General features: G+C 58.6%; 41 protein-coding genes and 1 tRNA gene (2 of these 42 running past the window's edge). 27 read left to right on the top strand and 15 right to left on the bottom strand.

Features of this window, described 5'->3' with window-relative positions:
* Positions 1–2073 carry the 5' portion of a serine/threonine protein kinase gene (locus tag IPK32_25260; GenBank protein MBK8095189.1) on the bottom strand. The gene continues 2280 nt to the left of window position 1, outside the view, so only the first 2073 of its 4353 coding nucleotides appear in the window; the start codon lies at positions 2071–2073; its stop codon lies beyond the left edge, outside the window.
* Positions 2074–2097: 24 nt separating this feature from the next.
* Positions 2098–2421 (bottom strand): hypothetical protein, encoded by a 324-nt coding sequence (locus IPK32_25255; protein MBK8095188.1) that lies wholly within the window; start codon positions 2419–2421, stop codon positions 2098–2100.
* 168 nt (positions 2422–2589) lie between these two features.
* On the opposite strand from IPK32_25255, the gene IPK32_25250 reads away from it, so the two are divergent.
* The 4 genes from IPK32_25250 (at position 2590) to IPK32_25235 (ending at position 11031) form a co-directional block, all read left to right on the top strand.
* Complete coding sequence (locus IPK32_25250) at positions 2590–3318, top strand: hypothetical protein (GenBank protein ID MBK8095187.1); 729 nt, start codon at positions 2590–2592, stop codon at positions 3316–3318.
* 82 nt (positions 3319–3400) lie between these two features.
* A complete protein-coding gene (locus IPK32_25245) occupies positions 3401–6550 on the top strand; it encodes an HYR domain-containing protein (GenBank protein MBK8095186.1) in 3150 nt (1049 codons plus the stop codon).
* Positions 6551–6894: 344 nt separating this feature from the next.
* The gene (locus IPK32_25240; protein MBK8095185.1) at positions 6895–10395 is read left to right on the top strand and encodes a choice-of-anchor D domain-containing protein; all 3501 of its coding nucleotides are present in this window, start codon (positions 6895–6897) and stop codon (positions 10393–10395) included.
* A gap of 39 nt (positions 10396–10434) precedes the next feature.
* Positions 10435–11031 (top strand): PEP-CTERM sorting domain-containing protein, encoded by a 597-nt coding sequence (locus IPK32_25235; protein ID MBK8095184.1) that lies wholly within the window; start codon positions 10435–10437, stop codon positions 11029–11031.
* A gap of 103 nt (positions 11032–11134) precedes the next feature.
* Here IPK32_25235 and IPK32_25230 read toward each other — a convergent pair whose 3' ends face one another.
* Positions 11135–11332 carry a hypothetical protein gene (locus IPK32_25230; GenBank protein MBK8095183.1) on the bottom strand — a complete coding sequence of 66 codons (198 nt, stop codon included), beginning with the start codon at positions 11330–11332 and terminating at the stop codon, positions 11135–11137.
* 239 nt (positions 11333–11571) lie between these two features.
* Here IPK32_25230 and IPK32_25225 point away from each other — a divergent pair, with 239 nt between their 5' ends.
* From IPK32_25225 to IPK32_25190, 8 genes are all read left to right on the top strand, one after another.
* Entirely contained in the window at positions 11572–12312 is a 741-nt protein-coding gene (locus tag IPK32_25225; GenBank protein MBK8095182.1) for a hypothetical protein, read from the top strand.
* Positions 12313–12326: 14 nt separating this feature from the next.
* On the top strand, positions 12327–13466 hold the full coding sequence (locus tag IPK32_25220) for a hypothetical protein (protein MBK8095181.1): 1140 nt from the start codon (positions 12327–12329) through the stop codon (positions 13464–13466).
* Positions 13467–13484: 18 nt separating this feature from the next.
* Positions 13485–14723, top strand: coding sequence for a cyclic nucleotide-binding domain-containing protein (locus tag IPK32_25215; protein ID MBK8095180.1), 1239 nt, complete (start codon positions 13485–13487; stop codon positions 14721–14723).
* Positions 14724–15070: 347 nt separating this feature from the next.
* Positions 15071–16420, top strand: coding sequence for a Fic family protein (locus tag IPK32_25210; GenBank protein MBK8095179.1), 1350 nt, complete (start codon positions 15071–15073; stop codon positions 16418–16420).
* 89 nt (positions 16421–16509) lie between these two features.
* Positions 16510–17508: an AAA family ATPase gene (locus tag IPK32_25205; protein MBK8095178.1), complete on the top strand. Its 999-nt coding sequence runs from the start codon at positions 16510–16512 to the stop codon at positions 17506–17508.
* Positions 17505–17972, top strand: a complete 468-nt coding sequence (locus tag IPK32_25200) for a hypothetical protein (GenBank protein ID MBK8095177.1) — start codon at positions 17505–17507, stop codon at positions 17970–17972. The genes IPK32_25205 and IPK32_25200 overlap by 4 nt, the downstream gene beginning before the upstream one ends.
* Before the next feature lie 200 nt (positions 17973–18172).
* Complete coding sequence (locus IPK32_25195) at positions 18173–18793, top strand: hypothetical protein (protein MBK8095176.1); 621 nt, start codon at positions 18173–18175, stop codon at positions 18791–18793.
* 354 nt (positions 18794–19147) lie between these two features.
* Positions 19148–20758, top strand: coding sequence for a phosphoglycerate dehydrogenase (locus tag IPK32_25190; protein MBK8095175.1), 1611 nt, complete (start codon positions 19148–19150; stop codon positions 20756–20758).
* A 58-nt stretch (positions 20759–20816) separates the two neighbouring features.
* On the opposite strand, the gene serS is transcribed toward IPK32_25190, so the two are convergent.
* Positions 20817–22088 carry a serine--tRNA ligase gene (gene serS / locus IPK32_25185; GenBank protein ID MBK8095174.1) on the bottom strand — a complete coding sequence of 424 codons (1272 nt, stop codon included), beginning with the start codon at positions 22086–22088 and terminating at the stop codon, positions 20817–20819.
* Between the two features lie 69 nt (positions 22089–22157).
* On the opposite strand from serS, the gene IPK32_25180 reads away from it, so the two are divergent.
* Positions 22158–23297, top strand: a complete 1140-nt coding sequence (locus IPK32_25180) for a cysteine desulfurase (GenBank protein ID MBK8095173.1) — start codon at positions 22158–22160, stop codon at positions 23295–23297.
* Positions 23298–23310: 13 nt separating this feature from the next.
* Here IPK32_25180 and IPK32_25175 read toward each other — a convergent pair whose 3' ends face one another.
* The 6 genes from IPK32_25175 to IPK32_25150 form a co-directional block, all read right to left on the bottom strand.
* Positions 23311–23856 (bottom strand): polysaccharide biosynthesis/export family protein, encoded by a 546-nt coding sequence (locus tag IPK32_25175; GenBank protein MBK8095172.1) that lies wholly within the window; start codon positions 23854–23856, stop codon positions 23311–23313.
* Between the two features lie 20 nt (positions 23857–23876).
* A complete protein-coding gene (locus tag IPK32_25170; GenBank protein ID MBK8095171.1) occupies positions 23877–24434 on the bottom strand; it encodes a polysaccharide biosynthesis/export family protein in 558 nt (185 codons plus the stop codon).
* 45 nt (positions 24435–24479) lie between these two features.
* Positions 24480–26669, bottom strand: coding sequence for a polysaccharide biosynthesis tyrosine autokinase (locus IPK32_25165; GenBank protein ID MBK8095170.1), 2190 nt, complete (start codon positions 26667–26669; stop codon positions 24480–24482).
* Between the two features lie 130 nt (positions 26670–26799).
* Positions 26800–27996: an outer membrane beta-barrel protein gene (locus IPK32_25160; protein ID MBK8095169.1), complete on the bottom strand. Its 1197-nt coding sequence runs from the start codon at positions 27994–27996 to the stop codon at positions 26800–26802.
* Between the two features lie 74 nt (positions 27997–28070).
* The gene (locus IPK32_25155) at positions 28071–28703 is read right to left on the bottom strand and encodes a hypothetical protein (GenBank protein ID MBK8095168.1); all 633 of its coding nucleotides are present in this window, start codon (positions 28701–28703) and stop codon (positions 28071–28073) included.
* A gap of 40 nt (positions 28704–28743) precedes the next feature.
* Positions 28744–28817, bottom strand: a tRNA-Gly gene (locus IPK32_25150).
* 489 nt (positions 28818–29306) lie between these two features.
* Here IPK32_25150 and IPK32_25145 point away from each other — a divergent pair.
* Positions 29307–30542 (top strand): fused MFS/spermidine synthase, encoded by a 1236-nt coding sequence (locus tag IPK32_25145; GenBank protein MBK8095167.1) that lies wholly within the window; start codon positions 29307–29309, stop codon positions 30540–30542.
* Complete coding sequence (locus tag IPK32_25140) at positions 30431–30859, top strand: fused MFS/spermidine synthase (GenBank protein ID MBK8095166.1); 429 nt, start codon at positions 30431–30433, stop codon at positions 30857–30859. The genes IPK32_25145 and IPK32_25140 overlap by 112 nt, the downstream gene beginning before the upstream one ends.
* Here IPK32_25140 and IPK32_25135 read toward each other — a convergent pair.
* Positions 30816–34598, bottom strand: coding sequence for a translocation/assembly module TamB domain-containing protein (locus IPK32_25135; protein ID MBK8095165.1), 3783 nt, complete (start codon positions 34596–34598; stop codon positions 30816–30818). The genes IPK32_25140 and IPK32_25135 overlap by 44 nt on opposite strands.
* Before the next feature lie 369 nt (positions 34599–34967).
* Positions 34968–36398: a nucleoside recognition protein gene (locus IPK32_25130; protein ID MBK8095164.1), complete on the bottom strand. Its 1431-nt coding sequence runs from the start codon at positions 36396–36398 to the stop codon at positions 34968–34970.
* Positions 36399–36525: 127 nt separating this feature from the next.
* Between IPK32_25130 and IPK32_25125 the strand changes: the two genes are divergently transcribed.
* The 3 genes from IPK32_25125 (at position 36526) to IPK32_25115 (ending at position 40101) form a co-directional block, all read left to right on the top strand.
* Positions 36526–36786, top strand: coding sequence for a DNA-binding protein (locus IPK32_25125; protein ID MBK8095163.1), 261 nt, complete (start codon positions 36526–36528; stop codon positions 36784–36786).
* Between the two features lie 40 nt (positions 36787–36826).
* Positions 36827–37405: a methyltransferase domain-containing protein gene (locus tag IPK32_25120; protein ID MBK8095162.1), complete on the top strand. Its 579-nt coding sequence runs from the start codon at positions 36827–36829 to the stop codon at positions 37403–37405.
* Positions 37406–37548: 143 nt separating this feature from the next.
* The gene (locus IPK32_25115) at positions 37549–40101 is read left to right on the top strand and encodes an ATP-dependent Clp protease ATP-binding subunit (GenBank protein ID MBK8095161.1); all 2553 of its coding nucleotides are present in this window, start codon (positions 37549–37551) and stop codon (positions 40099–40101) included.
* A gap of 35 nt (positions 40102–40136) precedes the next feature.
* On the opposite strand, the gene IPK32_25110 is transcribed toward IPK32_25115, so the two are convergent.
* Entirely contained in the window at positions 40137–41735 is a 1599-nt protein-coding gene (locus IPK32_25110) for a sigma 54-interacting transcriptional regulator (protein MBK8095160.1), read from the bottom strand.
* A 197-nt stretch (positions 41736–41932) separates the two neighbouring features.
* On the opposite strand from IPK32_25110, the gene IPK32_25105 reads away from it, so the two are divergent.
* From IPK32_25105 to leuA, 7 genes are all read left to right on the top strand, one after another.
* Positions 41933–43501 carry a TROVE domain-containing protein gene (locus IPK32_25105; GenBank protein ID MBK8095159.1) on the top strand — a complete coding sequence of 523 codons (1569 nt, stop codon included), beginning with the start codon at positions 41933–41935 and terminating at the stop codon, positions 43499–43501.
* A gap of 562 nt (positions 43502–44063) precedes the next feature.
* On the top strand, positions 44064–45551 hold the full coding sequence (locus tag IPK32_25100) for an RtcB family protein (protein ID MBK8095158.1): 1488 nt from the start codon (positions 44064–44066) through the stop codon (positions 45549–45551).
* A gap of 52 nt (positions 45552–45603) precedes the next feature.
* Entirely contained in the window at positions 45604–45822 is a 219-nt protein-coding gene (locus IPK32_25095) for an addiction module protein (protein ID MBK8095157.1), read from the top strand.
* Complete coding sequence (locus IPK32_25090) at positions 45819–46118, top strand: type II toxin-antitoxin system RelE/ParE family toxin (GenBank protein ID MBK8095156.1); 300 nt, start codon at positions 45819–45821, stop codon at positions 46116–46118. The genes IPK32_25095 and IPK32_25090 overlap by 4 nt, the downstream gene beginning before the upstream one ends.
* 143 nt (positions 46119–46261) lie before the next feature.
* The gene (locus IPK32_25085; GenBank protein ID MBK8095155.1) at positions 46262–47275 is read left to right on the top strand and encodes an RNA 3'-terminal phosphate cyclase; all 1014 of its coding nucleotides are present in this window, start codon (positions 46262–46264) and stop codon (positions 47273–47275) included.
* Between the two features lie 115 nt (positions 47276–47390).
* Positions 47391–48722 carry a PQQ-dependent sugar dehydrogenase gene (locus IPK32_25080; protein MBK8095154.1) on the top strand — a complete coding sequence of 444 codons (1332 nt, stop codon included), beginning with the start codon at positions 47391–47393 and terminating at the stop codon, positions 48720–48722.
* A gap of 275 nt (positions 48723–48997) precedes the next feature.
* Entirely contained in the window at positions 48998–50662 is a 1665-nt protein-coding gene (gene leuA / locus IPK32_25075) for a 2-isopropylmalate synthase (GenBank protein ID MBK8095153.1), read from the top strand.
* Between the two features lie 35 nt (positions 50663–50697).
* Here the strand turns inward: leuA and IPK32_25070 are convergent, their stop codons facing one another.
* Complete coding sequence (locus tag IPK32_25070; GenBank protein MBK8095152.1) at positions 50698–51570, bottom strand: prephenate dehydrogenase/arogenate dehydrogenase family protein; 873 nt, start codon at positions 51568–51570, stop codon at positions 50698–50700.
* Positions 51571–51661: 91 nt separating this feature from the next.
* On the opposite strand from IPK32_25070, the gene IPK32_25065 reads away from it, so the two are divergent.
* On the top strand, positions 51662–53311 hold the full coding sequence (locus tag IPK32_25065) for an altronate dehydratase (protein MBK8095151.1): 1650 nt from the start codon (positions 51662–51664) through the stop codon (positions 53309–53311).
* A 252-nt stretch (positions 53312–53563) separates the two neighbouring features.
* Positions 53564–54535 carry a transposase gene (locus IPK32_25060; protein MBK8095150.1) on the top strand — a complete coding sequence of 324 codons (972 nt, stop codon included), beginning with the start codon at positions 53564–53566 and terminating at the stop codon, positions 54533–54535.
* A 51-nt stretch (positions 54536–54586) separates the two neighbouring features.
* On the opposite strand, the gene IPK32_25055 is transcribed toward IPK32_25060, so the two are convergent.
* Positions 54587–57671, bottom strand: partial view of a hypothetical protein gene (locus IPK32_25055; GenBank protein MBK8095149.1) — the 3' portion only. It continues 401 nt past the right edge of the window; the window shows 3085 of its 3486 coding nt (coding positions 402–3486); the start codon falls outside the window, past its right edge; the stop codon is at positions 54587–54589.

Genomic DNA, 57671 nt, shown 5'->3' with positions numbered 1-57671 from the left:
CTCCACCGCTTTGTCCACGGGCGGCTCGGACTGGCGCAGGAGCACTCCGACTAAGTCATCACGAGTCTTCGCTCGGTTTGAGAGGAGCAAAGGCCGCTGCGGGCTGCGAACAAGGGCCTCCTCACGGCAGCGCAGTTCCTCCAAGCGGCTCGCCAGCTCTGCCTCCAGGTTTTTGCGGTCGTAGTGCAGCGATGCCATGGAGGAATGACTGTTGGCGAGGTCACGCCACCACTCGCCGCGCCCAGGCTCCAGCTCCACCAGCTTCCTTCGGCCCTCCAAGGCCTGAAGCAGCAGGTCTTCCCCGCGTTTATCTTCTGCGGCGTTTTGAGTCTGTTTGCCTCGGCTTCGGAGACCGCTTCCTGCACGATAGACGGCACTCCAGCGTGCCTCCCGCAGCAGGGCGGAGTCCCCGCCCAGCTCCATGGCTTTGGTAAAGGAGGCGGCGGAGGCTTCGAACTCCTGGATGGACATGTCTTGCTGTTTTAACCTTTCCGCCACCTTGGCCTGACCTGCGTGCATGAGACCCTCTGCTTCGCACACTTGGCTTTTCTCACCATGCACAGCACGCATTCGCTTGGTGATTTCCACCGCCGCCATGAAGCGCATCTGCGCCTGTAGGGCTTCGCCTTTGTCCCGCACCAGAGAGAGAGCCACCATGTTCTGCGCCAGCACTTGGTAATACATGGCCCAGAGGGTGTCTGGGTGGGTCTTGAGCCATGTTTGGCAGCGATGAGTGAGCCGATCACTCATGGGCAGGAGGGCGTCGAAGTCACTGGCGTCCATGTGCAGGTACCAGAGGCTCAGCATGGCGAAGCTGGCCTCGTCCGCGAGGTCATCTCGCTCGGGATTCTTGGCCAGCAGACTATCCATGATATTCAGGCACTCTTCGGCGTGCTTCTTTTGCTCTTCGGACCTTCCAAGAGCTAGGGCGATGGTGGCGCGGTTCAAAGCGAGGGAGGCGAGATGTCGTTGGGACTTCTCCTGCCCCAGCAGCTCGGGTGGCAGGGCTTTAAAGTAGGACTCTGCGGCCTTCACCATATCCGACAACGCCTCCACCTTTCCCAGGGCCAGCAGCTTTCCCCTCATGCCGTGGATGCCTTCTGTCACCAGCGCCTCCGCCGAGTCGCGGGCTTTCTCCGCATCTCCCAGGCGAGATTCAGCGAGGTGCTCTGCTTTGGTGGCCCTCACGGCCTGCCAGACGGTGAAGCCGATGCCTGCAAGCATGCTCAGCATGACCAAGGCGGCAGCAGCCAGCGGCCCCTTGTGCTTGCGGGCCATTTTGCCCAGGCGATAGGCGGCACCGGGCGGACCGGCGCTCACAGGCTCGTCCCGCAAATGATGCTGGATGTCCTCCGCCAATGCACTGGCGCTGGCATAGCGGCGCTCGCGGTCTTTTTCCAGTGCCCTGAGGACGATCCACTGGATGTCCCCGCGCACCTGGGAGGCCAGCTTTCGCATTTCCGTCTGTCGCTGGGCCGCCACGGTCTGTGTCTGCTTGCCCAGAGTCATCAGGCAATGCTCCAGGCTCGGTGGGTCCTGCTCGCGGATCAGCCGCAGCACCTCGTCGATGGCGGCTTTGTGGAGCGTCTCTTTGGATAGGGGAGTGGTGCCGATGAGCAGCTCATAAAGCACCACGCCGAGTGAGTAAATGTCACTGCGGCTGTCCACATCCAGGCCCGAGAGTCCCGCCTGCTCAGGGCTCATGTAAAGGGGGGTGCCGATGAGGGAAAGGCCCTGAGTCTGGAGCAAGCTCAGCCCCTCAGCCGCCTCCGCTCCGGTCTGCAGAGCCTTGGCGATGCCGAAGTCGATCACCTTGGGCGAGGGTTTCCCATCCACCATGGTCACTAGGATGTTGGACGGCTTCAGATCCCGGTGCAGCACGCCTTTTTGATGCGCATGCTGTACGGCCTGACACACAGGGATGAAAAGCTCCAGCCGCTGCCTCAGCGTCAGTCGATGCGCATCACTGTGCTCCGTGAGCGGCATCCCACGGACCATCTCCATTGCAAAGTAAAGCCGACTTGAGTCCGTCTTCCCCGCATCCAGCACCGCCGCGATGTGGGGATGATCCATCAGCGCCAACGCCTGCCGCTCCGCCTAAAAGCGCGTGATGATCTCTCGGCTGTCCATGCCCGCCTTGATCACCTTCAGCGCCACCTCCCGCAGGATAGGCTCCCGCTGCTCCGCCCGCCAGACGATACCGAAGCCGCCCTCCCCCAGCACCTCGATAAGACGGTAGGGGCCGATCATATCCCCCGCCGCTTCACCCTCACCACGTTTCACGAAACTCGGCCTCGGGGCGCTGGTCATCACCGTGGCGTCATCATCCGCCATGGGTGCCGCTGTGCGGATCGTCTCGTCTTCCAGCCCCATACGCAGCAGCGGGGCGATGTCTTCTTCGGGAGGCTGGGGATCAGTCATGGGGATATAGGAAATGGGCTGGCTAGACATCCTCGGAGAACGGCAGGGGCCCTGATTCACGGCTAGGCGTATTCGTCACCCAGTAACAGGTACATTCATCTACCCCGCTCACAGAAAAGTATTTCAATCGTTGCGCATTCTCTGGGAACTTCATACACCTCTGTCTGCATGTCTCCCCCTGCCGCCCAGCGCACATTCCCCACCACGCAGTGGTCCCTGGTCATCCGACTCAAGAGTGCAGATGCCAAAGAAGTGCAGCAGGCCGTGCATGACATATTCACCGCCTATCGCTACCCGCTTTACGGCTACCTGCGCAGCAGCGGCCTGGGCCACGAGGATGCAGAGGACGTGCTCCAGGGCTTTTTCCAGAAGATGATGCGCACCCACTCCTTCGGGAAGGCCGACCCAGCACGCGGAAAACTGCGCACCTTTCTGCTCACGGCGCTCTCCCGCTTCAAAGTCAACTTTCAGCGCGGTGAGCAGCGCCGCCACCAGCGCGTCCGGGCCGAGGCCGATCTGTGGGATGCTGATGAGGCCCGCTGGCAGCGTGAGCAGCACGCCACGCAGGAGACACCGGAGCACGCCTATGACCGCCGCTGGGCTGTCGAACTCATCGAGCAGGTGCGTCACCGCCTGCGGCAGCATTTTGAGCAAGTCGGCAAAGGTGAGCTATACCTCGCCCTATCACCTCTACTCAGCAGCGAACAGCCTGAGACCGAAGCCTTTGCCCAAATCGCCGCACGGCTTTCCATGACTGAGAATGCCCTGCGCGTGGCCCTCAGCCGCCTACGCCGGGACTTTCGGGATGCCCTGCTCAAGGAGGTCAAACGCACGCTCGACGAGGGAGACGACGCCCGCGTCGAGATCCAGCACCTGTTGGAGCTGTTTCGCCGCTAATCCGGCACGATTTCTGGAAATGCCCCTAACCAGCCGGGGTAGAATACGGTAGCCCGCCCACCTCCGGATCCCACACGCGCCCATGAAATCATCTCCCTTGTTATTTCTTTATACGCCCTGCGCTTGGTTTCTGCTAACCGCTGCTCTCCAGGCTCGAATTCAGTTCAATTGGCACCGGGATGACAATGTTCCGCCGCTTTGGAATAATCTCTCGAACTGGTCGCCTGAGTGGGATCCCTCGATGCAGTACGGACAACCTTACCCATCCAACTACGAGGTGGACAATCTCTCGCAACATCTGTTTGATGTCTATCTGACCAATGATGTCAGTGGCGATGGAGTGATCATCCCTGCCAATGCGAGCATAGATGTGATGGGGCTGAACATGGACCCAACGGTGAACCTCGTGATACAGGGCTGGCTGACGGTACACGGAGGATATGCGGTGCCTAGAGCGGGTGGAAGCGCGTCTATCAACAGAGACTTGGTCATCTCGGGTGAGAACCCATCGATTTTCGCGCCGGGCTTGCTAGGCCTTGGCTCCGGGCCTAGCGGCTGGGGTATAGGCCTTGACTATTGGGGTGTCGAGGCACTCGAGATTGGAGAGGAGGGTGATCTCACTCTTGAGTTGCCTGGTAGCAAGATCATCAATTATGACAATCTCTTCAGTTTCATTACACCCGCTTATGCATTCACACTCACAGAGCGCATCGTGAGCAACCGGGGCGTTTTCGAGATACGGGACCGAGGCTGGCGACCAAAGGCCCCACCCCATATCATTGACACAGTACGTCTCATCAACCAGGGTGAATTGATCGTGAATGCGACAATACACAATGCCGCAGTCGGCGGTATCGCTGACCTCTTCAATGACACTGGGCTGATTGATCATGAAGAAGGTCTGGTGATTGTCTCCGCGCGGCCGGGCCTTAGCGCTTCCGTGTATCTTACTTCATTGGTGCATATTCAGGGTGATGAGGCTATTGAGCTGGATGGCGAAGGTGCCCTGGTATTCGGAGGTGAAGATGGCCTGGACAAATTGAGGTATCTGGGCGGTGTGCTGAGGTTGATCAATGGCGCATCGCTGGATGTTCTGAGGGATGGTTCGCCCGTGGAAGCGCCGATGGAAATCGAGCGTGACATGGGAGCCATGGGACTGGACGCAGAGCTAGCCTTGGAGGGAGATTCCAGTTACTTCCGTTCTGGTGATCTGCGAGTTATCGACGGAACCGTGATCATGGTGGGCGGCGTCTCAAATCTGCTTCACGGTGTCGATTCGCCGAGTTTGCCGATGAGTTTTGAAGATGGCCTTGGAGCCGAGATCCTAACGCTGCCAGCCTTTCCACCAGCGCATGGCCTGAAGTCGAGAAATCTGGCGGTCAGTGAGGCGACGGTCAGTGCTGGCACTCGGATGGGGCAGACCTATACGCTGAAATTCAAGGCCTCGGGCGGCCAGTTACCGAGAGGCGGGAAGGTCATCGTCTCAAGCCCGACTCTCCCCCTTCAGGCACCTTTGGAATTTCCGTTCGCCGCCCCTGGAAACGCCGCTTACATCGACGTGGAAGTGGAATTCGAAGCAACGAACACCACTACATACATCACCTTTACGGCGGATCCGGTAGAACCCGGCACTACGGTGGAAATCGGCCCCGTGATCGATGCCCTATGGGTGACCAAGTCTCAGTTTGCCCCCCTTTTGGATGTGGTGGGGGAGCTGTCCATCCACGCAGACGATGTGGCGGAGAAATGGGGAGAGGTGATGGTGGGCACCGGACATGTGAGGGCGGAAAGCATCGTCATGGATGGCAAAATGTCCCTGGAGGGGGGCATCATCAGCGGTTACACGACTGCGGATAGCCTGCTTCCCGTACCGATCACGGTGCTTCCCGGTGCTGTGAATTTTGACGGGGAGTTAGGTGGTTTCGGAGACATCTACTCCAACAATCTGTTCGTCGGTGGCGTGCTCAAGCCTGAGCACCTCATCGTTCACGGAAATGTGACCCTTCAGGCAGCGGGTGCGTTGCAAGTGGACATCACCGATGGCTCTGCACTGCAAGTCGTGCCCCTTGCAAGTGGAGGTGGAAATCTGGCTCTCAACGGTCGCCTAGCGGTCCGCTACACACTGAGTGCTCCGCCACTTCCTGCCGACCAGATCACCGTTGCAACCGCGAGCAGTATCTCCGGCACCTTTGGCAATCTGGTCAATGGCCGCGTGCGAGCCACCTCACAAGCTCTTGGCGGAGGCATTCAGCAATTTGTCACGGGCAGCTTCGCCGTGACGATTACCTCGACAGCCATCACCCTTTCTGGCTTTCAGGCGGGACCGAGCCTGGAGGTCCCCGCCGACATCACGGTGGAGGCCCTGTCTGCGGCTGGCTCGGCGGTGACTTTTGCGGTGACTGCTCAGAATGCCGGATGGCAGCCCCTGGTGCCAATAGTGTCACACTCCAGCGGCAGCGTCTTCCCCGTGGGTCCAACGACCGTCGAGGCGACCGCACAGGACGCCGTGGGACAAGCCGTGACAGGGAGATTTGTGGTCACCGTGAGGGATACCACGCCCCCAGTCGTGACGGCACCGGCGGATAGATCAGTGGCTGCGGCCAGTTCTGCTGGGGCTGTCGTCAACTATGATGAAGGAACTGCCGCAGACACGGTCGGAGTCACCGCCATCACTTACGATCCACCCAGCGGATCGCTTTTACCCGTGGGAGCCACGGTGGTGACTGTCACGGCCAGAGATGCCGCAGGCAACCAAGGCACATCCATCTTCACCGTCACGATCACGCCTCCAGCCACCAATCCCCTGCAACTAGCTGCGAATGTCATTGCAGCGGCAGGTCTCAACGGCCCAGCGGCAGCGCTGGATGCCACGCCTCACGACGATGGTGTGGCCAACCTCCTGAAATATGCCTTCAACATGAACCTCAGCGGCCCGGACTCCCGGACCATGGCTTCTGGAGGCAGCGGCGGCCTGCCGGGCATCACGACGCAGCCGAACGGCCCCAGCAGCATCTTCCGCTACGAGTTCCTGCGGCGGAGAAACAGCGGCCTGATCTACACCCCGCAGAAGAGCCCGGACATCACCCTCCCGAACTCCTGGGTGCCGTTGACGGACACCCCCACCATCATTCCCATCGACGACACCTGGGAGCGCGTGATCTACGAGGAACCCTACAACGCAGCCACCACCCCGAAGTGCTTTGGCCGCGTGCAGGTGACCCTGCCGCCGTGATCACAACGGCGCCCGATACAGCTCCACAAAGTCCTCCACGCTCGGCAGGCGCGGTTTGAACTGCGCAAATAGAAAAGAGTAGCCAGGCTCGCCGCCGAAGCCCCTTCACCGATCCCCCAAGTCCAGCCACTCAGACCCCCAGCCCCTAGCGAACACCACCATGTCATTCGAGCGCCACACCGCCCCGCTCGCCTACGGTGGCTTCACCATGGGCCCGCCACCCTGACTGGTCCGCTCAGCGCCCGCGTCACCGCCTTCGCAAGAAGGTGGTCAGAAAGTCCCCAGCCTTACGCTCTTGCGAGCACGGCTACGCAAAACTGCCCATCCCCTCCTCTCACACGCTCATGAAACCACACCTGCTCATTGGTCTCGCCGTCTCGCTGGTCGCGCTTTGCTCTTCTGTAAACGCCCAGCAGTATCAGTGGAGCACCTTCGCGGGTCTTGCGGGCAGCGAGGGCAGTGCCAATGGCACCGGCAGCGCTGCACGCTTCAGCAATTCAACCGGGACGGCGGTGGATGGTGACGGCAATGTCTATGTGGCAGACATCTCCAACCAGATCATCCGCAAGATCACTCCGGCGGGCGTGGTGACCACCCTCGCGGGCAGCCCAGGCAGCACGGGCAGCACCGACGGCACCGGCAGTGCTGCGCGGTTCTACAATCCATCCGGCGTGACGGCGGACAGCAGCGGCAACGTCTATGTGGCGGACTATTGGAACCACACCATCCGCAAGATCACTCCAGGGGGGACGGTGAGCACCCTCGCAGGCCTCGCCTTGACCCCTGGCACAGCCAACGGCACTGGCAGTACCGCGCGGTTCAGATACCCGCATGATGTGGCCGTGGACGGCAGCGGGAATGTCTATGTGGCGGACAATGAGAACCATACCATCCGCAAAGTGACCTCCGCCGGCGTGGTGACCACCCTGGCCGGGCTCGCTGGGACGGCTGGCAGCGCCGACGGCACTGGCAGTACCGCACGCTTCAGCAATCCGGCGGGTGTGGCAGTGGATAGCAGCGGCAATGTCTATGTGGGCGACCGCAGCAATCATACCATTCGTAAAGTCACCTCCGCAGGCGTGGTGACCACCCTGGCGGGCAGCGCCGGAGTTTTTGGCAGCACCAATGCCACTGGCAGCGCAGCGCGCTTTTACTACCCCGCCGGTGTGGCGGTGGATGCCGGCGGCAACGTGTATGTGGGCGACACCTACAACGATGCGATCCGCAAGATCACCCCAGGCGGCGTGGTCACCACCATCGGCGGCGTCTCCGGCAGCATCGGCAGCACGGATGGCCTGGGCACTGCCGCAAGGTTCAATGATCCCTTTGACGTCGCAGTCAGCACCGGTGGCCGCCTGTATGTGCCGGACCGGGGCAATGACACCATCCGCCGTGGCGTCCCTTACGCTCCTGAGATCACCGTCACCGGCAACGGCCAGAACATCACCGATGGCGACATGGCACCCTCCCTGACGGACCACACCGACTACGGCAGCACACCGCTGGGCACGCCGATCACGCGCAGCTTCACGGTGACGAACACCGGCGGGCTCGATCTCAATGTCACTGGCCTGACCCTACCGACTGGCTACGAGCATGTGGGCACCTTCGCGCCCTTCACCCTCGCTCCCGCCGCCGCCCAAGTGGTGCAGCTGCGCCTGCTGGCGAACACGGTGGGAGGGGCGTTCAGCGGTACCATGTCGATCCTCAGCGATGATGTGGATGAGGGGAGCTTTGATGTGGCGCTCACCGGCAGGGTCACCTTCGGCGTGGCTATCGATGAACAGTGGGTACAGCGCTACAACGGCCCGGCCAACGGCAATGACTACGCGATTGCCACGGTGGTGGACAGCGCAAGCAACGCGATCGTCACCGGCATGTCCATCGGCAGCGGCGGCAACGAAGACTGCTACACGGCGAAGTATGCCGCCGCGGACGGGGCGTTGCTGTGGGAAAAGCGCTACAACGGCCCAGCCAACAGCAATGATCGCGGCAACAGCGTAGCGGTGGACAGCGCGGACAATGTGATCATCATAGGCGAGTCCATCGGCAGTGGCACTGGCTACGACTCTTACACCGCCAAGTATGCCGCAGCGGACGGGGCGTTGCTGTGGGAGAAACGCTACAACGGCCCGGCCAACGGCTATGACATCGCCAACAGCGTGGCGGTGGACAACGCGGGCAATGTAATCATCACCGGCATGTCCATCGGCAGCGGCGGCAACGAAGACTGCTACACGGCGAAGTATGCCGCCACCGACGGGGCGCTGCTGTGGGAAAAGCGCTACAACGGCCCGGCCAACAGCGATGATCGGGGCACCAGAGTAGCGGTGGACAGCGCGGACAATGTGCTCATCACAGGCAAGTCCATCGGCAGTGGCACTGGCTACGACTCTTACACCGCCAAGTATGCCGCAGCGGACGGGGCGTTGCTGTGGGAGAAACGCTACAACGGCCCGGCCAACAGCGATGACGGGGCCTACAGCGTGGCGGTGGACAGCGCGGGCAACGTGGCCGTTACCGGCCATTCCTACATCGGCACCAGCCACGACTACTACACGGCGAAGTATGCCGCAGCGGACGGGGCGTTGCTGTGGGAGAAACGCTACAACGGCCCGGCCAACAGCGATGACGGGGCCTACAGCGTGGCGGTGGACAACGCGGGCAACGTGGCCGTCACCGGATTTTCCTTAGACTACAATTACGGCAACAACGACTACTACGACTACGACTGCTACACGGCGAAGTATGCCGCCGCCGACGGGGCGTTGCTGTGGGAGAAACGCTACAACGGCCCGGCCAACGGCCTGGCCAACGGCTTTGACTTGGCCAACAGCATGGCGGTGGATAACGCGGGCAATGTGATCATCACAGGCCAGTCCGACGGCAGTGGTACCGCCTCCGACTACTACACGGCGAAGTATGCCGCCGCCGACGGGGCGCTGCTCTGGGAACAGCGCTACAACGGCCCGGCCAATGACCAAGACGTGATGTGGCAAACCTTCCCCTACGCTGGAAAACTCGCCCTCACCCCCGATGGCGGTGCCGTGGTGACGGGAGCATCCTCTAACGGAGTCAACTACGACTATGCCACCGTATTCTACGGACCCGCAGCCTCCGCACCCACTGCCATCACCAGCGCAGCTACCACCATCACCAGCACCACCGCCACGCTGAACGGCACGGGGAACCCGAACGGCATCATCACCAGTGCATGGTTTGAGTGGGGCACCAGCACCGCCTACGGCCAGAGCACCACGTCCGAAGCAATCGGCTACGGCACCAGCGCTGTGCCTGTCTCCGCCAATCTCACCGGCCTCATCCCCGGCACGCTCTACCACTACCGTCTCGTCGCCCAAAACGGCGAGACCACCGCCTATGGTGCGGACCTGACCTTCACCACGCTCACGCCCTATCAGGTCTGGGCCGCAGCCAATGGCGTCACCGGCACGAACACCGGCCCCAATGATGACTTCGACAGCGATGGCATCATCAACCAGCTCGAATGGGCCTTTGGCATGGACCCCACAGTGAGCGGCACGGGCGTCATCATCGTGAGCGGCGCGGTGATCGTGCAGCGCGGCAGTCCGACGGTGAGCGTACAGAACATCCTCAACAGCGTGGACTACCGCGCACTCTTTGGCCGGCGGAAGGATTATCTGGCCGCCGGGCTGACCTACACGACACAGTTCAGCGCCGATCTCGGCACCTGGCAGAACAGCACCGCAACGCCCACCGTCATCGCCGACGATGGCGTGATCGAGGCCTGCACGGTGCCTTACCCGTTCTTCATCAATGGCAAGAAGGCCCGCTTCTTCCGGGTGAGCGTGAGCGTCACGCCGTGAGGGAGGAAATGAAGAAAAACCTCGAACCACTCACCACCCATGAAACGCCTCCTCACCTGGATTCTCCTAGCTGCATCCTGCATCCTTCCCGCGAAGGCGGCATTCATTTACAGCGGGCTGCAAAACATCGCCATCCCCACCAACTTTGACGGCGTGTATCTCAACATCGACAACGCGGCGACCAGCAGTTCTCTCATCACAGGGTGGGACGTGAACTTCTTCTTCGGCGGCTACGGCATCGCCAACAGCACCGACTTTCAACCAGGCCGCACGGGCACTGGAAATATGGACAGCATCATGGCGATGACTCTCTACGAAGAGGTGGGCGGGGCGACGCTCTTTTCAGTGGGTGAAGGCGGCTCCGACAGCCACATGGGCAGCAGTCCGGGTCAGTTTCAATCCGGGATCGAGCACTACCTTGGCTTCCGCTTCGTGAAGGATGGCGGTGGTCCCATGCTCTTTGGGGCGATGCGTGTGGTGCTCACTATCAATGAACCGGGCGGTGTGATCAAAGACTGGGCCTGGGAAGACAGTGGCAGCCCGTATGTGGCGCCTGAACCGGGGCGAGTGGTCCTGTTACTCACGGGTCTCTCAAGCCTAGCTCTGCGGCGGCGCAAGGCGAGGCAGAAACAGTAGCCAGGCTAAATGCTCAGCGCCGCCGGAGCCGAAGAAGAAGCCCTTTCACCGATCCCCCAAGTCCAGCCACTCAGACCCCCAGCCCCTAGCGAACACCACCATGTCATTCAAGTTCCACATCGCCCCGCTCGCCTCCGGCGGCTTCACCACCCGCTCCACCAGCGGCGACAGTCAGCCGCTGCCCCCGGACTTTCACTCCACCGAAGACATCAAGCAGGCCAACCTGATCAAAGCCTTGATCGTAGAGACCGTGCAGCGCTACCCGGAGGCTGAGCAGTCCATCAAAGACGGCATCGACCACTTCCTGGCCGTCTATCCACTCTGGTGCAGCAATACATCGTCGGCACCTTCGAGGAGAACATTGATGATGATGTCGTCACCGCCACATACTACCCCAACAACGGCTTGGACGGCAAAGTGTCCCGTGTTGAGGTCGATTGATCGCCAAACATCCGCTGGGAGCGCCCCAGACCAATCCGTTGTGATGGCCTCATCACACGAATCCGAGATTTCTCCTTACCGCCCAAACGCCCACCACACATGCCCATCACTTCCGAAAAACTCGCTTCTGTCCTCGCCGTAGTCGAGACGGCCAAAACAGTCTTCCGTAGCAAGCTCCAAAGTGTCTCCGCCAGCGGTGGCATGACACGGGAGATGTATTTGCGCTACCTCTCCTTCCAATACCATCTGACGAAAGGCGTGCAGCGCCATTTCCTGAAGGTGGCGGCGCATCCGCGGCTGGCGCGGAAGAACACGCTGAGAGAGTTCCTCTTCAAGTTCGGCCTGGAGGAGGAGGCGCACTACAAGGTGGCGGAGGTGGACCTCCAGCGCCTGGGAGAGAAGCCGCTGCCCTGCCCGGTGGATGTGAGCATGTGGTGGGCCTACTTCGACCAGATCGTGGAGCACCGACCCTTTGTGCGACTGGGGGCGACCTGTGTGCTGGAGAACCTGGGGGCTGGTGCGGGATCATTGGGCCACGACTTGCTGGATAATGCTCCCTTCCTCAACAAGTCGAACACGCGGTTCATCACGATCCATTTCCATGAACTGCTGCCGCACGGGGACCAGATCATCGCGGCACTTGACCGCGTGCCACTGGATGCACAAGACATCGCAGAGTTGGTGGAAGGAGCCAACGTAGGCTCCATCATCTACCTCCGACTGGCAACGTGGGCGCTGGGGCAGGATGAGCTGACGTGTCAGCAATTCAATCCCCACTCCACGATCGAGCGCTATGAGGACGGAGACTACGCTGATCTGGAGTCGCTGGTGAGCTACTGATCCACTGCTCACCGATGATCCGTATCGCCCTGCTGATGCTCTATGGCTCCCCGAGGCGCGCTTTGGCGATGATCTTTGGCATGAGCTTTGCCGCCTTTCTCATGGCCCAGCAGACGGCCATCTTCTGGGGAGTGATGACGTGGACCTATGCGCCGATGCGGGTGGTGCGGGCTGAGATTTGGGTGGCAGCACCGCATGTGGAGCAAATCAATGACTATGATCCACTGCGCCAGACCGATGTGCAGCGGGTGAATTCTGTGAAAGGCGTGGCCTGGGCCATGCCTGCCTACTCCAGCTACACCTATGCGCGTATGCCAGACGGCAGGCACCGACCTGTGCAACTGATGGGGGTGGATGCCGCGACGCTCGCGGGTGCTCCCTGGAAGGAGGTGGAGGGCGGCCCTGAGAGCCTGCGACTGCCAGATGCTGTGTGGATGGACGACTACGGGCTGGACTTTTTGAAGCCCAAAGGCGGCGCCCCGCTCCAGGTGGGGGATGTCTTCGAGATCAATGAGCGCAGAGCGGTCATCCGAGGTGTCTTCCCTGCACGCAGAGCTTTCAGCGGCGCACCTTTCATCGTCACCACCTTTGACCGGGCGGCGTCCTATTCATCGCCGCAGCGGAGGCTGGTGTCTTTCATCCTCGTGCAGGCAAGCGAGGGAGCTGATGCTGTGAAGGTGGCACAGCGGATCGAGCTAGAGACAGGGCTGCGTGCCTACACGGATGCCGCGCTGGTGGACTCGACCATCTCATGGTGGATGCTGAATACAGGTGTTCCAGGATCGTTCCTCACGACCGTGATCTTGAGTTTGATCTTCAGCCTCACGGTGAGTGCGCTGACTTTCTCGAACTTCGTGGCTCAGCAGCGCACTTACTTCGCCTCGATGCGTGCGATGGGTGCCTCCGCATGGCAGCTCGTGCGGATGTTGCTGGCTCAGTCCATCAGCATGTGTCTGCTGAGCTTCGGCGTGGGCACTGTCGGCGCGGTGTTGTTTGGCCTAGCTGTGAACTCGCGAGGTGTGCCGCCTTTTGTACTGACTTGGCAAGCTGTCGCCGGCGTGCTGGTGACCCAGATCGTGGTGGGCATCATCGGCCCCATCATGTCTGCGCGGGAGTTGCACCGCATCCAGCCATCCTCCGTGTTTCGCAGTTGAGTCCCTGATCTCGTCAATATGCAAATCCTTGTCGCCACCACTCCCGAAGAGAAAGAAGCCGTGTACCGCCTGCGCTACGAGTGCTATGTGGAGGAGCTCGGCTGGAAGTATGACAAGGCTGATCAGTCGGCAAAGACGCTGAGAGATGACATGGATGACAGCGCCGTCATCTACTATGCCGAAGACAAGGGCAAGGTCGTGGCCACCTACTGTGTGCATTTCGGTCAGGGACTGGTGATCCCTGACAAATGGCGGACGCACTATGACCTGGACCGGTTTGCCGAGTTCCCACAGGAGTGCCTCAGCTTCAGCTCGCGGCTCATCGTGACCGCTGAATACCGAAGCACCATGGTCGTGCCCAAGATGCTGGTTACTGCTTACATGGAGAGCTGGCGGAGAGGTACGCGCTTCAATTTCTGCTTCTGCCGCCCACGCCTGATCGACCTTTATGAACGGCTGGGTTTCATCCGCTACAAAGAGAACATCTTCGAGCCCACTCAAGGCTATATGAGCCCCATGGTGCTGATGAGTGAGGACGCAGATCACCTGTGGGCCGTGCGTTCTCCATTCCTGCGTGTCTGCAAGTCACATAGGCCTGACTCCAGAGCCGCGCGGTGGTTTGACCAGACCTTTCCTGAGGCACGGCATAGCACGGCGAAGCAGACAATGACGGCGGAGGAATTCCTGCAGCAGTGGGCGCAGGCGATGGATGCACGCACGGTGGCTCTGCTCAGTGGATTCTCCCCAGAGCAGATTCAGAAGCTATTCATGGCAGGCACCGTTCTGCAATGCAAAGCGGGAGATAAGCTGCTACGAGAAGGTGAGGCCGGGCATGAGATGTTCCTCATCATCCAGGGCTCTGTGCGTATCTATACCACCAAAGCGGATCATGCTGAATCACTGATCACCCTGATGAGCGCGGGGGAGACATTCGGTGAGCTGGCTCTCGTTTCACGAGCGAAACGCAATGCCACGGTGCAGGCAGCGACAGAGTTGCAAGTGCTGGTGATCTCCCAAGAATTCCTCCAGAGCGCCATGAGGTCCATGCCAGACATCGCCATCAAGCTGCTCTACAATCTTGCCTCTCTCGTGGGTGATAAATTAAGGGCGACCAGCGAGCGGCTGCTGGACATGATGCGGGAGAATGTGCTGCTAGCCACCCAGCTAGCGAGAGTAAGTGCCCCTGCGCCTCGTGAGGCACCCACGGAAGCCTCACGACCCGCCACCATCAGTCTGCTGAAGACAACGCCGTTGTGATGGCCTCACACGATTCAGTGCCATGCACAGGGCACAGGGTTTCAGGCTGAGGCGCAAGGTGATGTAGGGCGGATAAATAGTAGCCAGGCTAAAAGTTTCAGTGAAGCCACCCTCCGCGTCCACAAGTCCGACGGCAGCACCTTCGACATCCCGCTCGTCGTCCGCATCGACACCCCGGTCGAAATCGACTACTACCGCGTCGGCGGCATCCACCCCTACGTCCTCGCGCAGATTTTGCGGGCGAATGGGTAACGGGGTATCTTTTGAACAGCTATTAGGCCGCCTGAAAGGTTGCCAACCCTCTAAAATGTCTCTAATTAGACTCTAATTAGAGATATTTTAGGTTCATGCGAATCCCCGAAATTCCACCACCCTTTCACTACCTGCTCACCACGACCGTCGTTCCTGGCCGGTGGACGCAGTTGTTGGCGATGATTAATCCAGTGCGCCCACAGGAGGGCGAATACCTGCATTGGGACGATTTGCAGACTCGGAATCCTCCGGCGGGGCTCAGCAAAGAAGAATGGTGGTTGCTGATGAAGACCGGCAGGCAGTTCGCTCGCCAGGAACTCCCCTTGATCGACAAAAAAGGCCAGCCCTTCCGCTTCTCCATCGTTCCGGAGATGTTTGAGGCACTGCATCACATCGATCAGAGCTGCGCGGGAAACATCGCCATGCCGGATCATGTGTCCAAATTAGCCGAAAACTCAGCCACGCAAACCCGCTACAAGATCAACTCACTCATGGAGGAGGCTGTGACCTCCAGCCTGCTCGAAGGAGCGGCCGTGACACGAGAAAAAGCACGCGACCTGCTGCGCAGCGGACGCAAGCCACGGGACAAGGGGGAACGCATGATCGTGAACAATTTCATCACGATGCAGCACCTGCAGAAGATCAAGGACCGGCCGCTGACGCCCGATCTGGTGCTGGAAATCCACGCGATGATCTCCCGCGACGCACTGGATAAAACCGACGCCGCAGGCCGCCTGCGCCGCGCCGATGAACCTATCGAAGTCGCCGATGACGAGGACAACGTGCTGCATATTCCGCCAGCAGCAGCGCAATTGCCCGAACGTCTCGCCGCCATGTGTCAGTTCGCGAATGAACAACATCTTCGTGGTTATCTGCACCCCGTCATCCGGGCCATAGTCCTGCATTTCTGGCTGGCCTACGACCATCCTTTTGTCGATGGCAACGGACGCACCGCCCGTGCCTTGTTTTACTGGGCCATGGTGCACGGGGGCTTGTGGCTTTTTGAGTTCATCTCCATCTCGCAGGCATTGCTGCGGGCTCCGGCGTATTACTACAGGGCATTTCTGCTCGCAGAGTCTGACGACAACGACCTAAACTACTTCATCCTGCATCAAGTACGCTGCATTGAAGAGTCGATCCAGAATCTGCACGACTACCTGGCGCGAAAATCTGCGCAGCGCAAAACGCAGCAGGAAAGCCTGCGCCAAGCTGGCTGGGTCAATCCACGTCAGCGCGCGCTTCTGGAACATGCGCTCGAAAATACAGAAACCGGTCGCTACACCTTCGACAGCCACCAGCGCAGCCACGGCATTTCTTCCATGACTGCACGCTCAGACCTGCTGTCGCTGGAAGACAAAGGACTTCTGACATCTCGCATTGAGGGCAAACAGCGTGTTTTCCAGCCCGTACCCGACCTCGAGTCCGTTCTAAAGCAGCAAACCTAAATAGAGGTAGTAGCAAACCCCTTGTCGAACGCGCCCTTGGGGCGTTACTCTTTCCAGCACTGCCCTCCACCGCTTCACGCGGCTCCGCCATGATCCACAAGCTCTCCATCCGAAACTTCAAATCCATCCGCGAACTCGATCTCGACTGCCGCCGGGTGAACGTCTTCATCGGCGAGCCGAATGCGGGGAAGACGAATGTTTTGGAGGCACTGGGGCTTTGGTGCCCTGGGGTGCATGCTGAGCTTCGGAGAGTTTGCCGAGCGGAGTATGTTTCCGAGCTGTTTTTCGATCAAAACACAACTGAGCCAATTCAAATTGATGCAGACGAGTTTCTTGCGAAGATTGCCAAGAGCGAAGAAGGCGCGGACCTTCAGTTCAGGGGGACGTTCACATCGGGTGATCAGAAACGATCTTGGACAGCTCATGTCCCTCTCAAGGACAACCTAGATATTCCAGGGAAGCGGCCTCACTATCCGAATGCCATGGTGCCAATTAAATTCTTCGTTTACGATGCGGGCTTGTCGGTAGATGCGGTGGCAAACGGTGGGCTGGCACCTCCATTTGGCTCTAACCTCGCTTCACTTCTCGCCAATGACAAAACTGCCCGGCAGATCGCAGCCGACTACTTCTGCGACTCCCGCTATCGTTTGTCCGTCGATGTGGGCAAAAGACATCTTTCGATGTCCCGTCAGGAAGACTCCGCTGTGGTATCATTCCCTTACTCCGCCACGTCCGAGACTCTTCGGCGCATGATTTTCTACCGGCTGGCTTTGGAAACGAGCCGGAAGTGCATTCTGGCCTTCGATGAGCCCGAAGCGAACTCGTATCCTCCCTACACCAAGATTCTCGCCGAGAGCATCGCGAAGGACGAGCAGGAGAATCAGTTCTTCCTGACGACCCACAGTCCCTACATGCTCACCTCGATCATCGGCAAAACTCCAGCAAGCGAGCTGAACGTCTTTGTCTGTCGCCTGGAAGGATCCGAGACCAAGGTTTATCCGATGGATGAAGACCAGCGGATGGAACTCATGGAGATGGATATGAGCGCTTTCTTCAACCTCGATCGTTTTCTCCCCGAGCTGCCATGATCTTCCTCGAATGCTTCAACGATGAAGCCGTGGTCCGGGCACTTGGATTTTCCAAAAGCCAATGGCTCCATGAGCTTGCCAAATCCCGCGTGGCCCATGCGCTGGAAATAAGCCGGAAGGCCTCTGACATTGCTCTTGTCGATCAAGACCCAGGGCAGTCTTGCCCAAACTACTTGAGGGAGTTCAAAGCCGATGAATCCAGGCCGGACTTGGGTCTGAGCCTTTATCAGCACCCCCAAAGCGGCAAACGATTCATCGAGATCCAGCCCGATCTGGAACCTTGGCTTTATGCGCAAGCTCAAGCCATCGGTGTTTCACCTGTCACGCACCATTTGCCGAAAAGACACGAAGACCTTCACAAGAATCCCAAGAAGCATCGCAGCCACTTGGAGAGCTTCGTCAAAGCCTGCCTGGCCGCCAACAGCCCCCACCTCGCCAAGCTCGCCGAATGGCTGCGCCTCTAAAGCCTATCTAATTAGACTCTAACTAGATACATTTTAGACAGATGTATTCACGTCCCGCTGCCACCGGTTCATTTTTTGATGACCAGCACGGTTAGGCCGGAACTGGTGACCGGTTTTGCGACAAAAATACGGACGAGCTAGGTCATTGGCTCCAAAGACTGCCGCATGATGCATGCATGGAAGTGCGTTTGGAGTGGATCATGCATCGCTTTGCTGTCCTACTGTTGTTTCTGCTCGGGAATCTCCTCCATGCTGAGGAAACGGTCCAATCTGCCTTTCAGCGTGGGGTGGACATGTTTTTTGATGCAAAGCCCAAAGAGTCGGTGGCGGCATTTGATGCGCTTTTGAAGTTGGAGCCAAAGGCGAAGCCGGAGCTTTGGCAGCGCGGGCTCTCTCTCTACTATGTAGGTGATTTTAAAGGCGGACGTGAGCAGTTCGAGACGCATCAGACCTTCAATACGAATGACGTGGAAAATGCGGCTTGGCATTTCCTCTGTGTGGCGAAGGCGGAGAGCGTGGAGGCCGCTCGAAAGGCGCTCATTCCGATCGAAGGTGATGCCCGCATCCCGATGAAGCAGGTGCATGAGCTCTTCGCGGGCAAAGCAAAGCCGGAAGACGTCCTGAAAGCTGCCGAAAGCGGCGAGGGTGATGCATTGAGAAATCACCGCTGCTATGCGCATCTGTATCTGGGGCTCTACTTTGAGTCCATCGGTGATCCCGTGAAGGCGAAGGAGCACATGGTCAAAGCAGCCACGGATTTCAAAATGGATCACTACATGGGCAAGGTAGCCCAGGTGCATGTAAAGCTGCGTGGATGGTGAGAGTGCCCTAATTTTTGCAGAAATGAGCGCAGTGACACTGAGCGGCTATTCCGAGATGGAGCGGCCAGGGCAGGGGGGGGGCGTGGCGTGACTCCTAGATTGGAACTAGCCGCACTGACCGGGGTGACTACCCCAAAAAAAGCTCGCTGGGCTGCTCAATCCCCCCTTTCCCGAATCATTGGTGCGGAAAAGCATTTAACCAGACCCACGGAGACTGAAACCATGAACGTGACCAACGAGCACGCAAAGGGGAGCGTGCCCGGTCAGAGGGCTGGAGAATTGCCTAGCCGGTAATCGCTCCTTGAGCCGGGGGCAAAGGCAGCTAGTCTGACCGCCCCCCTTTCATTCAAAATCATGGCCAAGTTCAAAATCCTCATCGCCGGCAACAACGACCCCATTTCCAGCAAAGGCATCGACCTCCTCAAGGCCGAATCGTCGTTTGATGTCGTCGTCAATATGAACCTCAAAGAGGAGGCGGCCATGATCGAGGCCTCTCGTGATGTCCATGCGATTATTGTTCGGTCCGGGGCCAAAGTGACAGCTAAAGTCATCGACGCTGCTCCGAACCTCAAAGTCGTAGGACGTGCCGGTGTCGGCGTGGACAACATCGACGTGCCAGTCGCCTCGAAACGCGGCGTGGTGGTCATGAATACTCCAGGCGGAAACACCATCTCCACTGCGGAGCAGGCCTTCACGCTCATGATGGCACTGAGCCGCAAGACGCCCCAGGCGCATGCCACGATCGTCAGTGGCAAGTGGGACCGCAAAAGCTTCCAGGGCACGGAGGTCTATGGCAAAACGCTCGTGGTGCTCGGCATGGGCCGCATCGGCGCTGAGTTCGCCAAGCGGGCGAAGGCCTTCGGCATGCGGGTGGTCGCTTACGATCCCTATTTGAGCAAAAACCGCGCTGAGAGCCTCGGGGTCGAGCTTTGCGAGGATCTCGATGCTGCCATCATCCAGGCTGATTACATCACGATGCACATGCCGCTGACTCCTGAGACGAAGCACATGATCAATGCCAAGCGCCTCGCCACGCTGAAAAAGACCTGCCGTATCATCAACTGTGCCCGTGGCGGTCTCATTGACGACGCTGCGCTCGCTGAGGCGCTGAATAACGGAACCATCGCTGGAGCCGCGCTCGATGTCTTTGAGACTGAGCCACCTCCCGCCGATTATCCGTTGCTGAAGGCTGCCAATACCGTCTTCACCCCGCACCTCGGAGCCTCCACAGAGGAAGCTCAGGAAAACGTGGGCATCGAGATCGCAGAGGTCATCAAGGCACATCTGCTCCAAGGCACGGTGGTCAATGCCGTCAACATGCCGAATGTGGACCCCAAGGTGCTGGCTGAGATCGGCCCCTTCCTGAAATTCGGTGAGCTACTCGGTCGTGTGGTGTCTCAGTTCGCCCCTGCACGCAGCAATGTCGTTCGTATCAATTACAGCGGCAAAGTCGGTGGTGGTGACACCACGCTGATTTCCCGCGCAGTGCTCAAAGGCTTCTTAGAGCGTCCAGTCGGTGCCGAACAGGTGAACTACATCAATGCCAACGGCGTCGCAGAAAATCTGGGCATTCGTTTCACCGAAAGCCGCCTCGCTGAGCCCACGGAATTCACCGATCTCATCGAAGTCGTTGCCAAAAACGATGCTGGTGAAAGCGCTAGCATCGCGGGCACCTTCTTTGCCGGTTCGCCACGCATCGTGAAGGTGAACGGACGCCGCATCGAGGCGAATCCAGAGGGGACTCTGCTCATGATCGAGAACATCGATCGTCCTGGCATGATCGCCAGTTACAGCAGCATTCTGGGCAAAAATCAGGTCAATATCGCCGATATGAGCCTCAGCCGGGACAAAGAGAGCGGAAAAGCCCTCACGATCCTGACGCTCGATACCAGCCCTGGAGCCGAGGTGATCGCCGAGCTCGAAAAAATCAACGGCATCAGCAAAGTTCACTGCGTCGCGGTTTAACCTTCGCAGACTCGTCACGCGGGCCAAATCTGGCCCGCGTTTCGTTTTTATTGCGGTGTTAGGCGATCTTTTCTGAGCCGAAATGGCTGCGGAGGGCCTCTGGGATCAGGATGGAGCCGTCTGCCTGCTGATACGTCTCCACGAGGGCGACAAAGAGGCGGGCCAGAGCGGTGCCAGAGCCATTGAGGGTGTGGGGGACGCGATTTTTGCCGTTTTCGTCCTTGTAGCGCAGATTCATGCGGCGGGCTTGGTAGTCACCGAAGTTGGAGCAACTCGAGACCTCGAGGTAAGCACCTTGGCCAGGGGCCCAGACCTCGATGTCGTAGGTTTTCGCCGAGCCGAAGCCGATATCGCCCGTGCAGAGCTCGATGACGCGGTAATGGAGGCCTAGGAGCTGGAGCACTTTTTCAGCGTGGCCAGTGAGCGTTTCTAGCTCGGCCATACTGGAGTCTGGGGTGGTGATTTTGACCAGCTCGACTTTATCAAACTGGTGCATGCGGATGAGGCCACGCGTGCCGAGGCCTGCGCTGCCTGCCTCACGGCGGAAGCACGGAGTGTAGGCGGCGTAGTTGATGGGCAGCTTCTCTAAGGGGACGATTTCCTCGCGGTGGAGGTTCGTGACGGGCACCTCTGCGGTGGGGATGAGGTAGAGATCGTCCTCGGGGCTGTGATAGACTTGGTCGCCGAATTTCGGGAGCTGGCCGGTGCCGACGAGGCATTCTGGTTTCACGAGCAGGGGCGGGCTAATTTCCTGATAGCCGTGCTGGGTGGTGTGGAGATCGAGGAGAAAATTGATCAGTGCACGCTCAAGGCGGGCTCCAGCACCGCGATAGACGACGAAGGCGCTGCCGGTGATTTTGGCCCCAGCTTCGAAGTCGATCATGCCGAGAGCTCCCGCGACGAGGGTGTGGTCTTTCGGCTGAAAGCTGTACTCGGGCTTTGAGCCCCAAGTGCGCACTTCGGGGTTTTCCTCCGCGCTATGGCCGATGGGGCAAGCCTCGTGGGGCAGATTCGGCAGACCGAGGAGGAGCTCACGCTGGCGTGCATCGCCTGCATCGGCTTCTTGGCTGATTTGCTCGATGCGCTCGTTGATTTTGCGGACATCGGATTCGATGGCGCTGGTGTCTTGGCCGTTTTTCTTGGCGATGCCGATTTCTTTGCTGATGCGGTTGCGGTCGCCCTGGAGCTTCTGGCGCTCAGTTTCGGCGGTGCGGCGCTGGAGGTCGATTTCGAGCACTTGATCCACCTGGCCAGCATAGTCGCCGCCACGGTGGGAGAGGCGTTGTTTGATCAAATCGGGGTTTTCGCGCAGAAGACGTATGTCGAGCATAAGGAGGGCGATGCTAGGCGGTGTGAGCGTGGTTTGCAAATCCCGCTCTCTGGCCGATTCTGCACGATCATGATCTACCTCGACGCAAATGCCACGACGCCTATCGCTCCAGCGGTGCTGGAGGCGATGTTGCCGTTTTTGAGGGACCAGCATGCGAATCCCTCCGCTAGCTATGCGGCGGCACGGCAGGTGCGGCGTGCTGTGGACGTTGCGAGGGGGGCTGTGGCTGGCCTTTTGGCGGCAGAGCCTGGGGAGATCATCTTTACCAGCGGAGCGACGGAGTCGATGCACACGACGCACCACTCTGTGCGGGCGCTTTGGCCCGAAAAACGGCGGCTGATCACCACCGCCGTGGAGCATGCCGCCGGACTGGAGTGTGCGGCTCGCTGGAAAAAGAGCGGAGGGGAGGTGTGTCTCATCGGAGTCGATTCACAGGGGCGGGTGGATTTAGCGGCATTGGAAAGTGCTCTGCTGGATGAGGAAGTAGCGCTGGTTTCTGTTTTATGGGCCAACAATGAGACCGGTGTGATCCAACCGCTGCATGATGTGGTGGAGCTGGCGCATGCGCATGGTGCGCTGGTTCATGCGGATGCTGTCCAAATGCCAGGAAAGGCAAAAATCCATGTGCGTGAGGTGCCTGTGGATTTCCTGAGCCTGAGCGGGCACAAATTCCATGCCCCAAAGGGCGTGGGTATTTTGTATGTGAGCCAGCGTGTTCGATTTGAGCCGCTGCTGACTGGTGGAGGCCAAGAAGGAGGTCGGCGAAGTGGGACGGAGAATGTGGCAGGCATCGTGGCCCTGGGTAAGGCTGCCGAATTGGCCCAAAAGCCGATGGACGGCACTCTGAGGGATGCTTTTGAGCGGGATTTACGTGCGAGGTGGTCGGAGGCCGTGATCCACGGTCAAGGTGCCATGAGGCTGCCGAATACTTCGAGCGTGCATCTGCCTGGAGTCGATGCAGCAGGGATGCTCATCATGCTGGATCAGCGGGGACTAGCCTGTTCGGCTGGCTCTGCCTGCCATGCGGGCGCAGTGCATCCATCACATGTGCTAGAGGCGATGGGATTCGATGCCGAGCACGCGGCGGAGACGCTGCGCATCTCATTTAGCCGAATGAATTCGCCTGAGGAGGCAACAACAGGTGCCCAAATCGTGGTCGAGTGTGCCGAACGACTGCGATCTCTTCGTGGATCCGCCTGCGTGGTGTGAGGGCAACACGGGCTCAATCTGGCACGATGATCTGGTCGCCGGGTTCCAGTTTGACGTCCACTTCGGGGGTGTGCTTGGAGAGATCCAAGATTTTGGTGACTCCATTGCGGATGAGTTTGGTCTTGGAGGGGTTGGAAAATGGGTCAAATCCACCTCCGACGCTGATGGCCTGGAATATGGTGAGATTGTCTGTGAAATCGACCGCGCCATTGTTTTTGACTCCGCTTACCAGGAAGACCTGCCTTTTCGCCCCTTCCACATCACTGATCACCGTGATGGTGGGGTTGGTGAAGTATTCGGCCTGGATATAGGCCTTTTCGAGCTTCGTTTGTAACTCGGATGGCTTGAGGCCAACGGCTCGTTGTTCCTTGATGTAGGGCAGGTTGATGCTGCCTTTGTCGCTAATCGTGTAGATGCCGCTGATCTGGTTGGCGTCCTCCCCGATGCCCGAAATGGTGAGCTTGATCCGCTCGCCTGACTTCAAGGCTAGTTCCGCTGCCTGAAGGGCCTGAAAGCTACCCCAGAGGAGGATTAGGAATACTTTGAGCAGAAGTTTCATGGGGCAGAGAATTGTGCGCCTCAATCTGGCACGATGATCTGGTCTTCGGGCTCGAGTTTGATGTCCACTTCAGGAGTGTGCTTGGAAAGATCCAGCATGTAGGTGGTGCCATTGCGAATGAGCTTGGCTTTGCTGGTCTTAGCGAAATTATTGAATCCTCCTGCGGCACTAATGGCCTTAAATACAGTCATGCCAGCAGTGTAAGAGATATTGCCGTTATGGTTGCAGCCGCTGACAATATAGATCATGCGTGCAGTGGCGCTGTCACCTGAGTCGATGGAGACGGTGACGGTGGGATGGGTGAAAATCTCTTCGTTGACGAAAGTCTGGGCCAGCATGGTGCCGAGCTGCGAGGGCTTTTTGCCGGTGGCTCTGACGGGTGAGATGTGCGCAAGGCTGATGGTGCCGGAGTCGGTGACGGTGTACATGCCGCTGATTTGGGCAATGTCGCCATCGGGGACTCCTGCGATACGGATGGTGACACGATCACCCGCTTTGAGTGGCAATTCCGTGTTTTGAGCAAGGACGCTGTGCGTGGCGAAAAGCGCCAGCAGGAGGGTAAGGAGGCGGTTTTTCATGGGTAGGGGCAGTTTGGGATGAGTTTTGGGGCTAGTAGGAAAAAATCAGAATACATCGGCTTCGCTTTTGCTGGCTGGGGCCAAGGCTGGCGCTGGGGCATCGACATTGGTGGCCTGCTTGCGGCGTTTGCGGCGCTCGGCTTTGCCATCCGTGCCGGTATTGGTAGGGGAGTAGTAGGTGTAGTAGCTGGTGTAGTATTGGTATTGGGCGTCGCTGTTGAGATCGACGTTGTTGAGGACGACTCCGAGGACTTTCCCGCCGACGTTTTCTACGTTCTGCTTCACACGCATGAGCATGTGGCGTGGGAGTTTGCGATGCTGGACGACGATCATGGTCATGTCGGCCTCGTTCGCGAGCACGGAGGCATCGCTGACGCCGAGGATGGGCGGGGAGTCGATCAAGACGAGGTCGAAGCGGCTTTTCACATCGGTAATGAGATCGACCATGCGCTGGGAATTGAGAATGCCTGCGCTATCAGCCGGGAGGAGGCCGCTGGGGAGGAAATAGAGGTTTTCGACGGCGGTTTTAAGCACCACGTCTTCGAGTCGGATATTGGTGGTGAGATAGTTGGTGAGGCCGTGGGTATGGCTGACATCAAAGTTCCGGTGCATGCTGGGGCGTCGGAGGTCGGCGTCGATGAGGAGGACGTTGTACCCACCCTGAGCGCAGACGTAGGCCAGATTGCACATGGTCGTGGACTTGCCCTCGCCTGCGCCACCACTGACGACGGTGAGGCAGTTGGCATCGGCTTTTTTGCGATGGAATTCGATGTTTGTGCGCAGGATGCGGTAGGCCTCTGAATCAGGATTGAATCCGCTGCTGCGGTGCAGGATGCCGACGCCTTTTGGCACGACAGCGAGGACGGGCACACCGAGGAATTTTTCCACGTCATCGAGGTTTTTGACACTAGTGTCCATGTACTCGAGGAAGAAGGCCAAGCCGACGCCGAACATAAGCCCGAGCACCGCGCCTAGGGCGAGATTCAGCGGGACATTGGGCTTTGTCGGGCGAGATTCAGGCTCTGCAAAGGCGTAAACGGTAGCGGGGAATTTCACGCCATTGACGTCCTGCTGCTCCTCCAGGAAACGCGTGCGCATTTGGACGATGGTGGACTGGATATACTCGACCTCTTGCTTGGCCTTCTCGTACTCCATGATGTCGCTCATTTCGCTGTTTGCCTTATTCTCATCCCCTTTCGAGTCTGCACGCAGGGCTTCGAGAGCCTGTTTGGAGGCTGCTAGCTTACTTTGGAGGCCGAGAACGTGTTGTTTGGCTTCGTTGTTGATCTGGCTGCGTAGTGTTTCGATTTCGCTTTGAACCTTGCGGACCATCGGATGGCGGTTGCCTAGGCCGCTACTCTTCAATCCAGAGAGGGTGACAAGTGCTTGGTTGTGAAGAGCTACGCTGGCGTGGAAATTCGGGTTTTCTAACTTCAAAGCGGCGGCCTGGGAGATCAGATCATCCGTGGAAAGCTTCGAGATCGCGTCCAAGTCAGCCTCCATGGTGCGGACTTCGATTTCTGTTTGCAGAATCTGGTGCTTTCGCGACATGAAGATGCTGGAACCTTCTTTCTTTTCTGCCTTTGCCCCTCCAGGCGTGAGACTACTCCCAGAATCGAATTCGAAGGTGAGTCCCGCTTTTTTTCGAGCTTCCATCGCTCGTTCTTGGGCGCTGCGGCGGTCGGCTTCCAGATCGGCGATTTGCTGCTGGGTGGTCTCCAGAGATTTAGACTTCTGCTCCATCTCGACCTTTTTGTAGTGCTCCTGGTAACTATCTGCCACCGCATTGGCTACTTCTGCAGCAATATTGGGGTCTTGGTCGTAGAATTCGATGGTGACAAAGTCAGAGCGCATGCTGGCCTGAACATCCAGGTTCCCACGCAGGCGTCCCATGGCCATAGAGACCGTCTGGGTTTGCCATTTCTTTAATAGGTCGAGTTTTTCGATTACTGGTTTCAGCGTCTCTGGTTTGGAAATAGTTTCAATTTGAGTTTTGACGTACTCTGGCCAGTTGCCGCCCGAATTGCCGTTCCTCGAGAGAACCTCAATGGGGCTGGTATTGCGCTGAATGACCATTTCGACCCTACCGCGGTATTTACGCGGCATGACGTAGGTCAGCACGGCGGCAGCGGCAAAGACGAGGACGAAGCAGAGTGTAATCAGACCAAAGCGATTACGGATGACCTGCCAGGTATCCATGGCGTGGCGTTGAAGATCGGAGTTTTGATCGTTCATGGATTATAGGGGGACGAAATTACTTTGGGGGAGTTAGGTAATTGGTTGGTACATAGAACCAGCGGGCGCTCCGTGTGTCGAAAGCTGCCCGCCGGCGGATTGAGAGTGAGTGATAAGTGGAATCAGATCATCAGAAGGACGCGGTGGCACCCAGGGAGATACGATGGCGATCAAACTCGCGCAGAACGTCATTCGAATTGAGCGTGGAGTAGGAGTATTGAGCGTTGAGCATCAGGTTATCCAGCACCTGGTAGCCCAGGCCTGCATTGAGGAAGATGGAGTGCTCTCTGCCATCCACCCCACCTGGGTTATCAAACGTGGAGTAGCCGTAGCTGATGCCACCATTGACGCTGAGGCGCTTGTCGATTTGGTGATTGACCTGGAGCCCGGTATTGAGGCCGTAGCGACTCGCAAAGCCTCCAAGTTCAGCTGCGCCGTAACCAAGAGAGGCGAACCAGCGTGCATACGTCTGGCGATCGACGGTGTAGTTGAGAGCAGCTTCTGCATAGGGAGCCGTATTGCTGGTGCTGTCATTCTCATAGAACTCAGCACCGACGCGGACGGAGCCGGATGTGCGAGAGCTCCATGCATGGTCCACACCGACGAGTGCAAAATGGGAATGGTAGTCTTTCGTCGGAGCGCTATCAAAAATGGTCATGCGATAACGATATTCCGCTGTGAGGCTGGTCTGCTGGTTGATCGCATAGGCGAACTGCTGGGCAAAGAGGTGCGAGTAGCGGTTTTCTGCATTACCGATGACGTCATCATCATAAATGGTGCCGTCGATGGTGTAGCTCGTGGTGGTAGAGAAGCGTGGAGTCCAGGCGTAGCTGACATTGAAGTTGTTGTAGCCGTAGAAGTATTGGCCATTCCACAGCGTGGTGGAACCACCGAAGCCGAATGCATTATTGGGCTCCATGCCGTAGGTGAGGAGCATGTTGTTGCTGATGCGAAGGCGCTCTGAAAAGCGGTGCTCGAAGTTCAGAGCGGCACGGACATTGTAGAATGTGTCGTCAAAGCGTGGCATGCCGTCGATGTAGTTTACCACACTCGTATCGAGGGAGAAACTCAGTGGGGTAGTCTGATCTGGGCGGGTGTAAACTGCGCCGATACCCGCTTGGAGGAACCAAGACTCAAAGCTGCCGAGGGGATTCGCTTTGTAGTTCAGTGTGTCATAGCCACCCTGCGCAGTTACGTTGACCTGGAAAGGTATCTCGTTTTTGAAGTCCGCGCTGTAGTTTTGGACTGCCACGAGTCCCTGCGCACGCAATGCGACTGGAGAGATGGCGATAGCGGCCAGACAAAGAAGTGCATTGCGCGTACTCATAAGAGGGGAATTCAGAAGAAAAGACGGTGAGGAAAACGATTCGATCTAGGTAAGTCGGTAGTCAGAGCTAGGACTCAGGGAGCCACTGGCAGAGCGACAGCAGGGGATACGGGGACGGGGACGAAGGGACGGATCGGACCGGAGGAGGGCGGCATGATCAGGAACGGACCACGGATCGTCGATGGGATGTAGAAGTCAGGGGACTCGTCAGGAGCGGCATCCCTAATTTGCTGCTTTGGATTCTTGCTGGAATACACATTCACAGGGTTCTTCTCGCTGTACACATTGACCGGGTTCTTCCCGCTGTTGTAGGTAGGCTCGGAAGAAGGAATTTCCGCTACGGGTGCTGGGGCGGCGGTCATGGCAGCGACTCCAGGGGAGACAGAGGCTGCCGCTGCATTGATCGCGACGGTCATCTTTGGCGAGACGGTCGTAGCGGTCTGCACGATCTGACTGGCGAGAGTGTTGTCTGCTTTGGAGGCAATGATGGCTGCTTTCACGATTTCTCCTGCGCAAGCCTCGTTGATGACGAGAGCATCCTCGACGACCATGAGGACTTTTGCGGGGTCTTTTTCGACTGCGGTGCGGACGTCATTGGAGATTTCAGCACATGGATTACCGCTTTGTGCGATCACGGAGCCAGCAAGGGCTAGGATGAGGGCACATACCCGCAAAGAAGCTGTACGGCTAAAGGTTCCGATTTTCATAAGGCAGTTTAATTATGGATTTTTAAAGATGATCGCGTTCTGGAGCGGGTAGTGGGAATCGAACCCACATGGCCAGCGTGGAAGGCTGGAACTTTACCATTAAGCTATACCCGCGATTAAAGTTATAATAATACGCGATATCTTACTGCCGCAAGATATTTTTTAGAATTAAGAGCAAGGATTTGAAATTTTAGAAAACCTGATCGACAGGACTTTCAGACGTTTCGGCACTCTGATCTTTCTTCAGATACGAGGGAAATAGCATTATCCTCCTTCTAAGCAAGGAAGTATTCATGCGTTTGAGCGAAATTGGAGGTAAGGGGCGGATGAATCGCCACACCAAGTTTGTAAGGTATTTTTACTGTAATTTGCAGACATGAGTCGAGTGTTTACAAATTTCTTACTCACGCTGAGCCCTTAGCACATTCCTACATGGCCACCTGAGGGGCACTTTGACGCTTAGAATCAGCGGAAATGGCGTCAAAATCGGTCGAAAACACCGGCCGAGATCAAAGATATCCGGGCAAGAGGGATTCGAATAGGTCCATGTCGGGCATCGCTGGGGGTTGCAAGTGAGGGCTATCTGCTCATTCACTGAGAATCATGTCCCCGCCTGCTACTGCTCCTTCTACATCCTCTCCTTCCACACGCTCCACGAGGTTGTTCCTCGGTCTCGTGTGCTTTTTGGCGGGGGCGGCCATTATGATTGTGGAAATCAGTGCCTTCCGGCTACTGGCACCTTACTTTGGGAACACGGTCTATACCTCCACAGCACTGATTGGAGTCATATTAGTGGCCTTTAGTGCCGGGGGGTATCTTGGAGGGTGGTTATCGGATCGGAAGATGGCGCTGGATCTGATCGGTTGGTTGATGGCGGGTGCTGCGGTGCTGATTCTGTTTATTCCGGCTCTGCACACTGCTTTCAGTCTGCGCCTGAGCAGCGGAGGTGTCATTTCGGGGCCTGTGCTGATCTCGCTTTTGCTTTTTGCAGTGCCGGGGGTGCTACTAGGTGCCGTTTCGCCTGCGAGTGTGCGGTTTTACAGCCTGGCAGATAAAGACAGCCATGTAGGGGCCTCAGCGGGGACGATTAGCATGCTGGGATCATTGGGCAGCTTTGCAGGCACATTCCTCTCGGGATTCTATTTGCTGCCGAATTTTGGGGTGAAGAGCATCTTCATCACCACTGGCTTGCTGCTGCTGCTGCTCGCGGTGGCAGCGTTTGTGATGGCGCGGAATGCGCTGAAGCAGCAGGCACCGATCGTGCTTAGTGGCCTAGTAGCGGCGTTTTTCGGATGGAAGTCACAGCCAGCACCCATCGCTGGGACAGTCTATGAAAATGAATCGTTCTACCACCATATCCGAGTCATCGAGGAGGGGAAGAAGCCTTTCACCCGGCGCTTTTTGATGCTCGACTCGACGCAGGAAGGCGGGATGAATGTGGACACGGGTGAGTTGATCTTGCCCTACCAGGAATACTGGAAGTTGGCGCTGTTGCGTGAGTCGGAGAAGGTGGAGAGCGCACTTTTTATCGGAGCGGGTGCCTTCGGGATGCCAGAGAATGTGGCGCGGGATTTCCCGCAGGCGAAAGTGGATGTGGTCGAGATCGATCCGCAGGTGATCGAGGTGGGGAGGCGTTTTTTCCGGCTGGGTGAATATCCGCAGGTCACGGCCCATGCGGCGGATGCGCGGCGCTTTCTCCATGATGCGGGTGAAAAAAGTGGGACCTCATTTTTGGAGATGCCTACAATGGCCGCCACGCCATCCCTGCTCATTTGGCGACGCAAGAGTTCTTCCAGCAGGTGGCGGATCATATGCTGCCAGAGGGAGTTTTTATCATGAACATCATCGCCAGCGTGAATGGGCGGCAGTCCGAGCTCACTGCCGGCATGCTCAAGACACTCTCCGGCGTCTTCCCCAACGTACAAGTCTTCGGCGCTGGTTATAAGCCAGACGAGACGCAAAATGTGATCCTGCTGTGCTCCAAGCAGGATTTGCGCCCGAGGATCTCAGACCGGTATTTGGTACAAGGCTCTTGGCAGCAGCGACTCACCAGCCGCTGGGTGCCATCCGGCACACTGCCGCGTCCGGCACCAGTCGCCTTCACGGATGATCTCAATCCGGTGGACTCTGTGATCGCTCGGGGGCTGCTGGAGTGACCACTTGGGGTGGATTTTCTTCCTCCATGGCTCTCGCCGCTTTGCCAAAGCGCAGCACATAGCCCAGGAGGGCCTTCATCCGCCCACTCTGGGTGAAGCGGCCTGTGAAGCGCAGTTTCGGCGTCAGTTCATACATGGCCTGCATGCTGTCATTTGCGCGGTCTCCGCCGCTGGGATTCATGCTCAGGTGCAGCTTCGGAGGCTCATCGCTGACTTTCTTTTCTTTGTTGAAGAGCTTTCGATAGGTCTCTGAGATCACCAGGAAGGCAGCGCGTGCCATCGCCTCGCTCGCCATCTGTGCATTATCACCACCCAGAGTCATGCCGGTGCCGATCAGTGTGACGATATCTGCCTCACTCATCGGCGGTGTGCTGGTGAAGCGTGTTTTGGGATTTGTCGCATCGCCATAGACGAAGAGCGAGATGTCCGTGCTGCCTACGCGTGACTCACCGCGCACATCCAGCTTCGGAGCGAAGGGATTCTCTGGATTCATCGTGACCACGCCTTTGGTGATCTTCAGCAGACTGAAGGGCAGCTTCACCAGCAGGCGGTCCACATTCGCAAAACCTGTCAGGATTGGCTTGGCCCCCGTGCCACCGAGCTTCATATCGGCGGAGATGGCTCCATTCACCAAATTCCCAGCTAGCAGCACGGGGTCATGCGTTTTGATCTTCAGATCAAAAGTCCAGTCTTTGAGCAGCGGCGGGAGCTCCACCTTTTGCACGATCTTGGAGGTCGAGGGCGGTGGTGGAGGCAGGGGCTCACTTTGTTTCACCACGCTCATCACATTTGGCAGCAGATTCACCTCTTGGAAAATGCGTCCACGCACCGCTTCGACCAGGCCACTCACGCGGGCCGCCTTCAGCGAGCCCACACAGGCGATATCTGCATTCGCACGCAGGCTGGAGGTGGGATTGCGAAACACCAGGGCCTCCCGAGCCATCAATTTCAGGTCAAAACGCGGGTCATCCATCTTCGCGGCGTCCACTGTGCCGCCGAGCTTCACTCGGCCACCTGCCAGCAGTGCGGAGATGTCTTCCAGTGTCGCTTTGCGATCATGGGTGCGCACTCTCACCTTCACATCTCGCACGCTTGGCATGTCCGCACTCACAAAGCTGACTTCTGCCACATCGACATCGAGAGCTGAATCGATGAGCGGCGCTTTCACGGTGCCTCCCACCTTGGCATTGAGCCGCATTTTGGCCGGAATGGCCTTCAGCACCTCCGGGGCAAAATCCCTCAGAAAGCCCAGATCACTCTCCGCCATGTCCAAAGTGGCCTTGATGGGCAAATCAGCCGCCAGAGCCGGTTTTTTCATCAAATCGGCCACCACTACCGGAGATTCAGCTTTCAGCAAAAGCGGCTTTAGCGGCTTCTGATCCACCTGGGCATCCACCACGAGCTTGCCGCCCTTCAGCGTCGTCAAAACATCCACTTGAGTCGGAGCAAAGCTCTTTGGCATGCCGGGAGCTTTCACGTCCCGCACTTTAAGTTGCACCTTCGCGTCTTCGAGCCCGAGCACCGTGATCTCTGTGCTCAAAATGGCTGGCGGGATGTCCTTCACGCCAGCAGCGGCGGCGATCTCATGCACGGGTAGTTCTTTCGCACGCAGTAGCACATCCAGCGTGCGCAGATCGTGCGATGCCTTGGCGCGACCACTCAGGAGTTTCCGGTCTTTTTGCCAGAGGCTCAGTTCGCTCATATCTGCCTGTTGGTCGTTCACCACGCCTTTGGTCAGCAGCTTCCACGGCCCCAGCACGGCCTGCATCGACTCGATCGTCGCGGTCTTGCCCGCAAAGGTGGTCTTTAGATCCACATCCGCAGCCTCAGGCATGCTGGCGATTTTTACTTTAGTGGCATTCAGTGTCACCGCGCCTTCACCGCGCCAGGGGCTGGCATCACCATGCACATCGAGCCGGGCCATCACGCCGCCATTTTCCAGCGGAGGAGCCTGGAAGGCTGCGAGCAGCGTGTTTAGCGTCTTGAGCTCTGGCATCTCGATCACGCCATCCACCGCAAATGCCCACGGAGCCTTCAATGCAGCCTTGCCCTTCAAATCGACACGATTCCGCGCATCCACCGTCACGCGGCAGGACTCCAAAGTGGCCGCGCCTTGGGAAATGAGGGCTTTCACCTCGATGAGAGGCAGCGGTGCATCGCCATAGCGCCCGTCTTTCACGCTCAGCGTGAAGTCGGCATCTGCGTTCATCGGATCATTCACTTTGAGGGATGCCTTGCCGCTCGAAGTCAGCTTTGCTGTCACTGGCTGCGGCAGAGGTGGCAGGTTCACTGTCTTCATGAGCAATGCAGGATCATCGACTTGAATCTGCCAATCTGCTGTGACAGGCATGGCATCGTCCATTGTCATCGCAGCATTCAAGTCGATGCGATTGCCCTGGCCTAGCATCAATGCAGGCACGCTTATTTTTGCGGCTTTGCCATCCAGCGACACATCCACGGCCAGTTTTGGCAGTGTGTATTTTTCAAAGCTCAAATCACGGCCATCGACATGTGCTTGGGCCTTTGTCGGCGTGGTGCCGAGGCCTTCGGCAGTCGCGGTGAGCTCGATCAGGCCTTTCACTGGCGGTGGCTTCACCAGGAGCTGCGCTACATCGGCGAGCTTGGATTTTACCTGAGCCGTCCAGGGGGACTTCATCACCTCTGCGGCCAATCTGGACTCTGCCACCAGAGTCACCTCATTCGAGCCTCGGAGCATCTTGGCATCGCTGATCTTTGCGAGGCCGTCTTGGACGGTGAAGCTCGCGGTGACGCTGTCGAGCAGTGCCCCAGCTGCTTTCACATCAGCTACGGCTACGTTGCCTTGCACACGCATTGCCATCGGTTTCATCGGATCGCCTTCGGCATGCACCTCAGCATTCACAGGGCCGAAAGTGACGCCTGGCGGCATCTTCCAGTCATTGGAGGTGAAGTGAGTCACTTTCACATCTGCTTTCGTCTGCATAGTGTCGGCGAAGATGCCCTTCGCCAGCGCCTCCACGGCTACGGCGGCTTTTCCGAGTCCGGCGTCCAGTTTCACACTGGCGGCATCGTTCGCCCAGTCGCGTAGATCGAGCTTGAGGCCATTCAAGTTGGCTCCATACGGTAGATCGAGGCCTGAGATGGTCAGCTCACGGTCTCCCCACTGCACGGCGGCTTTGACATCCGCCACATGCAGATCACCCGGCTCTAACCTGAACTCCGCGCACTCAAACACGCCCGGCATGCCCTCGCCGACACGCAGCGTGAGGCCGCGTATAGTCAGCACCTTACCATTCGCGAGAGTGACGATGGCGCTGACGTTTTCGATGTCGATCACCTTCGGCCATACGAGAGGCGGCGGCTTGCCGGTGGAGGCCTTTTTGGGCTCTGTGGGTGTTTTGGCAGGTGGGAGCTTCCGCAGGTCGATTACGGCATCGACTTGCTTCAGCGTGATGCGCCGCAGGATGTCTGTCGTCTGCGCCTGCACGTCATACTCGGCGGAAAATTCGTCGATGGTCGCTTTTTCGATCATCAGGCCACTGGCGGTGATGTTTGTGAGCTTCACATCTCCGGTGACGGAGCCATCGACTTGCCATTTTAGCTTCACCCCTGCGAAATCGGCCCCTCTGGGCCCACCATGCTGCAAAATGGCCCGCAGCAGCGCTGCATGGAAGAGGCCCGCGAGCACTAAAAGTACGACTCCGGCGAAAAACAGGCGCAGGAGCCATTTTAGCCAACGGCGTTTGGGTTTAGCGGGCATTTCAGACACAAGTCTTCGATGCCGCATAAAACGCGGAATTCAATACATCCCCCACCAAAAGAGAAAGCGCCCAAGGCGGAGCTTGGACGCTTTCAAACCCACCTGTGCCGTCCGAGGTCAGCGGGCTCACGTATCCCATGAGGTCCAGGTGGGGGCCCGCAGGTCCGGTGCGCTGTCTTCCAGTGAAGGCATGACATGACACTCCGATTGCGTAGCTCCCGATGGTTTGAAACGGGCCGGGCCACAAAGTTCGATGACGAACACCGCAGGAATTGGTTCACGCGGGTGGAAGAGGATGGAAAAGAACAGGCGGCAGAGCCGCAGATGCCTTGTTCTACGCCTGGGAAGCCGATTCTACAAGGAACAAGCTCAAGCGAAGAGTAACCGCCCAAAGCCGATCGCGGCGACCATGCCGACGAAGTCAGCTGTGAGGCCCGCGAGTAAGGCATGGCGAAAACGGCGGATGCCGACACTGCCGAAGTACACGGTTAGCACATAGAAAGTCGTCTCTGTGGAGCCATAAAGGATAGCCGCCGTCAGCTTCACCGACTCGGACAGGTCTGCGCGGGTCAGGATCTCTGTCAGCAGGCCCTGAGCACCCGATCCACTGAGTGGTCGCATGAGCGCTAGAGAGAGCAGCTCCACCGGGAAACCCAGTAGCGTGAGTAGCGGCGCCAAAAGATGCTCCAGCAATAAAAAGGCACCACTCGCACGCAAAATGCCGAGCACCGAGAGCATGGCGACGAGGTAGGGCATGATGCGCACAGCGACCTGGAAGCCCTCTTTGGCTCCTTCGACGAATTCCTCATACACCGGCACTCCTCGTGCCCAGGCGAGGCCCACGGCCGCGAGTAGAATCGCGGGGATGGCGAGTCCAGAGGCACCATCCATCGTGCGGCGCCAGAGGGAGACCCCGCTTGGCACGCTGGCGCTGGTTTGTTGTGCCGTAGCAGCCGCAGCCTTTTTCTCGGCCATGATGCGTGCCGCTTCAGCTTGATGCTTTTCGGAGTTCTGGATCACGCTTTGCAGGCCTGTTTTCGCCAGGAAATCCGGCCGCCAGTGCCGTGGGCCTAGCTCCAACGCAGAGATGCCGATAAAGAGCACCGTGAGCAGGCCGAGCCATCCTTTGGCCCGCCGGGAGATGCCGCTGGCGCTGGCGGATGGCACTCCCACAGCATCTGGGGCCTCAGGTGCATCGGTCGTCTGCGCAAAGCGGGGCATGCGCTGGAAGAAGCGTGCGGCGATCACCGCGGTGGTGCTGGTGCATGCCGTCGCGAGGATTGTGGGGATGATGACGCGGTAGCTATTGCTGATACCAGCGGCATTGAGGAAATTCATCGCGGTGATCGGGATGAGCGTGAAGCCGGCAGTGTTCAGCGCGAGGAAGGTGACCATCGTGTTGCTGGGGCTCTGCTTTTGAACATTGAGCTCCTGGAGGTGCCCCATGGCTTTGAGGCCCATCGGCGTGGCGTTGTTGGAGAGTCCGAGCATGTTCGCAGAGAGATTCATCACCATCGCGCCCATCGCCGGATGCTCTGGCGGCACATCAGGAAAGAGCCTACGCAGCACCGGGCGGAAAGTGCGCACCACCGCACTCAGCACGCCGCCTTTCTCCATCAGGCGCAGCACACCGAGCCAAAACATCATCATGCCCGCCAGGGGCAGGGCGATGCCCATCACGGCCTTTTCAGCCGCCTTCGCCGCCTCATCGACCACGCTGCCTGTGCCAGAGATGTGCCCGGTGATACCCGCGACGATGATTCCGATGAAAAGGAGGACGGCCCAGATTTTATTCAGCATGACGGGCGGAGAATGCCTTGCGAGACAGGCATTGACAAGGAGAACGCAGGTTCCTACACTCAGGCTGACTTCCAGGAGATACCCAGCGGCGCGGTGCCGCAGCCTGGCAGGCTAAAACAACACTGGCATGAGGAACTTTGAATCAGATGAAGAACGGCGGCCGCATAATCCGCCGCTGCATTCGGAAAAAATCGTGACGGACAGGAAGATATTCTTCCTGGACCTCAAAGAGAACGACCGCGGTCGATTCATCAAAATCACCGAGGACGTGCGCGGACGACGCGACACGATCATCCTACCCATCGAGGCCGCACAGGAGTTCATGGACGCGATGATGCGTGCACTGGACGTGGCCAATGGCGGTGACGGCAGCGTGGACGAGGATTGATCCTCCGATTCCACCACCTCACACACCACCCTTCGCGAAGATGCAGATTACCAGTTGGGAGCAGGCCTACGTCGATGAATTCACTCCGTGGGACCGTGGAGAGCCCTCTCCGCCGCTGGCGGAATGGTTCACGCGCCATACGATCACCGGTCGCGTGCTCGTTCCAGGCTGCGGATTGGGGCATGATGTGGCGCATCTCGCCACACTGGGCCTGGATGCCGTAGGGCTAGACATCGCCCCCACGGCCATCAGCCGCGCTCGCCAGCTCTACCCCCAGCTCGCGGAGCGCTTCGTCTGCGAGGATCTTTTTCAGCACGAAGGTCACTATGACGCTGTCGTAGAGCATACCTGCCTCTGCGCTTTGACCCCAGATCTGCGTGTACAGTATCGTGATGCGATGGCGCGGCTACTACGCCCTGGTGGACTGCTCATTGGCATCTGGTTCATCAATCCAGAGCTCGATCCTGGCGAGACCGGGCCGCCCTTTGGCATCACGCCTGATGAACTGGCCGTGCTCTTTGCCCCCAGCTTTGAAATTATCGAAAATTATGTGCCCGAAACAGGCTACCCAAGCCGGCAGGGACGTGAGCTGCTGCGGGTGATGCAGCGGCGTGCGTGAGCGGCAGATTTTTATCATCTGCTAACTGTCAGCACAGCCCGGGAACGAAAATCCCCCGTGGAGAGGTTGCATTCCATTTCCCGACCACTTAACGTTTCGCCAGATACTCCTGGAAAACCAATCCGCCCCCTTTCCCATCTATGATGAATAACTTCACCCCCCGCGCACAGCAGGTGCTGGCGCTCGCTCGTAAAGAAGCTGACCGCTTCAACCACAATTACGTGGGCACGGAGCACCTGTTACTCGGCCTCATCAAGCTCGGTCAGGGTGTCGCGGTCAATGTCCTCACCAAACTGAAGCTCGATCTCGAAACCGTCCGCCTCCAGGTCGAGCAGCAGGTCGGCTCTGGCCCAGAGACAAAGATGGTCGGCAACATCCCCTACACCCCGCGTGTGAAAAAAGTGCTCGCTCTCGCCTCCAAGGAGGCAAAGGCACTCAATCACAGCTACGTCGGCACGGAGCACATCCTCCTCGGACTCCTGCGTGAGGGAGATGGCGTCGCCGCCCAGGTTTTGAAAAATCTCGAAGTGAATCTCGATAAAGCACGCAGCGAAATCCTCCGCGAGCTCGATCCCAACTTCACCAACACCAAGCAGGACGAGGACGATGAGGATGAAGGCAAACAAGCCGTCACCCCAGGTGGTGCCCCTACTGAAAAGAAAAGCAAAGGCGACAAAACACCCGCGCTGAAGGCCTTTGGCCGTGATCTGACCGAAATCGCCCAGAAAGGCGAAATGGACCCCGTCATCGGCCGCACGGAAGAAATCGCCCGCGTCATCCAGATCCTCTGCCGCAGGCAGAAAAACAATCCGGTGCTCATTGGTGAGGCCGGCGTCGGCAAAACCGCCATCGTCGAGGGTCTGGCTCAAGAAATCGCCAGCGGCGTCGTACCGGAAATCCTCCGTGACAAGCGTGTCATCACCCTCGACCTCGCACTCATGGTCGCAGGCACCAAATACCGTGGCCAGTTTGAAGAGCGCATCAAAGCCGTCATGGATGAGATTCGGAAGGCGAAAAACGTCATCCTCTTCATCGACGAAATGCACACCATGGTCGGCGCTGGCGGCGCAGAAGGTGCGCTCGATGTCTCCAACATCATCAAGCCCGCCCTCAGCCGTGGTGAGCTCCAGTGCATCGGTGCCACCACGCTCAATGAATTCCGCAAGCACATCGAAAAAGACAGCGCCCTGGAGCGCCGCTTCCAGCAGGTGAAAGTGGAAGAACCCACCGTCGAGGACGCCATCAAAATCCTCCTCGGCCTGCGCGGCAAATACGAGATCCATCACAAGGCCCGCTACTCCGATGATGCTATCAAAGCTGCGGTAAACCTCAGCAGCCGCTATCTCACCTCCCGCTTCCTTCCTGATAAAGCCATCGACATCATGGACGAAGCTGGTTCCAAGGCCCGCATCGCCGCCATGACTCGCCCCACCGAGCTCAAAGGCATCGAGGCTGAGATCGAAGACATCCGCGTCGGCAAAGAAGTCTCCATCAAAGAACAGGACTTCGAGCAAGCCGCCCGCCTGCGTGACCGCGAAAAGAACGCCAAAAAGCGCTTTGAAGAAGTCATGGACAACTGGCGTGTGAATAGCCAGGAGCGCATCGTCGATGTCAGCGAGGACGACATCATGTCCGTCGTCTCCAAATGGACCGGCGTGCCACTCCAGCGCATGGAAACCGCAGAGGCGCAGAAGCTCCTCAAAATGGAATCCGAGCTCAAAGGCAAGGTCATCGGCCAGGACGAAGCCGTCATCGCCATCTCCAAAGCCCTCCGCCGCTCCCGTGCCGATCTCAAAGACCCGCGTCGCCCTATCGGCAGCTTCCTCTTCCTCGGCCCTACCGGCGTGGGTAAGACCTTCCTCGCCAAAAACCTCGCGGAGTTCATGTTCGGCACCGCAGATGCCCTCATCCAGATCGACATGTCCGAGTACATGGAGAAGCACACCGCCAGCCGCTTGATTGGTGCGCCTCCAGGATACGTCGGCTATGAAGAAGGCGGTCAGCTCTCCGAAGCCGTGCGCCGGAAGCCCTACAGCGTCGTCTTGTTCGATGAAGTCGAAAAAGCCCATCCAGACGTCATGCACCTCCTCCTCCAGATTTTGGAAGAAGGCGTCGTCACAGACAATTTCGGCCGCAAAATCGACTTCCGTAACACCATCGTCATTTTGACCTCCAATGTCGGTGCCGAGCAGATCAAGCGCCAGACCAGCCTCGGCTTCATGGCCATGCAGCAGGACAGCGCCGACAACGAAGGCATCAAAGGCAAGATCCACGAGGCCGCGAAGAAGTTCTTCAAGCCCGAGTTCCTCAACCGTCTGGATGATCTCGTCGTCTTCCGCATGCTGGAAAAGGCAGAACTCAGCCAAATCGTCGATCTCGAAGTCAAAAAGGTCTTTGCCCGCCTCGCCAAGCGCCAGATCACCCTCCTGCTCGACGACAGTGCTCGCGAGTTCCTCATCAAAGAAGGCTACGATCCACAATACGGTGCTCGTCCGATGCGCCGGGCCGTGGAGAAGAACATCGAGGATCCACTCGCCGAACACATGCTGCGTGAGGACATCCGCGAAGGAGACACTGTCACCATCAGCCATGATGCCGAGCTCAAGCGCCTCAAATTCTCTGCCGCCGAGCGCACTCCAGATGCCGAAGAGGCAGAAATCGACGCGATGCTCGAAAAAGTCAGCTCCTCGACCTAGAGCCCTAATTTTCGTGCCATTCCTTGAAACTTGTCTCAAGGAATGGCCGAAACCTGCTCCCAAGTCAGCTTGAAGCGCTTCAGGTACTTCTTGAGCCTGTCCGCATCGTTCATCTTTGAGCGCTTCGTCCGCGATACCGCAAACAGCTTCCGCCCCGCATCCGACAGCGTCTTCGACTCGCGGCAGGTCTTGATCACAAATTCAAGCTGCACGCGGTCAAACGGATCCAGCTCATCGCTAAGCACTGAGAACTGAGAACAAAACACTTCTCGGCCCATCTCCCGCCACCCCTCCCGCAATCGCCCCACCTCCGCCTCCACGCACTCCACCGTGATGCGCCCCTTCGGAGCCAGCGTGGCCATCCGCGTCACCGCCGCGTTCAAATCGCGAAAATTCGCATTCCACTTCGCCTCCGGGCCTTTCGCGAATTTTAAAAATGCCTCCCGCGCTTCTTTGTTCATCCTCACCTGCCGCCGGTGCGCCTTCGCATATCGCTCCAGCTCGAAATCCAGATTCGCCGCGATGTCTTCCCGTCGCTCCGCGAGGCTCGGCAGCGTGAAGGTCCACAGGTTGATGCGAGCGAGCAAATCATCACGGAACTTGCCCGCAGCCACCTGCGCCCGCAGGTCGCGATTTGTGCCCGCGATGAGCTGAAAGTCGCTCTGCACGGCCTTGTCGCTGCCCAGCGGCAGAAAGGTTTTGTCTTCGAGCGCACGCAGCAGCATCGCCTGCTCGTCGAGCCCGAGTTCGCCGATCTCATCGAGGAAAATCAGCCCTTTGTCCGCCTCTTTGAGCAAACCCGGCCGGTCCGACTGCGCACCCGTGAACGAGCCGCGTTTGTGGCCAAACAGGGCCGACATCGCCTGATCGCCACGCAACGTGGCGCAGTTCACTTCGACGAATCGACCGCTCAAACCGGCCCGTGAGCGTCGCAGGTCGTAGATGCGGCCTGCGAGCATCGATTTGCCCGCGCCGGTCGGTCCCATGATGAGGATCGGCGCTTTGGAGTTCACGGCGACGAGTTCGATCTGCTCGATGAGCTTGTTGAAGCCCTTGCTCTTCGTGGCGATGCCGCTTTTCAGGAAATCCAGCGTTCGCTCCTGCTCCTGCGCGAAGCGGGTTGAGAGCCGGTCATACTTCGAGAGGTCGATGTCGATAATCTCGTAGCGCCCGCAGGCCTTCGCATCGCGTCCGCCCTCGCGTGACGGCGAGGTTTGCAGCAGCCGCGCCGGGATGAAATTCGCCTCATTGAGCAAGAACCAGCAAATCTGCGCCACATGCGTGCCCGTGGTCAGGTGGATGAGGTAGTCCTCCTTCTCCGGCTGGAAATCATAACCACGCACGAAGTCGTAGAGCCGCTCATACACCTCCTGAAAGTCCCACGGGTCCTTCAGCGCGAACTCATGCACCACCACCTCCGTCTCCGGCGAAACCTTCGCGATGTCCGCGACCACGCTTTTCGCCAGATCGGCAAACTTCGGCTCCACGAGCAACTCGAGCCGCGAAATGAGCAAATCCTCCTGCTGACACATCGCCACCGTCGGCCGCCATTTCGACCACCGCTCCGCGCCCTGAGCGCGGTCCAACGTGGAGCCGAGGAAGCCGAAAGTGATGATGGGTTTAGCTGAAGCCATAGTTTGGATAATTAGCTAGCTTATCAGATAAACAATCAGGATTTGTTTGGTGTCATGGCACGGCCAAGAAAACACCCGTAAAATTTTCTTCCCCTGTATTTACAAGGCTTCCAGCGTCATCCGACCCCTCCGTGCCAAGTTTTGGCACGGCACTAGCAATAGAGATTGGCACACGGGAACAACCACCCGAAACCAACATGGCAAACAAAACTCTCTTCCAAACCATCGCCGGAGCGCTCGCTCCGAAGGCTGACAGCTTCAATGAAGCCGGAGGCCGGGCCTACACCCTCGCGCCGCGTCAGGCTCTGGCGCAGTTTGCGGCCACGGGTTGCCTGAACCGCACCTACTACGCCACGGCGGAGGACCAGCTCCAGCAGGTGCTGAAGCTGTGTGAGAAGGTCCCGACCGATTTCATCGCCCGCACGGCGCTTCACTGCCGCCAAAAGGGCTTCATGAAGGATGTGCCAGCGCTGCTTTGCGCTGTGCTGGCCGCCCGGGATGCCGAGCGCCTGGAGCTGATCTTTGATCGAGTGATCGATGACGCCAAGATGCTGCGGAACTTCGTGCAGATCCTGCGCTCCGGCGTGACGGGTCGGAAGTCCCTCGGTTCGCTGCCAAAGCGCCTCGTGCGTCGTTGGTTCGAGACCCGCACGGACGAGGCCATCTTCCGCGCAGACGTGGGTCAGTCGCCATCGCTGGCGGACATCGTGAAAATGGTGCATCCGCGTCCAGCGACGAAGACCCGCGAGGCGCTCTACGGTTATCTCATCGGGCGAAAGCACGAGGCGTCGGCCCTGCCGCGTGTCGTGCGCGAGTTCGAGGACTGGAAGGCCGATCCGGCGGGAAATCCGCCTGAGGTGCCCTTCCAGATGCTCACCGCGCTGCCTTTGACGGCGGAGCAGTGGCAGGCCATCGCGCGTCGTGCCCCATGGCAGATGACGAGGATGAACCTGAACACCTTTGCCCGTCATGGCGTGTTCTCCGTGAAGGAGATCACCCGACTCATCGCCAGCCGTCTGCGCAGCGAGGAGCAGGTGCGTCGTGCCAAAGTGTTCCCGTATCAGCTCATGGCCGCTTATCACAACGTCGGCGCGGAAGTGCCGCACGAGGTGAAGGAGGCGCTGCAGGATGCGATGGAGATCGCCGTCTCCAATGTGCCTGTGGTGGTTGGTAAAGTGATCGTGGCTCCGGACGTGTCCGGCTCCATGCACTCACCTGTGACTGGTGTCCGCAAGGGTGCCACGAGCAAGGTGCGCTGCATCGATGTCGCCGCGCTCGTCGCCGCCGCCTTCCTGCGCCAGAACCGCGATGCCGACGTGCTGCCGTTTGAGACCAATGTCGTTCGTGTGAAGCTGAATCCGCGTGATTCCGTGATGACGAACGCGCAGAAGCTCGCGTCTCTGCCTTGCGGTGGGACGAACTGCAGCGCCGTGCTCATCGATCTGAATGCCCGCAAGGTGCAGGCCGATCTGGTGATCTACGTCTCCGATAACGAGTCGTGGATGGACACGCCTCAGCATGGCCGTTTCGGTGGCTCCGCCACGCGCACGATGAGCGAATGGATGAAGTTCAAGCAGCGGAATCCAAAAGCCCGTCTCGTATGCCTCGACATCCAGCCATACGCGACCACGCAGGCCAAAGAGCGCGAGGACATCCTCAACATCGGCGGTTTCTCCGACTCCGTGTTTCAGGTGATTGCCGCTTTCGCGAGCGGTGAACTCACCGGCGACCACTGGGTCGGCCAGATCGAGAAAATCCCACTTTAACACCCCCTTTGGAGCCTGGTGAATGCTGGAGCGGACTACATTCCAAACTGTCACGTCTCTCCAATCCTTGTCACCAGGCTCCATCTCTCACCCATTTCCTAAATGATGGCGAATGCCCTGAGGAACTACATGAACTCAACTGGTCGCAGGTTCGATCCCTGCCTGCTTCGGCAGTAGCTCAGTCGGTAGAGCAATTGAAACGTTTCTCGATCACCTTGTCGCCATCACCACTTTCAAATCATCACCCCAAATCCTGGCGAATGCCGGAGCGGACTACATCTGGTAACCAGCGAGTTCAAATCTCGCCCCGCAGCCATGCGGCGAAGTCTCTCCACCCTTGTCGCCACCTTCTTTTCAAAAACCAATCACCTCAAATGGTGACGAATGCCGATGGAACTACATGCTTACGGAGCCTCAGGTCGGGGGTTCGAATCCCTCCGGTCCCACCTTTTCCAATTTCTTCGGGACCGTAGCTCAGCGGTAGAGCGGAGTAACACGTTTCATCAATCCTTGTCGTCACCGCCTTTTCTCCAAATCATAAATCAAAAGTCATAAATCATAAATGAACTCCCCCTTCCACATCACCGGCGAAGCCGAAGCCATCCTCCCCGCCCGCAACAACGCGGGAAAGCCCATCACCGTCATCGGGACGGAGGCGATCCGCGCGGGCTTTGACCCGTCCTGCATCGAGCAGGCGCTGAACTCCCGCTCGGCTCCGGGCGTGACCGATCTCGTGCTCAATCCCGATGCGCACAGCGGTTACGGAGCGCCGGTGGGCTGCGTGATGGTCTCGCCGACGCACATTTATCCAGGACCCGTCGGCGTGGACATCAAGTGCTCCATGTCGCTGCTCCAGATGGACATCCCCGCCGATGAAATCATCGACAAAACCATTCGCCGTCGCCTCATCGACGCCATCATCGAGCGCACGCCGACCGGCGCGGGCCGTGGACAACGCGAAGCGAAAAAGTCCCGTCGCGTCTCCGCCGATCTCGGCGTGCAGGTTTGCACCGAAGGCGCGAGCCGCAGCGTGTGCGAAGCCCTCGGCATCCCGCCCGAGTGGGCGCAGCGTTGCGAAGACAGCGCCCACCTCGGCCACGATGGAAACGTCTCCACGCTGCACGAGCGCCTCGACAAAATGCGAGCCTTCAACGGCTTCCCTGGCTTTGAGAACAAAATGACCCAGCTCGGCTCCTACGGTGGTGGAAACCACTTCGGTGAGTGCGAGGTCGTGCAGCTAGCCGACGACGCCGAGATGCGCCGCACCGCCGAGGTCTTCGGCCTGCGGGACAATCACGTCGCCTTCCTCAGCCACTGCGGATCTCGCGGATTCGGGAACATCCTCGCGCAGCGCCAGTTCAAGGCTCTGGAAGGCTTCTTCCGCACCTGGGGCCTCGCATTCCCAGCCGAGGACAAACAGCTCGTCTATGCCCCGCTCGGAACGCCCGAAGCGGACGCCTATCTCGACGACATGGCGCTCGGGGCGAACTTCGCCACCGTGAACCACATGCTCATCAATGCGCTCGTGCTGGAAGCCTTCCAAGAAGTGCTTCCCGGCACGAAAGGGCAGCTCGTGTACTTCATCAGCCACAACATCGCGCGTCAGGAAGTCGTGAACGACCAGCTCGCCTGGGTCCACCGCAAAGGAGCCACCCGCGCCTTCCCCGGCGGCCACCACGCGCTCAAAGACACGCCTTTTGCCGCGACCGGTCACCCGATCCTCCTCCCCGGCAACCCACGCGATGGCTCCGTCGTCATGGTCGCGAAGCCCGATGCCGTGAAAAGCTGCTTCAGCGTCAACCACGGTGCCGGCCGCTGCATGGGCCGCAAAGCCGCCGCCCGCAATCTCAATCAAAACGAGGTCAACGCCGACTTCGAAACCCACGACATCCTCTACAACGCCCGCCAATACCCCATCGACGAAGCCCCCAACGCCTACAAAGACCTCAAAGAAGTCCTCCACAGCGTCGAGTCCGCCGGCCTCGCCCAGCAAGTCTGCAAACTGAAGGCCCGCTTCGTCATCAAAGACGCGGCGGAGGCGGATGATTGATGCTGAGTAGATTTGATTGGCAATCGAATCTCAAAACCTCTACCATAAATCCATGATCTCGCTCCAAGCCCTTCACCAAATGTCGCTTAAAGAGAAGCTCTTCGTCATGGAGACGCTCTGGGACGATATCGCGGCTTCAGAGGCCGAACTTGAAGTGCCTGCATGGCAGCAAAACTTGCTCGATGAACGCGAGTCCGCCATCGCCGCAGGCACCGTAAGATTCATCGACTGGGAGGACGCGAAACGGGAAATTCGAGAAGCTGTCCGATGAAAATTCAGATTCTCGATCTCGCCAAGGACGACCTCATCGCAGGCTTTCGTTTCTACGAGAAGCAGGAGCCTGGCCTCGGTGACTACTTTCTGCGTCAGCTCTATACCGATATTGACGGCCTCCATCTCACCGCAGGCATCCATCTCCGGCCCTACCGCCAATATCACCGAGCACTCTCCAAGCGATTTCCCTTCGCCATCTTCTACACCGTCGAAAACGAAGCCGTCATGATAAGAGCCATCGTGGACTGCCGCCGTCGCCCGTCTTGGATCCGGCGACATTTACGAGGTGCTTGATTTGTAGCGCCGCATTCAGCCAGATGAATGTCTGGCAGGCCCGTGATCGGAAGCTCAAAGGTGATCGCGCTCATAACGCCTGCATTCTAACCTCCTGCCCAAAAACCCGCAATGAATGAATCAACCATGAAAAACACACCTCCATCCTCTCTATCTCCGGCGAATCCGGCGGCGGGCAGTTGCTGCGGTCTTCGTTGTCGCTGGCGCTGGTCACGGGGCGGGCGTTTCGGATGACGAACATTCGCGGGAAGCGTCCGAAGCCAGGGCTGATGCGGCAGCATCTGACCTGCGTGAAAGCTGCGGCGGAAGTCTGCGGCGCGGAGGTCGAAGGGGCCGATCTCGGCTCCACGGAACTCTTTTTCCAGCCTGGGAAGGTCGCGGCGGGCGATTACTCGTTCGCCATCGGCTCCGGCGGCAGCACGACGCTTGTTTTGCAGACGCTTCTGCCCGCGCTGCTTCATGCCGAGGCCTCCAGCACGCTGCGCATCGAAGGCGGCACGCACAACCCGATGGCACCGCCGTTCGAGTTCATCGAGCAATGCTTCCTACCGGTGCTGTGGAGCATGGGCGTCGATGCTAAGGTCACACTGGAGCGCCCCGGCTTCATGCAGGCAGGCGGTGGCGTGCTCACGGCGGAAATCGGGCCGATCAAGAAGTGGAAGAAGCTCAAGCTCACCGAACGCGGTGAGCCGGTGGAGACTTTTGGCCGCGTGCTGCATGCGCATCTGCCCGGCGAGATCGCCAAACGCGAAATCGTGACCGCCTCCAAGATCCTCGAATGGCCCGAAAACCACATCGACCTCCGCTACGCGAACGACAGCCCAGGCCCCGGCAATGCCATCCTGCTCGGTGCCCGCTTTGCGAACGTGTGCGAGATCAGCACCGGCATCGCCCAGCTCGGCAAATCCGCCGAAGCCGTCGCCACCGGTGCGGCGAAGGGCCAGCGCAGCTATTTGGCCTCCCCAGCACCGGTGGGCGTCCATCTGGCGGATCAGCTCCTTCTGCCCATGGCCCTTTCAGGCGGTGGGGTGTTTCACACGCTCGCCATCACCGATCACACGCGGACGAACATGGCGCTCATCGAGCAGTTTTTGCCGGTGAAGTTCAGCGTGGAGGACGCTAGGGCAGGGGAGAAGGCTGTCCGAGTATCATCATGAGATGTCAGAGCGGCCAGAGGGTAGGCTGGTGGTCAGATGGAAGGTTTTTGTGATGCGTCATTTTAACTCTTGCCGCCGTATGAGTCATTTCATAGCCTCGCGGCTCCTTTTTCCCATGAAACCGACTCACACACTCCTGACCTCGATCACAGCGCTCGCGCTGCCCTTTGCCTCCATGGCACAGACCATCCAGCCCGGCGGCAAACTGCCTGGCAAAACTGAAATCGCCCTCGTTAAAGTCGCGGGCGACCTCGTCGATCCCGTCGCCGTCGCTGGTGCACCGGATGGCAGCGGCCGCCTGTTCGTCGCCGAGCGTCCTGGAGTCATCCAGATCGTCAAAGACGGCAAAGTGAACAGAAAGCCCTTCCTCGACATCAAGGACAAGACCATCAGCTCCTTCCTCGAACTCGGTCTTTTCAGCATCGCCTTCCATCCGAAGTTCAATGAGAACGGTCGTATCTTCTTCTGCTACTCCGACTTGTGGTTCAATGGAGCCAGCATGATCGCTGAGGTAAAGGCGAAGAAGGACAAGCCCGATCAGGCGGACATGGACAGCATCAAAGTGCTGATGCAGCTCGACTTCCCCTACTGCAATCACCACGGCGGCCAGATCGCCTTTGGGCCGGATGGCTACCTCTACATCGGCGTCGGCGACGGCGGCTGGGAGGGCGATGTCATCAGCGCCGGTCAGGACCTGCACACCCACATGGGCAAGATGCTCCGCATCGACGTGGATAACACCACACCCGATCGCAACTACAGCGTGCCGAAGGACAATCCCTTCATCACCCTGCCACAGCAGATGACCCTCTTTGGCGTCACCGAGTTGGCCTTCTCCAAGATCCATCCGAAAGCCAAACCCGAGATCTGGGCCTACGGCCTGCGCAATCCCTGGACCTTCAGCTTTGACGCGAAGACCGGCGACCTCTGGATCGCCGACATCGGTCAAAACCACTGGGAAGAGATCAATATGCAGCCTGCGGGCAGCAAAGGCGGCGAGAACTACGGCTGGAAATTCATGTGTGGCAGCCACACCTTCCCGCTAGAGACCGAGAAGGACAATCCACGCGTCGGCGTGCTCCCCGTGGCCGAATACAGCCACGTCGATCAAGGCATCTGCGTCATCAACATCGGTGTCAGCCGCAGCAAGGCCCATCCGAGCCTCGAAGGCACCTACTTCTGCGCCGACTGGGGCAGTGGCAAGGTCTGGGGCATCGCCAAAGAAGGCGACAAATACCAGATGCAGGAGTTCCTCGATCTCGACACCCCGCTGCGCCCCACTGGCAGCGGCTTTGACTCCGAGGGCAATCTCTACCTCACCCACGCCACGGCCAACTACGGCGGCCCCGTCGATCCCTACACCAGTGAGCGCGGAGCCCTGTGGAAGCTCGTCCCTGCGGACAAAGTCCCCGCTGGTGCCGAAACGGCTCCCCTTCAGAAGAAGTAAGCCTCCAGCACGCTACTTCCACCCACCCACCCACAAAGCCGGACCGCGAGGTCCGGCTTTGTTGTTTACCGCACCTTGACCTTCGGCCTGCCCCTGCTTTCATTCGCCATACCATGACCACGCCCGCCACGGCTCTGCTTCTCCTTACCCTGCGACTCACGCGAGGGTAGGCGGCCCGCGTTTCCTCGTCATACCCCCCTAGCCGTCATGTCACGGCTGCGTTCTCATTCTGGCACCGCCCAGCACCGTCAATCATCCTTTGCTCTGCACTTTTCATGTTAAAAAATCCGTCCGCCAAATACCAGCGTTTCGACCCCGTCTCGCTCCCAAACCGCCGCTGGCCCTCTCAAACCATCTCCAAAGCCCCTATCTGGTGCTCCGTCGATCTGCGTGATGGCAACCAAGCCCTCGCTGTGCCCATGAATGTGTCGCAGAAGCTCGATATGTTCGATGCACTGGTGAAATGCGGCTTCAAGGAGATCGAAGTCGGCTTTCCCTCTGCCTCGAACACCGAGTTCGCCTTCAACCGCCGCCTCATCGAGGAAAAGCGCATCCCAGACGATGTCACGATCCAGTGCCTGGTGCAGGCGCGGGAGGATTTGATTGAAAAAACCGTCGAAAGCCTCATCGGGGCCAAAAAGGTCGTCATTCACATGTACAACTCCACTTCGCCTGCGCAGCGGAAGTATGTCTTCGGGAAGTCGAAGGAGGAAATCATCACCGTGGCCATCAAAGGAGCGCAGATGATCAAAGACCGCCTGCACCGCCTCACCGCCGGTGGTACGCACGTCACGCTGCAATACTCGCCAGAGAGCTTCAGCGCCACCGAGGTCGAATTCGCCAAAGAAATCAGCGAGGCTGTCATGGATGTATGGCAGCCTACGCCGCAGCATAAAATGATCCTCAATCTGCCCGATACCGTGGAGGTCTGCATGCCGAATGTGTATGCCGACCAGATCGAGTGGATCTGCACAAACATCAAAAACCGTGACAGCCTCATCATCAGTCTGCACACGCATAATGACCGCGGCACCGGTACAGCCGCCACGGAGTTGGGCCTGCTCGCAGGAGCGGATCGCGTAGAGGGCACTTTGTTCGGCAATGGTGAGCGCACGGGGAATCTCGACATCGTGCAGGTCGCGATGAATCTCTACATGCACGGCATCGCTCCCCAGCTCGACTTTAGCGATATGAATGGCCTTATCGCCATGTATGAGCGCACCACCGGCATGACCGTGCCCCCACGCCAGCCCTATGCCGGTGAACTCGTCTTCACAGCCTTCAGCGGCAGCCATCAGGATGCGATTAAGAAGGGACTCAGCGGCTACAACGAGCACAAATCCATCTGGGATGTGCCCTACCTCACCATTGACCCGAACGACATCGGTCGCGAATACCACGAAGTCATCCGCGTGAACTCCCAGAGCGGAAAAGGCGGCGTCGCGTATCTTCTAGAGAGCGAATTCGGCATCGAGCTACCGAAGGACATGCAGCGTGAGTTCGGCCCCATCGCCAATGACATCGTCGATAAACTCGGTCGTGAGGTCAGCGGTGCCGAGTTGAAGCAGATGTTCTGGGACGAATACATCCTCCGTGAGACTCCCTACCAGCTCTACCACTTCCATGCCGATGGCGTGGACGGCGTCTTCACCTGTCGCAGTAGTCTTGTCGTTCATGGTAAAGAACGTGGCATTACCGGCACCGGAAATGGCCCTATCGCAGCCTTTGCCGATGCGCTCATCAAGGATGCTGGTGCAACGAGCTTCGAAGTCAGCACTTACCGCGAGCAGAGCCTAAGCTCCGGCACGCAGGCCGCGGCACTCGCCTTTATCCAAATCAAAACGGCCCAAGGAAAGCTGGTCTGGGGTGCCGGGGTCGATACCAATATCGAGCTCGCCTCCATCAAAGCCGTGCTCAGTGCCGTCAATCGGGCAATGTGAGCTCCATGATGGATTGTTGGACGAGAAGCAAAAGATCATCCGCCATGCGGCGTGATGAGATCACGCAGCGACTTGGCCTCACTCAAAAGGTCATGCAGCTCCGTGTCATGATGCTGCGATAAAATTTGAGTCAAAGCCTGCAAATGCAGGGCCGCATCCTGGAGCGCCGCTAGCACCTCTGCACGGTTTTGACTCAAAATACCTGTCCACAGCCCTGGATCGCCGGCTGCTACGCGTGTCGTGTCACGCATGCCACCAGCCGCAGCAGCGACATGACTGGGATCTGCCCGCAAAGCGGCCAAAGTGGTCAAAGCAGCCATCACATGGGGCAAATGTGAGACCCGTGCCACGCAGCGATCATGCTCGGTGGGCGATTTGATCAAGAGGTGGCAGCCTAATGTGGACCAGAAGCTCTTCAGACGCTCTAGCGCCTCAGCCGGAGTCCTCTCGGTCGGCGTGATCAAGCACGCGGCATTTTGAAACAAATCCGCTCGTGCGTGGGCCATGCCCGTCGCATGCGATCCGGCCATCGGATGGCTACCGAGGAAGGTGATGCCTTTTTGTGCCAAGACAGGCTCTAGCGCACTGACCACAGCCCCCTTCACACTACCCACATCCGTCACGATGAGTTCAGGCCGCACACGCGCTGCGCCGATCTGCTCCGCCGCAGCCAGCATGTGCTCGACCGGCATGCACAGCACCGCCAGGCTCGCATCCGCCACCGCCTCTGCGATCGTCGTGCAGCAAATAGCAGAGGGCACCCGCGCCTTCACCTCATCCAGCGCCTCTGCACGTCGTGCCCAGACACGAATCGTCGCCAGCGGGTATTTTTTCCGAATCGCCAGTATGAGCGAGCCGCCCAGCAAACCAGGGGAGAGGATAGCAATGGATGATTCTTGGAAAGACATAGCGTCAATTTTGCTTACACCGGCCCAGTGCGGGTGAAAGCAGTTTTCATCGTTGCCCTGCCCACTGACCACCGCTTTAAAGAAAACGGACATGATACCCGCCCTCCGCATCCATCCTGCCGACGACGCCATCGTCGCCCTCCGCGATCTCCCTCCTGGCTCCACCTTCACACTCGGTACAGAGACCTGGACCCTGCACGAAAAAATCCCCGCCAAGCAAAAATTCGCAGCACGTGATCTCGCCGCTGGCGAACGAGTCATCATGTACGGTGTACTCGTCGGTATTGCCACCCAGCCTATTGCTCGTGGTAGCCTGCTCCACACGAGCAACCTGAAGCACTCCAGCGCTACCTTTACCGGGAAACAAAGCGCCTACACCTGGACACCACCAGACATCACACGCTGGACGGGCCGCACCTTCCAAGGCTATCAGCGGCCCCATGGCCCAGCTGGCACGGCGAACTACTGGATCGTCATCCCCCTCGTCTTTTGCGAAAATCGCAATCTAGGCTTCATGCGGGAAGCACTCGTGAGGGAGCTCGGCTACGGCAAAACCTCGCCGTATGAACGCTTTGCACGGAAAATCATCGACCTACATCGTCGAGGAGCATCCGCAGACGAAATAATCGCCGCTCAAATGGAGAGTGAGCATGAAGAGAAAGCTACGCGCCACTTTCCCAACGTCGATGGTGTCAAATTCCTCGAACACGGACTCGGCTGTGGAGGCACACGGCAGGATGCACAAGCGCTATGCCGCCTACTCGCTGGCTACATCCATAACCCGAATGTCGCAGGAGCCACTATCCTCAGCTTAGGCTGCCAACATGCACAGATCAGCCTCCTCGAGCAGGAAATGGCCGCACTCTACCCCAGACTCGAAAAACCACTGCTCATCTACGAACAGCAAAAAAGCCAATCCGAACGCGACATGATGCAGCGTGCCATCCGCGACACATTTCTCGCCCTCACCACCGCCAACGAGCAAACACGCAGCCCCGCCCCGTTGAGCGATCTCATCATGGCCGTCGAGTGCGGCGGCAGTGATGGCTTCAGCGGCATCAGTGCCAATCCAGCCATCGGTCACACAGCAGATTTGCTCGCCGCATTAGGAGGTGCACCTGTCTTGAGCGAATTCCCCGAGCTCTGCGGCGTCGAGCAAAGCCTCTGCGACCGCTGCATCACCCCCGAGATCGCCGATAAATTCGTCACCCTCATGCGTGCATATGAAAACGCTGCTCGAGCATGCGGCAGTGGATTCGATGCCAATCCAAGTCCTGGCAACATTCGTGACGGACTCATTACGGATGCCATCAAATCAGCTGGAGCCGCCAAAAAAGGCGGCAGCGCACCCATTGTCGATGTTTGCGACTACGCCGAGCCCATCCGCCAACATGGAGGGCTCACCCTTTGCTGCACCCCAGGCAACGATGTCGAAAGCACAACTGCGCTAGCTGGAGCAGGCTGTACGATGATCCTCTTCACAACCGGACTAGGCACGCCCACCGGCAACCCGATTTGCCCCACCTTAAAACTCAGCACCAATACCACGCTCGCTGAACGAATGCCCGACATCATCGACTACGACTGCGGTCCCATCATCACGGGCGCCAAAACAGTCCCGCAGAGTGGCGAAGAAATCCTGGAGCTCGTCCTAGCCACCGCCAGTGGTAGCTACACCCCCAAAGCCGTCGCCCTCGGCCAAGACGACTTCCTCCCCTGGAAACGCGGAGTCTCACTCTGAAAGCCATGTAGAGCACGGCATCAAGTGTTCGGGAGCATGTGTTCGTGGAAGTACAAAAGGTCTGTCCCTTTATCATATACCGCTTGCGCCACGCCGATTCGTTGCAAGCTTCGCCCACTCCTCCGAGCCGCCAATTCTCGTCATCCTTTCCCGCTCGCTTCCCTCCATCCTTCTCCCTTCCCTATCATGCGCCAGGCTCGGCTTAAGGCTCCCAAGCATCTCCCCTTCGCTTACTATCATTGCGTCTCTCGCGTGGTCGATCGAGGCTTTCGGCTCAAGGAGCAGGAGCGTGAGATGTTCGTTGGTCTCATGCGCATGTATGAAACGCTCTGCCAGGTGCGGGTCGTGACGTTTTGTGTGCTCTCGAATCACTTCCATGTGCTCGTGGAGGTGCCACGCAGGCCGGAGGTGTTGCCGACGGAGGAGGAGGTGCTGGGGATTGTGCGCAGGTCTTTTGGGAAGGCGACGGAGGGGCAGGTGAGGGCGGAGGTGGAGCATTTGCGCAAGATCGGAGCGCAGGCGGATGCGCAAAAGATCATCGATGGGTTGATGGCGCGGATGTGGGATATTTCGGCGTTTATGAAGTCGCTGAAGCAGCGCTTTACGCAGTGGTTTAATAAGAAGGAGAAGCGCAAAGGCACGCTGTGGGAAGAGCGCTATCGCAGCACTCTGGTGGAGGGTGGTGGGACGGCGCTGGCGATGGTGGCGGCGTATGTGGACCTGAACCCCGTGCGGGCGAAGTTGGTGACAGATCCAAAGGATTACCGGTGGGGCGGCTATGCGCAGGCGGAAGCCGGGATCAAAGTGGCAAAGAGCAGCATCGAGCTGGTGGCACTAGGGCAATTGGAGGGACGCAAACCCGAGGAGGGCCATGTGCAGCACTACCGAAAGCTCTTGTTTACCTGGGGCACGGCTTCGAAAACAAATGCGGATGGGACAAAGAAGGGGGCGATCAGCGAGACATCTCGGCGTGAGGTGATGAAGCGAGGAGGGAGGCTACCTGTGGCGGAGGCGCTGAGGTGCCGGGTGAGATATTTTACGGATGGAGCAGTGATCGGCGGCAAAGAGTTCGTGAACGCGATCTTCAAGAGCCAGCGGAAGCGCTTTGGGGCGAAGCGGAAGGATGGAGCACGGGCGGTGCGGGGGATTGCGATGGACGAGGGCGCGGAGAAGCTGTGCTCGCTAAGGGATTTGCGAGTAGGAGTGTTCGGAACTCCTGATTGAGAGTTCTGCGATAAAACTGCTCGATGGATGAAGGCGTTTTTTTGAACTGCCTCACTTGGGCAGCATGGCCAAATATTTATCGGTCATGTCTTTGACCTTTTTCCTGGCTGGTTCGAGCTGGGGTTGGATTTTGGTGATTTCGGCGGTGCACTCGGCGATGATTTTGTCCTTTTCGGGGATTTCTTTGGTGGCTCCGGCGATGGTGGACTCTGCAGTGGATTTTTTGGCCTTATTCGAGTCGGCGGCGGCGAGCGCGGTGGCTGCGGCCGCTTTTTTGGTATCGAGCGTTTTTTGTTCGGCTTCGAGTTTGGCGTGGGCGGCGGCGTAGGCTGCTTCGAGCGGGGCGAGGGCGGTTTTGGCAGCGGCGATGGCGGCGTTCAGCGGGGCGACTTTGGCGGCGAGGTCTTTTTCAGCGGCGGCTGGGGCTGCTTGTTTGTCGGCGAGGGCTTTGGACTGGGCATCGACTTCTTTTTGAATGGCGTCCCGCTGTCCGCGTGTGGGAGCGGCAGTTTTTTCTGCGGCGGCGAATTCATTTTTGGCGGTGGTGAGCTGCTGTTCGGCTGTTTTGGAGTTGTTGGTGGCAGCGGCGAGGTCGGCCTTTGTTTTGGCTGCGGCGGCACGGGCGTCTGCGAGGACTTTTTGTGCGGCGGCACTGGCGGCTTTTTTGGCGTCGAGTGCTTTTTGGGCTTCGGCGATCTTGGCGGCGTCTTTGGTCGCTTGGGCGTCGGCGAGGGCTTTTTCAGCCGGGGCGACTTCGGCAGAAATTTTCGGCACAGTCGGCTCGGCGTCTTTAGCAGCCTTTTCTTTGGCCGGAAGGGCAGCAGTGAGGTCTGCGACCGCTTTTTTGGTGGCGGCGACGGCGGCTTCTTTTTGGGCGACGACGGCTTTTTTGGCGGTGACAACTTGTTCAGGCGCATTGAGCTTGGTGGAGACTTGTGCGAGCGCATTGCGTTTTTCGGCGATGACTTTGCTGATGTCTTCGGCTGCTTTTTTCGCGGCGGCGATGGCTTCGTCTTTTGTTTTGGTGGCTGCGGCGATTTCGGCCTGTTTGGTGGCGATGATGGTTTTTTGTTCATCGACTTTGGCCTTGGCGGCGGCATCTGCCTCACGGATGGGCTTGATGGTGGTTTCTGCTGCGGTGGCGATGTCCTGCACTTTCTTCAATGCTGCGTCGAGGGCGGGCTGAGCGGCGGCGGCATCTGCGATGGCTTTCTTGGAATCGGTGATGCGTTGAGCTGCGGCGACTTTGGCGGCTTCGGCGTCTTTTTTGGCTTCGGTGAAGTCGTTGAAGTCGGTCTCGAGTTTTGTGAGTGCTTCTTTTTCAGCGAGGACGGCGGTGTTGAATTGAGCGGCCTTGAGTGCGGTGGGGACTTTTTGCAGGACGCCGATTTCGTCTTGAGTGGCCTTGAGGGTGAACTGTGCTGTGGCGAGGGCGGTTTTGCCTGCTGTGACATTGTTTTCGCCGTTTTTGATGCGATCAGGACCTGCTTTGACGAGGGCGGGGAGTTTTGGCAATTCGGCTTTTTTGGCGGCGAGTTGTTCGGCTGCGGTTTTGATCTTGGGGGTGGTTTCAGCGATGATTTTATCGAGATCAGCGACGGGAGCGGGTGCGGCACCGAGCTCGGCCTTTGCTTTGGCGACGGCGGCGGTGAGTTGATCCGCTTTGGCTTTGATGGGGGCTATTTTTTGCTGGGCGGCTTTTGCTGCGGCGAGTTTGGCCTGGAGTGCGGCGTCTGCTGGGGCAGGGGCGAGTGCGGCGGTGGCATCTGCTACGGCTTTATCTGCTGCGGGGAGCTTGGCGGCCTCTGCGGCGATGGGGGCGAGTTCTTTTTCGAGAGCAGCGAGCTTGGTGGCACGTTCTGCGTGGGCTTTGATGGCTGCGACGCGTGCTTTGTGGTCCGCGATGGCTTTGTCGAGGGTGGCTTTGAGTGCTGCGAGGGCTTTTTCTTCGTTGGCGATCTCTCCGGGGTAGGCTTTGGAGCGGCGGTCGTTTTCTGCGACTTCGGCGCGGAGCTTGGCGAGGGCTTCATCGCGTGCTTTGGCATCTGTTTCGGCCTTTTTGATGGCTTCCGTCAGGGAAGGGATCTTGGTGGTGAGCTCGGCCATGCGTTGCTCTGCTTGGACGATGCGCTGGGCGATGGGGGAGGGATTGCTGATGTAGCGACCGAGCTCTGAGAGTGCTGCGCCTGCGGTGAGGTTCCACTGGATGATCTCGCCACGCCAATTAGCGGAGATGGCGGTTTTGTTGTCTGCGCTGGCGATGACTTTGGTGACGATGTCGCCCTGGGAGGCGGCTTCGGCGAGTTTGGTGCCATTGATGTCCCACACGCGGATGAGGCCGTCGTTGCCACTGGAGACGACTTTGCCATCTGGGGTGAATGCGACGGACTGTACGCCGCCAGTGTGTGCGGCCCAATCTTTGACTTTTTTGCCTTCGTTCATTTCCCAAATCATGACGCTGCCGTCCATGCCGCCGGAGGCGAGAAGATTGGAGTCTGCACGCCAGGCGAGTGCTCCGCAGGCGGCTTTATGCTGACCGAGGATGTAGAATTCACCGCCATTCTCCGCTTCCCAAACCATGACGTTGCCGTTGCGGTCGCTGGTGGCGAGGAGGACGCCATCGGGGCTGAATTTCGTGCCCAGGAGCCACTCGGTGTGTTTGCTGATGGTGTACAATTCATCGCCGGTGGCAGTGTCGTAGCATTTTACCTTTTTTGATGTGCAGCCGATGGCGACCATTTTGTGGTCGGGGGAGATGTCGGCAGCTTGGGCCTGATCGAACTCTTTGCCGACTTCGACGATGCGTTTGCCGGTTTTCACATCCCAGACTATGGCGTGGCCGTTCTTGCCGGCACGACCGCCACCTGCGACGAGGAGGGAGCCGTTTTGACTGAACTGGAGGCTGCGTGCGTAGCCTTCGGTGTAGGGGAAGATGCCGACGAGTTGGCGAGTGTCGGTGTCGTAAAGGAGGATCTGCTTCGGGGCGGCGATAGCGGCGAGGTTCGTCCACGGGCTGTGGGCCATTGCGGTGATGGCGGTGGTGCGTGGTGTGACGACGACGGGCTCCAGCAGGACGTGCTCTGGCCGTGCGATGGGGCCGGTGGGTTTTCCGCTGGTGACGGCCACGGCCATATCG

It is taken from the genome of Verrucomicrobiaceae bacterium, from assembly GCA_016713035.1.
In the GTDB taxonomy this organism is placed as follows: Bacteria; Verrucomicrobiota; Verrucomicrobiia; order Verrucomicrobiales; family Verrucomicrobiaceae; genus Prosthecobacter.
Note: the sequence above shows the minus strand (reverse complement) of the source record. Positions and strands in the feature narration are given on the sequence as shown.

Excerpts from the sequence above, each read along its gene's own strand:
- IPK32_25255 (MBK8095188.1), bottom strand. The coding sequence starts at position 2,421 with ATGACTGATCCCCAGCCTCCCGAAGAAGACATCGCCCCGCTGCTGCGT.
- IPK32_25250 (MBK8095187.1), top strand. The coding sequence starts at position 2,590 with ATGTCTCCCCCTGCCGCCCAGCGCACATTCCCCACCACGCAGTGGTCC.
- IPK32_25245 (MBK8095186.1), top strand. The coding sequence starts at position 3,401 with ATGAAATCATCTCCCTTGTTATTTCTTTATACGCCCTGCGCTTGGTTT.
- IPK32_25240 (MBK8095185.1), top strand. The coding sequence starts at position 6,895 with ATGAAACCACACCTGCTCATTGGTCTCGCCGTCTCGCTGGTCGCGCTT.
- IPK32_25235 (MBK8095184.1), top strand. The coding sequence starts at position 10,435 with ATGAAACGCCTCCTCACCTGGATTCTCCTAGCTGCATCCTGCATCCTT.
- IPK32_25225 (MBK8095182.1), top strand. The coding sequence starts at position 11,572 with ATGCCCATCACTTCCGAAAAACTCGCTTCTGTCCTCGCCGTAGTCGAG.
- IPK32_25220 (MBK8095181.1), top strand. The coding sequence starts at position 12,327 with ATGATCCGTATCGCCCTGCTGATGCTCTATGGCTCCCCGAGGCGCGCT.
- IPK32_25215 (MBK8095180.1), top strand. The coding sequence starts at position 13,485 with ATGCAAATCCTTGTCGCCACCACTCCCGAAGAGAAAGAAGCCGTGTAC.
- IPK32_25210 (MBK8095179.1), top strand. The coding sequence starts at position 15,071 with ATGCGAATCCCCGAAATTCCACCACCCTTTCACTACCTGCTCACCACG.
- IPK32_25205 (MBK8095178.1), top strand. The coding sequence starts at position 16,510 with ATGATCCACAAGCTCTCCATCCGAAACTTCAAATCCATCCGCGAACTC.
- IPK32_25200 (MBK8095177.1), top strand. The coding sequence starts at position 17,505 with ATGATCTTCCTCGAATGCTTCAACGATGAAGCCGTGGTCCGGGCACTT.
- IPK32_25195 (MBK8095176.1), top strand. The coding sequence starts at position 18,173 with ATGCATCGCTTTGCTGTCCTACTGTTGTTTCTGCTCGGGAATCTCCTC.
- IPK32_25190 (MBK8095175.1), top strand. The coding sequence starts at position 19,148 with ATGGCCAAGTTCAAAATCCTCATCGCCGGCAACAACGACCCCATTTCC.
- serS (MBK8095174.1), bottom strand. The coding sequence starts at position 22,088 with ATGCTCGACATACGTCTTCTGCGCGAAAACCCCGATTTGATCAAACAA.
- IPK32_25180 (MBK8095173.1), top strand. The coding sequence starts at position 22,158 with ATGATCTACCTCGACGCAAATGCCACGACGCCTATCGCTCCAGCGGTG.
- IPK32_25175 (MBK8095172.1), bottom strand. The coding sequence starts at position 23,856 with ATGAAACTTCTGCTCAAAGTATTCCTAATCCTCCTCTGGGGTAGCTTT.
- IPK32_25170 (MBK8095171.1), bottom strand. The coding sequence starts at position 24,434 with ATGAAAAACCGCCTCCTTACCCTCCTGCTGGCGCTTTTCGCCACGCAC.
- IPK32_25165 (MBK8095170.1), bottom strand. The coding sequence starts at position 26,669 with ATGAACGATCAAAACTCCGATCTTCAACGCCACGCCATGGATACCTGG.
- IPK32_25160 (MBK8095169.1), bottom strand. The coding sequence starts at position 27,996 with ATGAGTACGCGCAATGCACTTCTTTGTCTGGCCGCTATCGCCATCTCT.
- IPK32_25155 (MBK8095168.1), bottom strand. The coding sequence starts at position 28,703 with ATGAAAATCGGAACCTTTAGCCGTACAGCTTCTTTGCGGGTATGTGCC.
- IPK32_25145 (MBK8095167.1), top strand. The coding sequence starts at position 29,307 with ATGTCCCCGCCTGCTACTGCTCCTTCTACATCCTCTCCTTCCACACGC.
- IPK32_25135 (MBK8095165.1), bottom strand. The coding sequence starts at position 34,598 with ATGCCCGCTAAACCCAAACGCCGTTGGCTAAAATGGCTCCTGCGCCTG.
- IPK32_25130 (MBK8095164.1), bottom strand. The coding sequence starts at position 36,398 with ATGCTGAATAAAATCTGGGCCGTCCTCCTTTTCATCGGAATCATCGTC.
- IPK32_25125 (MBK8095163.1), top strand. The coding sequence starts at position 36,526 with ATGAGGAACTTTGAATCAGATGAAGAACGGCGGCCGCATAATCCGCCG.
- IPK32_25120 (MBK8095162.1), top strand. The coding sequence starts at position 36,827 with ATGCAGATTACCAGTTGGGAGCAGGCCTACGTCGATGAATTCACTCCG.
- IPK32_25115 (MBK8095161.1), top strand. The coding sequence starts at position 37,549 with ATGAATAACTTCACCCCCCGCGCACAGCAGGTGCTGGCGCTCGCTCGT.
- IPK32_25110 (MBK8095160.1), bottom strand. The coding sequence starts at position 41,735 with ATGGCTTCAGCTAAACCCATCATCACTTTCGGCTTCCTCGGCTCCACG.
- IPK32_25105 (MBK8095159.1), top strand. The coding sequence starts at position 41,933 with ATGGCAAACAAAACTCTCTTCCAAACCATCGCCGGAGCGCTCGCTCCG.
- IPK32_25100 (MBK8095158.1), top strand. The coding sequence starts at position 44,064 with ATGAACTCCCCCTTCCACATCACCGGCGAAGCCGAAGCCATCCTCCCC.
- IPK32_25095 (MBK8095157.1), top strand. The coding sequence starts at position 45,604 with ATGATCTCGCTCCAAGCCCTTCACCAAATGTCGCTTAAAGAGAAGCTC.
- IPK32_25090 (MBK8095156.1), top strand. The coding sequence starts at position 45,819 with ATGAAAATTCAGATTCTCGATCTCGCCAAGGACGACCTCATCGCAGGC.
- IPK32_25080 (MBK8095154.1), top strand. The coding sequence starts at position 47,391 with ATGAAACCGACTCACACACTCCTGACCTCGATCACAGCGCTCGCGCTG.
- leuA (MBK8095153.1), top strand. The coding sequence starts at position 48,998 with ATGTTAAAAAATCCGTCCGCCAAATACCAGCGTTTCGACCCCGTCTCG.
- IPK32_25070 (MBK8095152.1), bottom strand. The coding sequence starts at position 51,570 with ATGTCTTTCCAAGAATCATCCATTGCTATCCTCTCCCCTGGTTTGCTG.
- IPK32_25065 (MBK8095151.1), top strand. The coding sequence starts at position 51,662 with ATGATACCCGCCCTCCGCATCCATCCTGCCGACGACGCCATCGTCGCC.